The following is a 57,671-nucleotide window of genomic DNA, read 5'->3' as shown; positions in this document are numbered from 1 at the left end:
GCGGCTACGTCCTCGTAGTCGAGCACGTCCGACAACCATGATGCAGCCTTTGCCGCGAGCGAAGGCGGCAGAAGCAACCCCGTGCCGGGGACGCAGCAACCCGTTTCTCGACCACCACTGCTATAGACTGCCAGGATCTTGCGCCCGAGCGGCGTAGCGCCGCCCGCAGCTATGCAGCCAATCGTATCAAGCGTGACGCGCTTGGCAGTATGAATCACTTCGGAGGGCAGATTTGCGAATTCCAAGTGCGTCAGGAACTTGGCCAGCCGGCCCGCGTCCTGATGGATCGGATGACTGGGGAATAGAATGTCCTCGAACGGCAAGGACGTTCCGGTCTCTTCAGTGGCGACAAACATTTGCTCTTACTTTTTCGATTTTCAGACAATGAACGTCGTTAAAGGACGACCGGGATGGTTTCGGGAGATATGGCGCTCAAGAACTCGGAGCCAGTATCGGTGACGAAGATCACCTCCTCGAACTGGAAGACCGCTCCGTCCCGCTCGAGCTTTGGCTCAAGATGCAGGATCATACCGGGGCGAATTTCGGTGTCGTCGGCGCGCGAGATCGAGGGCGGTTCGGTGACATCCAGACCTCCACCATGCCCTATACGCGAGACCTTGGAGTAGAGTGGCCCCAGCTCCGCGTCCGCCCACATCCGTTCGAACCGGGCATAGAGATCCGCGCAACTCATGCCTGGCTTGACCGAAGCGGCTAGGTCAACGGTAAGCGCACGGACTTTGGTATAAACATCGACCTCCCACGGCGCCGGCTCTCCTGCGCGGGCAATTCTGTTGCGGTCGGCCGGATAGCCGCCGTATGTCGCCCTGAAGTCGGTCCAAATGTAATGTCCCGCTTCTAGCCGCCGGTCGGAGGCAGGGCGGCCGTAGGAGAAATCGCCCTTAGAGAACAGCATCGCAATCGGATCGGCGGTTTCCGCACCGTTCAAGAATGTCTGCGCCTGTACCATTTGGCAGAGCTCGTATTCCGGCATCCCCAGACGGGCGGATGCGATGGCGATGTCAAACGCTGAGTTCACTATGTCGAAGGCGATCCGCTTCATGTCTGCTTCGAAGCGGGACTTAATGAGACGGACGTTCCAGAGAACCGGCCCGGCCGACACCGGCTTCCCGTCAGACGAAAGACCGGAAAGCGCCTCGATCAGTTCGAGAGAGCCGCGCCCGTAGAAATCCTGACCGTAGTCCACGGCGATCTTACGAGGGTAGGGGACTTTCTCTTGGCCCCAGACAACAATTGTCGCCACTGCCTCCGGCAGATAGCCATCGTAAATTCTGGCAGAGAAGCTGCGCTTTTGCGAATCGACGGTACGGGCCTCGGCGAGGCTGCCGAACACCACCACGTCATCGAACGAAATGGCCGCGAACACCGGGCGTGCATGATAGGACCAGGACAAGGTTTGATAGCCCGTCAGGTATCCGACATTCTTTTGGTCGGTCAGAATAATGGCATCGATCCCAGCCTTGGCCATCTCCCCCCGAAGGGCAGAACGCCGACGCTCCAGCTCGTCTTGCGGTGCGGTCGGCGCTGGAGGAAGGGGCTCGCAGCGGGGCAATGGCCAAACGTTCAACATCAAAGGATTTCCTTGTGAGGTGGCGGTGATCTTTGCATCGAGGCATGCAGGAACAATTTTTATGGCTCCGCTAGGCAACCCATGCGAGTTTGCGTCCCGGGGTGAGACTTGATGCAACCCGCGCGATATTTGCGGCGTCGAGGCCGTAGTGGCGGTAAAGGTCGGCGACAGTTCCGGTCTGGCCAAAATGCTCTACACCCAGGCTGTGAGTGCGGTGGCCGATGACGCCGCCAAGCCATGACAGCGTTGCTGGATGACCATCAATGGCAGTGATGATTGTTGTGTGGCGCGCCAACGGCGCGAGCAATCGCTCGATGTGGCCCGTCGCGTCGAGGTGACCGCGAGCGCGAGCACGCATCGCTGCCTGCCAGCCGGCGTTGAGCCTATCGGCAGAAGTGACAGCAAGCACACCGATATCGCGGCGCAAATCGGCTAGCATCCCGGCCGCCGCGATGGCCTCACTTGCCACCGTTCCTTGGTACGCGATGATCACGTCGCAATTGGGCCCTGGCTTGCGTATCCAGTAGGCTCCGTCAATCACACCTTGTTCAAAAGCGATGTTACGAGTTCGGTTGGGCTGCTCTAGCTGACGCGTGGACAGCCGCAGATAGACCGCTCCGCCGGTCTCATCACGCAGCCAGGTTCGCTCGTCGGGATCTCCCTCTCCGTCGCGCTGCAGATAGTCGAACGCCCAAGCCATGATAACCGCGAGCTCATCGGCGAATGCCGGCTCGAAGCTGGCGAGGCCGTCCTGGCTCATGCCGATCAGGGGGGCAGCGATCGACTGATGAGCTCCTCCCTCGGGCGCCAGCGTCACTCCTGACGGGGTGCCTACAATTATGAAACGAGCATCCTGATAGCATGCATAGTTGAGCGCATCGAGGCCGCGGGAAACGAAGGGGTCATAAACCGTACCGATCGGAATCAGCCTTTCGCCGAACAGCGAGTGAGAAAGCCCCATCGCACCCAGCAAGAGAAACAGGTTCATTTCGGCAATGCCCAGCTCGATATGCTGTCCGGTCGGAGTGAAACTCCATTTTTGGGCGCTAGGCACTCGCTCGTCCCGGAATGTGTCTGCCAATTCGCTGCGGGCGAAGAGCTGCCGTCTGTTCACCCACGGGCCAAGGTTTGTCGAGACCGTCACGTCTGGCGAAGTCGTAACGATTCGTTCAGCAAGATCGCTGTCGGATTTGGCAATCGCGTCCAGGATCTTGCCGAAGGCAGCTTGCGTGGAAATCGTGTCCCCGGTATTGGCCGGCGTCGGCGCCACACCAGCCGGTACTCGGATAGCTGCGCTGCGACACCGGCGGCGGCCGGCAGCAAAGAAGGGAGTCGCGCCGATGAAGGCCTTCAACGCTTTGGCGTCGATTTCGAGCCCTTCGGCAGGGTCCCACTCACGGCCGTCCCGGATGTTCATCTGCTTTTTGAACGAATCCAGCTGGGCTTCGGTCATCAGCCCGGCATGATTGTCCTTATGTCCGGCGAGTGGCGTGCCCCATCCCTTGACTGTGTAGGCGATGAAGACGGTTGGCCGGTCATGGTCGATGCCGTTAAACGTCTCGTTGAGCGTCTCTAGGCAGTGACCGCCGAGATTCTCCATCAGCGCGGCCAGTTCTTCATCGCTGCGCCTTTCCAGCAACGCGCTCATTTTGCCTTGATCGCCGATCTCGTCCATCAGCCGCCTACGCCAGGCCGCGCCGCCCTGAAAGGTGAGCGCTGAGAAGAGCTGGTTCGGGCAGCGGTCGATCCATTCCTTCAGGGCCGAGCCGCCGGCCTCGGCAAAGAAGGCACGCTGCAAGGCGCCGTATTTGAGCGTTACGACATCCCAGCCAAATGCCCTGAAGACTGTCTCGATGCGTTCATAAAGTCCCTCTCGCACGACCCCGTCCAGACTCTGGCGGTTATAGTCAATGATCCACCACGTGTTGCGAAGGTCATGCTTCCATCCCTCCTGCAGACATTCGTAGACATTCCCCTCGTCAAGCTCCGCATCCCCGACAAGCGCCACCATGCGCCCCTTCGTTTGGCCTGCCGCCGCCCATTCGTGTGCGTGCACATAGTCCTGCACAATAGAGCCAAATGCCGTTATTCCGACCCCGAGTCCCACTGAGCCGGTCGAGAAATCGACGTCGTCGACATCCTTGGTGCGGCTCGGATAGGACTGCGCGCCACCATAGCCGCGAAAGTTCTCAAGCTTTTCGCGCGTCTGGTTGCCGGCGAGATATTGCAGCGCGTGGAAGACCGGCGAGGCGTGCGGCTTCACCGCGACCCGATCCTCCGGCCGCAGTACGGAGCAGTAGAGCGCCGTCATGATCGACACCATCGAGGCCGAGGAGGCCTGATGTCCGCCGACCTTGACCCCGTCAACCTTCTCGCGGCGGTTCGCCTGGTCAATCAGCCAGCACGACAGCCATAGCAACTTGCGTTCGATAGCATGAAGAGGGGCTAGTCTATTCCCGTCTATCCCGGTGATTTTCGGGGCCATATTACCTCGCCGTTGTACATGAATTGGGAGCGTTTCATCTCGAGAGGGACTTCAGTCCTGTGTCCTCGACGTAACGAGCATTGAACTAGTACAGGAGTTGCCCAAGGAACTTTCTGGTGCGGGCATGCTCGGGGTGTGCGAAGAACTGCGCGGGCGGCGCCTGTTCTATGATATGCCCCTCATCCATGAAGACGATGCGGTCAGCGACCTCGCGCGCAAAACCCATTTCGTGCGTCACACAGATCATCGTCATGCCCCCGTTGGCAAGGCCAGTCATGACATCCAGCACTTCCTTGACCATCTCGGGATCGAGCGAGGATGTGGGTTCGTCAAACAGCATGATCTTCGGCTTCATGCACAGTGCGCGCGCAATGGCGACGCGTTGCTGCTGGCCGCCCGAGAGCTGACCGGGGTACTTTTTTGCCTGCTCGGGAATGCGAACCCGCTTCAGGTTTTCGATTGCGATCTCTTGCGCCTCCGCCCGTTTCAGTTTGCGAACACGCGTTAAGGCAAGCGTGCAATTGTCGATTACGCTTAGGTGCGGAAAAAGGTTGAACTGCTGGAACACCATGCCCGTTTCGCGCCGGACCTCGGCCAGCCCGCGCATGCCAGGGGCCAATTCGACCCCGTTTACGACGATCTTACCCTTCTGGTGCTTCTCCAGCTGATTGATGCAACGGATCAGCGTCGATTTGCCGGATCCTGACGGGCCGCAAATGACAATGCGTTCACCGACCGCGACGCTAAGATCGACCTCGCGCAGGACTTGGAAGGTCCCGTACCATTTGGAGACGCCCTCCATCTGCACCGCGGAAGGACGCACCTCCTGCTGAACTTGGTCAAAACTCAATCGATCCACTGTCATATATCCCAACGTTCTCCTCCTTCGATTATTCTGTGCCTTCTAGATATGCGCCTGCCCCACTCCCAGGAGCCGCTCTATGCGGACAATCCCCGCGACCGCGACCAGGCACAGCAGGAGGAACAGAATTCCCACCACAAGCATCGGTTCGGCATAGCGGTAGGTATCGGAGGCGACATCGAAGGCACTGCCGAGCATCTCAGGGACGGCGATGACCGAAAGCAGCGGCGTTGTCTTCAATATGGCGATGGAATAGGCGCCCATGGGAGCTGCGATGTTGCGCAGCATCTGTGGGGCGATGACAAACACGATCGTGTCACGCCAGCCAATACCAAGGCTCTGCGCGGCTTCGCCCTGGCCGACTGGGATGGCATCGATCCCGGCCTTGAAGACCTCCGACAGATAGCCCGAGAAATAGAAGCTGAGCCCAAAGATCCCCACGAACATCGCCGGCAGCACGATACCGTAGTAGGGCAACACGAAATACAGGAAATAGACCTGCACGAGTACTGGCGTCGAGCGGATGGCATCGATGACGAATTGCATGACCTGGCGAGCCAGCCAATGCGAGCGCCGCATCATCTCCCAGATGAATCCTAGCACTGTGGCTCCAATGAAGCTCAAAATAGCGACGAGGATCGTATTGCCGATTCCCTCCAGGACCCTTGGTACAATCTCAATTGCGAAGCTGAGATCGAAGTTCACTTGGAGGCCTCCATCTTCCTGCGGGTCCTCTCCAGATAGCGCCCGAAGATGGTTACCGGGTAACAGAGGATGAGATAGGAAAGCAGCAGCGCCGAGTAGACGCCGGCCGGATTATAGCTCAGCTGGGCGACCTCCTTGGCCCGGAAGGTCATGTCGGTCAGCGTGATCAGGGATACGAGCGATGTTCCCTTGATCAATTGAATTGCATCATTGATGAAGGTCGGGATCATCGCGGAGATCGCCTGCGGCAACTCGATTAGCCGAAGCACCTTGAACCGACTGAGCCCAAGGGCTAGCCCGGCTTCGCATTGTCCCCGGCTGAGCGCCTGCAAAGCGGCTCGAACGGACTGGCTGCTATAGGCTCCGGCATTCAACCCCAACACCAAGGAGCCGACCGCTGTGGCGGAGAGAAAGATATCGAAAGCAGGAAGCGAATAGTAGAAAGCGTAGAGCAGCACGATAGCTGGCGAACTGCGCCAGAACTCGATAACCGCCGTGATGCACCAGCGCCAGGGTCCCTTGGAAAAGTGCTGGAGCACTCCAGCAAGCAGGGCGAATGGTATCGCACAGGCCAGGCCAAGAAGGGCGACGGTGGCGGTGACACCGAACCCTTGGTATATGGTCAGGAGGATCTCTGGGAAGCTCATTCGCCCTGCAGTCCTTAAAATCAGCCAGTCACTTGCAGTCCGAGTACAAGTCTTTCGGCGTCAGACCGGCTGGAGCAACTGGAGCCATGTCAAAACCATTCTTGTTGATAACCTGTCGGATGGTGCCATCAGCCTTCAGCTTCTCCAGGCTGTGGTTGTAGGCGTCACGCAGTTTCGCATCCTCTGGTCGGAAAGCGATGGACGCGTAGTTCGCGGCCTCTTTGCCGTTCGGCAGGACCAAGCCCGTAAATGGTTTTGCAAGCTCAATCTTGCCCTTGAGCTGCGGATCGTTGACCGTGCTGATTGCGGTGCCGAGGGATTCGGTGTCCGCTTCAATCCGGCCGGCCAGGAGTGCGGCTACGGATGACTGGGTGTCCTGGAACATCACCACTCGTTCTTTCGGTATGCCCGCCTTGATGGCGTTTTCAGTGTTTGAACTGCCCCGACCTCCGCCCATGCGCAGATCCGGGTTCTTGGCAACGTCGGTATAGCTGTGAATGTTATGTGGGTTGCCGGCGAGAACCATCACGCCGTCCCCGATGACAAGGTCGGGATTGCTGAAGATCACCTGTTTGCAGCGTTCTTCGGTGATAGCCATGCCGGATGCGACAACATCGATTCGCTTGGACATCAGAGCCGGAATAAGGGCGGCCCAGTCCATTGCGACGAAATCGACTTCCTTGACCCCGAGCGGGCCAAGAACGGTCTTGATCATATCGGGTCCGACCCCAGCCACCTGACCGTCCTTGCCGACATAGCCCCAAGGGGCCTGATTGTGGATGCCGATTGTGATCTTGCCCGAGCTGAGTACGCGGTCGGCTATCGATTCCGCGCTCGCAGCGGAAGCTGCGGCGCTGACGATCGCCAGCACCGCGCTTCCGATCAGCGCACCTCTTCGTAGAAATTGGGTCAGTTTCATTTCCATTCCCCTTCTGGTTGACGATTTCGTATGGATAAACTAGGTATACCAGATATGTCAATCAGATTCGCGCCTTCATGGTTCGGGCAGAGGTCAGATTATAGAAAGCTCCAGGCATGACGCATCCGAACACAGGGGAATGGAGAAGCACCGTGGAAAAGACGCAGTTACGATCTTCGTGGTCTCTGCATGAGTCCGTGCGCGAAGAGATTCTGCGACGTATACGCAACGGCATATATCAACCGGAGCAACCTATACCCTCCGCCGCGACGCTCAGTCAGGAATTTGGCGTCAGTTTGATCACCGTCAAGCGTGCTTTGCGGGATTTGCAGGCGATGGGGGCGCTGACCTCAGTCGCGGGTAAGGGCACTTTCGTAAAGGAACAGCGACGATTCGTGCTCGAGCTCGACAGCTGGATGTCACCCTTCGAGAACACGAAGATACAGCTCCTTTCCATTACGAGGGAAAAAATCTCCGACCCTGCTTTGAGGGCGTTTTCTCCCCCCGTCGAAGCCATGCTTTGCGTTCGCAAGATGATCTTTTTCGGCGACGATGTCCCGATTATGTATGATGCGACGTACCTGTCATCCGACGTTAGCGACGATATCGTCGATGAGTTTGGCGAGAGCTTCGTTGCTGACGCGCTCAGGCGGCATGACATCAAGATCTTGGATACCTCGCATCTCATCGACGCGGCGCCCGCGGGCGGGCAGGCCGCGGAAGCATTTAGCGTCCCCAGCGGTTATCCAATGCTGCGCCGACTTTACAAGCTTAATACGAATAAGCCGGGTACTACAATTTTCGGTATTCTTTACTCGCCTTTCGATCGACTTGCTTGTTCATTGAATCTTACCGCAGACGCCAAGTTGGAATACCAGTTAAAGGCCAGACAATGACTTCTTCGAGCCTCCGAATTCCCGCCGATTTCCGCACTCCTGCGCCGCAAGTGCCAGACCCAGAACTTCGTCAGCGCCTGACGAACATCCGCCGCGAAATGGTAAGCGCTGGTATTGATGTCATTGTCCTCACCGACAAAAAGAACGTTGATTATTTTTCGGACTACCAGGAGCTATCTTGGGACAGTAAGGCCCGACCCCTCTTCGGCGTCATTTCGCTTCAGGATTTCGTTCTGATCGGAAGTCTGGGTGAGGCGCCGACCATAGACATGAGGCCTCGGATATTCGACGCCCTCTATTACGACGGTTACCTTGCGGAAGCGGTCCTCGCGGTCTCGAGTTGGATCGACCACAAAACCTCTGGCCCTCGCCGAATAGGCTTAGACTACGGGCAAGACATGTTTGGCCGCGGCTCACTGGCCCTCGTTGACGCTTTGAGCACCCGGTGCACGAGAGGGCGTATCGAGAGTGCAAGCGACGCGATCTGGAAGGTTCGGCTTATCAAGTCGAGATTCGAGGCCGATCTCAAACGTGTCGCCTTCCAGATTGTCAATGCCGCGTTTGACCAGACGATCGCGAGCGCGCGCATCGGCATGACCGAGTACGAACTCTATTACCTTATGCAGGCGCAAATCTATCTGAACGGCGCCGAGAGCGCTGACCCTATAGCGATGCTGTTCTCGAAAGGCGATTTTGCTTACGGTCGCACTGCAAAGAATCGCAGGCTCGAAGAAGGCCACTATGTTTGGACGGACTTCCGCGCAACCTACGGCGGATACCCTGCGGACCGCAACCGCATAGCTCGTGCGGGCCAGCCTCTCGAATGGGAGAACAAGACCTACAGTTCTGTACGGTCTTTGACCATCGATCTTGCCCAGCAGATCCGGCCCGGGATGACCTGTTCGGACGTCTATCGCATCTTCGAGAGGATGTGGCGGGATGCCGATCTGGGGGCGCTCTACAGCCATGTATCACGGATCGGTCACGGGGGCGGGTTGGATGTCACCGAGCCTCCCTCTTTGGCCAAGGCGGATACTGCCGTGATCCAGCCGGGAATGATCTTTCATATCGAACCTAAACTCGAGCGTGATGGTGGCGTGTTCCAATTTGAGGAAGTCGTCTTTGTTACGGAATCGGGAGTCGAATTTTTGAGCGAGCTCTCGCCTGAGACCCTGCCCGTAATCGGTTAGCTATCCAACCTCTAAAGAGTGAAACAATGTCCGAGTCGACACGTATTTGGTCTCCCATTGACTTCAACAAGGACGGCAAGCAAACCGATTGCCTGCGCCTTCCCATCTCCACTGACAGTTCTGCGTACGGATGGATCCCTATTCCGGCGGTATGCATAAGAAACGGCGAAGGGCCGACAGCGGTGCTTATCGCCGGTACCCATGGCGATGAATACGAGGGGCAGGTAGCTCTGATGCGCTTAGCTAGATCACTCAATCCGCACGATATATCGGGGCGGGTGATCATCCTTCCATCTCTTAATTTTCCAGCGGTCGAAGCCGGCCGCCGGGTCTCCTCTATCGACGAAGGAAATCTAAATCGCCTCTATCCCGGGCGAGCGCACGGCACGGCAACGCAAATGATCGCCCACTACGTCACCGAGGTTCTCTTGCCTATGGCTGATTTGGTTGTTGATCTTCATTCCGGCGGACGGTCGCTAGGCTATATTCAATGCGGACTGATCCGGCCGGGCAAGACCGCGCAACTGCATGAAAAGCTGTTGGAGTTGCTCCATGTATTTGGTGCGCCGATCGGCTACCTGACGGATGGTTCCGGCGGCGGAGGCAACACAACACTCCCGGCAACCGCCGAGCAGTTCGACGTGCCCGTCATCACCGCCGAATTGGGTGGTGGGGCGACGTTTGAGGGCTCTGGAGCGGATCTGGCAGTGAATGGGGTGCTAAGGCTGCTCAAACATATCGGCGTTTTTCCGTCCTGCGACGTTCTCGAACCCGGCCCGGTCAGGCTTATGGATTGCTCAAGCAGGGGGTTGATGGTCTATGCCGACTCGGACGGACTGTTTGAACCCTATGCTGACGTAGGCGAAGATGTTTCGCGCGGGCAACTGGCCGGACTGATCCACTCCATACACAAGCCATGTGAGACGCCCCAAGAAATTCGATTCGCCGAGTCTGGTCTGGTGGAATGCAGGCGATTTCCGACCCTCGTGAGACGTGGCGATTGCCTGTTTTGTCTGCTTCAGGACATCAAAACGGGAGAAACTCGTGCCGAATAGGATCAACCCCAGAGTCGTCGGAATGAAATGCATCCGTTGCCAGGAACTTCATCCGCTGGCCGACTATTTTGAGGGCTGCCCCGCCTGTCTGAAGGCGTGTATTCCCGCCAGTGTCGCGCCGCACTACGATGGCTTTCCTTCGTCGCTGGATTTCAAGTCGATTGGAGATTGGATTTCATATTGCAAACCATCAGGCTTGGGTGAAGGCGGCACATCTCTGTCGAGATTGCCCCGGCTTGCCGGCTCTTTGGGCCTGGGCGCGCTTTACACAAAGAACGAGTTCACCAATCCTGCCGGGTCGCACAAGGACAGAATGGCAGCCATGATAGTTCAACGTGCGCTTGATGTTGGGGTGAGAACGCTCGCCGTTGCCTCCAGCGGAAATGCCGGAGCGTCAATGGCGGCTTATGCAGCACATGGCGGGTTGGAATGCGTCGTGGTCACGACGCCGGATATGAGTCCGAACTGGCGCCGTGCGATCGAGATGTATGGCGCTCGGCTGGTAGTGACTAAGAGTTCGGATGAACGCTGGCAACTGATCGCGCAAAAATCCAAGAATGGCGAGTGGTATCCGGCGACAAATTATATCATTCCGCCGGTTGGGAGTAACCCTTTCGGCGTCGACGGCTATCGAGCAATAGCTCTAGAAATCTATCTGCAACTTGAGGAATTGCCGACAGACATTGTGGTGCCGACGGCGCGCGGAGATCTGATCTGGGGGATCGCAAAGGGATTTAAGGACCTACAGGAAGCAGCTTTGCTTCATTCGATTCCCAAGGTCCACGCGGTCGAGCCATTTCCGCGTATCGAAGGCGCGCTAGGCGGAAATGGCGTGGTTGGCTTTTTTCCAGATGAAACGAATATGGTGTCTATTGGTGGCAACACCGTGACCCAGCAATCAATTCATGCTCTCGAAATATCGCATGGCTCGACCGCGACGGTTCCGGACGGAGACGTCGCTACTGATCAAGCTGTTCTTGCGAAAGAGGGCCTATACTTGGAGCTTTCCAGTGTCGCTTCTCTTACAGGTCTGCGCAAGCTCATTAATGCCGGGAAAATCGCGCCGAATGCTCACGTTGTGCTCATTGCGACGTCCCATGGCTACAAGGAGGCGACTTTGGCTGTGGACCGCTGGTCACAGGATGATCGTGAAAACATTGCAGTATCTTTCTCATGATCGGCCTAGCAATCTCCTCGACGCTGACGCAGTCCATCTGCCAGTTGGAAGGGGCCTTTGAGGTGATCAATCAGTCGGGTGCGTTGGGCACGGTGGGCGTGAAGATCGTGCGAACGCCGCGGCACGTTGCCGAATGCAGCCATCAAGTGGAGGCCGCTGCGGAGGAATTGGCTGGCAGTGATGTCGGCCGCCCGACGGTCAGCTTCTACAAATCGCAGCGGACATCGACAGCGCAGCAACAATGTCGAGACCTAACCTAACTCGCCCCGCCAAAGGCTGCGAAGGATTTCCGCAAGCAGGGCCGCCAGGACAGGGACCACGCCGACGAGCCAGATGGTCTGCGCGAGGTTGCTCCGCCCGGAGACGTAGAGGGCAAGGCAGAAGCCTGCCGCTCATCGCGACCAGCAGCACCGTTTTCAGCCTGTCTCCGTTCGAATGCTCCGTCGCGCTCAGCCCCCGTCGAGCTTCAGGAACACCGGCCCCTTGCCCGACTGTAGTTCGTTGAAGAATTCCTGCATCATCTGTCCCGACCAGTAGTCGCTTTCGATGAAGCGATTGCCTTCACTGTTGGCGGTATAGGCTCCGAACGGACCGGCAACGTAAGCGCAAGCCGGCGTTATAGTCCTTGATCAGCGGATTGATCTGATAGCATTCGAGATTACCGAGCGCGGCACCCGCATGATAGGCCATGGCGTAACCGTCACCGGAATTGGTCGGATTCTCATAGGTTCCGAAGAGATAGCCGGAATGCGGCAATCCGAGCCGGCCGCCTCGATCACCCTGCACAAGGGCGACTATGGCAGTCAGGGAACCATTGTGCACGGACGATGTCTTCACGGATCGTTGGCCGGAGAACCTGAAACAGCAGGACGAGTTCGCCGAACACCTCAAGGAGCTCGTCCGCGGCCTGGAGGCTATCCAGCGCCATGAAATGCTCCCGGACGACATGATGGATTGGCTTCGACTTCGTTTCGGCGACGGCGTCGTCACCAAGGCAGCCGTCCAAGTGGCTACGGAAGTGGGCAAGACTATCCAGGGTAGCCAGCAGCAGTATTCGCGGACTGGCGGAATCCTGTTCCCGACGCCGGGAATCATCACGGGGGCAGGGTTGCTTGCAAACCCGGCGGTAGCGGCGGCCCGGCCCCACACCTTCTTCGGAAAAAAGATCTAGTGGTCAGCTTTCCGCTCTCGATCGACGAGCAGGTCGCGGCGATGAGGCCGACTGGCCGAAGTTCGCCTGCCGGAATCTCGACCGCGAAGCGCGATCGGTGCGTTGGATCGGTGAGATCACGCCGCAGTACGCTACTTTTACAGTCGAGGTTCGATACAGCCTCGGCGACTACCCCCACGTGCGAGTCCTGGCCCCGGTCCTTTCCCGGCTCCCCGACAATGAAGAGGGACAACTTCCCCACGTTTACCCTCCAGCAGACGATCCGACGCTTTGCCTTTTCGATCCGAAGGCCGGCCAGTGGCCGTCTTGAAAGACCAGATCCTTCATGTATTCGGTGACAAGGTGCTCGACCACTCCGGCAAGCGCCTCGTCATCCCGAGCTTCGAGGGGCTGCATGGGCAACCCTTCCTGTACAAAACCCCGCATCATCCCGACTATCAGAATGATCGGCACAAGAGGTTTGCCCACGTCGCCCTGCATACGACTGCTGCGCCGTCTTACTATCCGGGCGTCGACGACGATGGCCTCATCATGATCGATGGCGGCATTTGGGCGAACAATCCCGTCATGAACGCACTCGTCGATGCCTTGGCCTGCTACGACGTTCCGCGTGAAAACATTCGAATCCTCAGCATCGGCACAGGCGAGTCGACCTTCACAGTCGGCGAGAAAGCCCGGACGGGCGGTGTCAAGGAATGGGCTTTCATGCGGTCGTTCAACGCTGCTGCAAGGGCACAGTCCAAGAACGCCCTCGGGCAAGCCTACCTTCTGGCAGGCAAGAACAACGTCATACGCATCGATGCTCCTGAAAGCGACAACCAGATCGCACTCGACGATGTCAGCCGCTCGCTGAGGGAGCTGCCGCTAGTCGCGCGAAGCCTAGTAGAAGGGTCTGGCCATCGCATCGAGACAATGTTCCTGCAGGATTGCGTCGATCCATTCGTGAAGTGTCCGTTGCAATGAGCATTGTCTTGGCATCATAACAAAGACAAGCTGGTTTGAATGATTCGACAATATACTGTATCGAATTGCAAGTTGGGGAAACGCATGGAAATCAAGATTGTACTGGATACAGGAGGTGCCGCTGCTGCAGGCGTCGACCGAGACGCTCTTATCGCAAATATTCAGGCCGAACTCGACAAGATCACTTCGGACGCGGGCGCCACTCCCGTGAAACCGAAGAAGAAAGCACCGCCAGGAGGCGCCCAAGGTGATCTCGCGGCGATTCAGTGGCTTGTCGACATCGCCACGAATCCAGCGATGGCAAAGCTCTATGCCCAAGGCCTGATCATGGCCATCAACGCCATCTTGAAGGTGGCTAAGTCTAAAGAGGCGGAGGGCAAAAAGACGGCAGATCCGTCGACCGAAAAGGCCCCCGTGCAGATTTCGGTATCAGGCGAGAAGATAGCGCTTCCTGCTGCAACGAGCGTGATCAAGGCAATTCTTGACAAGATCGGGGACGAGTAGGTGGCGGATCGGCGCGCTCTTGTAATTGGAACTTGGCTGGCCCAGGGGCGCGACAAACCTTCTCCACAAAAGGTGAAATCGATCACGGATCGATGGACCAAGCTGTTCGCCGAGGATCGGTACGGCTTCCGCAGCCTTGGTGACAGGAGGGCCTTGCCGGTTCCATTACAACACCCGACGCGAGCGGATCTAATTCACCAGTTCGACGGCGCTCAGGGAGTCACTGATGATACTGAGCTGTTCCTTTTCTTCCTTGGCCATAGCGTAAGCGAAGGTAATAACGATATCCGGCTCATTCTGGGAGTGGACAAGGGCGGCGAGGACCGCACCGTGTCCTTGTCTTGGCTGTTCAAAACCGTCAACAGAGAGACGCCCATCCGAAAGCTAGTCGTCGTTCTAGACACCTGCCATAGCGGGAGAACGCAAGAGACGTTCCATCCGTCGAAGGAACGGGTGTTCGTCATGTTCAGCACAGGGACATCATGGGCGTTTGACGCAAATTTTTCCGACAGTTTGCTCCGGGCATTAGAGCAGCCCATCCAGAAAAGCGACCAACGCATTGATCGCAGATCTGGTGGAATAACCTGGCGAAAGATTTTTGAGGAAGCTCGACGCCGAGTAATTTCAGCCCAATCTCGTTTGAACCCGTTGCAGGATCCAGAATGTTTTGGGGGCTACACGGGCGAGGTACTCTTCAAGGCACCGACACGCATCTCGACTGGTTTCAATGCTTTCGCTTCGAGCAGGAGCATTTACGGCCGCGTATTCCGGCTTCTTAGGATCATCGCAAAGGATAGCCCGACTTCCGACGCTCTGCGAGCTTCCATTAGAGCAGACCCGGTATTCTTGCTTCGCCGTGACGAATCTGGGGTCGAACGACACGTCTCGATCGAACGGCTCGATGAATACCTCGATTTCTTGATCAAGGCAAAATGGCTCGTTCGCCCAAAAGGGCACTTTGAACTCACCCCTTCCGGGCATAAGGCTTGCGATGAAAATGTCTTCAACATGCTGTTGTTGCAAGCCATCGAATCGGATGTCCTTTCCGATGGGTTGAGCTTCGAATTCCTCGACGAAATTGTGAAAGAGCTACTGAGCGACATGATCCCGCCCACACCGATACGGATCAAGCATCGCGCGGGTATGAAGGGGAAGATCTTAAGACTCGATCCTGCAACCAGGCTTGCAATTCAGCTATTGCCATCGACTGGACAGTTCCTGAAGGGCACGGCGGACGCGATATTTCCTTCCGAACTTGGCGGCTGACATAGGCAGATGTCGCTTCCGCATATCGCTAGGGCATTCAACGCAGTTGCAAGTTCAACCCGATAGCTCCGTTGATTGCTACCCGCGACGCTACCGATCACTCCATGGTCAGGAGCGTATAGCTCTTAATTGGTTCGCCCTTGACGAACGCCCTGCGGGGATTGCCGTCTGGTCCAAGCTGCGGCTTGGCCCCGATGGCGTTCTTGATATACCACCCCAGGTACATGTTGACAGGGGTCTTCCCCGGTGCGCCGTCGGCTCCGGCCTCGGCGCCGATCACGTCCTCATAGAGCCTTCGCGTATCATTGTCCTCGACTAGGAGCCGGAACACGGTTCTGGTGAAGTGCTCATCGAACACGCCGTCGGCGAATGCCTCCCGTGCCTTCCGCTGGGCCGCCTCGTAGAGTGCCCTCTCCCTCTCGATCCTGAGGCGCAGGTCCTCCGGCAGATCTTCGATTACCGCCTTCTCGAGAATGTCCTGCATGTAGGCCGAAGGGTCGAGGCCCGCATCGTCCGCGCGACGCAGGATCGCCCCATGTACGTAGTTCTTCAGCCTCAGCGAGACCCTGGTTGTGTTCTGTGAAGTCACGGCTGATTCCTTCTCGCAGCGCGCTACAACATGGTGCGGACGCCTGTGTAGCGGAAACGTCAATCCCTGTCAACACAGCGTGCGGACACCCGTGAAGTTGCAGGCAGCTGAGACGCAAGCCTCCAGCATGGCGCGAAGTGTTCTCAGGACTCGAAGCCTTGCTGACGACAAGTTCACGCCCCAACCCCCGACTGCCTTTGGACAGAACCGTTCATGGCCTCATGACACCGCAGGTTGTACATTGAAGGCCGACCAAAGCGTGGTGCAAACTCATGTGGCGACGGTCGCCCGGAATCGAGACTTATGTGGCGACAGTTGTAATCTGGATGGCGAACGCTTGATCACCAATGATTTCAATGACGACGAGTTAAGCCTCATGAGGCAACCAAGAGTCGAGGTGTGCGTCTCGTTCGATCGCCTCTCGCCGTGGAAGTCCGCTTCCGCATTGCGTCCGCCGCCGTCTGCAGGCGGCTCGCCATGACCACCGCTTGGGCCGTCTTTCGGCTTGACGCTCTTCATCGACGCCCAGGCCTCGATCAGCGTGCCGTCGACCGAGAAGTGATCCGTCGACAGAAGCTTCTTCACCTTGGGTTGCGCCAGCACCGCCGCCAGGAACTTTGCAGCGATGTCGCCCTCCAGCAGCCGGTCACGGTTCTTGGAGAACACCGAATGATCCCAGGCCGCATCGTCGACGCCAATCCCGACGAACCAGCGGAACAGAAGGTCGTATTCCAGCCGCTCCATCAACAGCCGCTCCGAGCGGATCGAATAGAACGCCTGCAAAAGCATCGCCCGCCGCAGCTTCTCCGGCGGGATCGACGGCCGCCCAATCGGCGAGTACAACGCCGCAAACTCCCGCTCCAACGCTGCCAGCGCCTCGTTCACAATCGCCCGAATGCGGCGCAATGGATGATCGCGCCGCACCCGAGCCTCGAGGTCCACGTAGCTGAACAGTTCGCCCGTCTGTCCGTCACCACCCCACACGATTCACTCCCACCTCTTCGTGGTCAGAGTGAATCACGAACCTGAGACTGTCGCGATCCCTTTTTCAACAGATGGGGTGATTGGGGTCTCGCCCGAGCCAAATTGAGGGCGGCTGCTCCTGTCGAGATGTGAGAACGTGGTCGATGTAGATCGCCACAAACATCAGGAGGAGCAGCCGTGAAGTATTTTGCCGGACTTGACGTGTCTTTGGAAGAGACCGCGATCTGTGTCGTCGACGAGAGCGGCCGGATCGTGAAGGAAGGGCGGGCGGCGAGTGAGCCGATGGCGCTTTATGAAGCCTTGCGGAAAATCGATCTGCCGCTGGAGCGCATCGGGCTCGAAGCCTGCTCGCAGACGGCCTCGCTTTATGACGGTATTCGCGCCCAAGGATTGCCGGCGATCTGCATCGAGACCCGGCAGGCGAACGCGGCGATGAAAACGATGCCGAACAAAACGGATCGCAACGACGCCCGCGCCTTGGCGCAGATCATGCGCACCGGCTGGTATCGGCAGGTGCATGTGAAGAGCCAGCAGTGTCGGCTCTGGCGATCCCTCCTCGTCGCACGACGCACGGTCCGCAATGAAATGCGGACCATCGAGAACGTCGTCAGGGCGATTCTGCGGGAGGCCGGCATCAAGCTCGGCACTCCAGGCCGCGCAGCCTTCGCCCCTCGCGTGCGCGAACTGATTGGCACAGATACGGTCATCATGGCGCTTGTCGAGCCGCTTCTGGCGATCGTGGCAACGATGTTGCGCGAGTTCGGCGACTGACAAAGCAGGTCCTCAGTATCGCCCGCAAGGAGCAAGTCTGCCGGCGCCTCATGTCCGTGCCCGGTGTGGACCCATCACCGCGCTCGCCTTTCGTGCCACGGTCGATCAGCCGGACCGCTTTCGCCGATCGAGGGATGTCGGAGCGCATTTGGGTCTGACCCCGGCACGCTATCAATCTGGCGAGACGGACATTCAGGGCAAGGTAAGCCGATGCGGTGACGAGCTCGCCCGCACGGCCCTCTATGCCTCAGAGCGTGGGGTATGAACGTCGCCAAGCGGCGCGGTATGGCCCGAGCCCGAGTTGCTGTTGCCCGGAAGCTCGCTGTCATCCTGCATCGCATGTGGAGCGATGCGACAGAATTCCGCTTTGGCAAGGCACCCGGCCCCGTATCGGCATGAAATACGGGCTAACGGACCAACGAAGGAGGAGTTGATTCCGCCCGAAGGGGCGTGATCCGGATCGTTCCCGCGGGGACGATGGGCAAGGCGATCTCGTTAGCAGGCACGATCCTGGGCGAACTCTACCAAGGTCGTTCAACAGATTGAGACACCTCGCTCTACTGACCCCATCATGCGGCGGCTTAACGTCGACCGCGAAGAGAAGCGAGTGACCCGCGGGGCGACATGGTCCGGAAAAATATCAGGAGGAGCTTGACCTCAACGACCCCAATCAGAGAAGCCTGCTAGGTCTCGATGGCCGGGGCTGGCGGTGATCGATGCGCTACGGCACCGTCGTGGTTAGCTGGATCCGGTTTGCGCCCGCCACAAGCGTGCGTAAGCACCTTCAGTTGCCAGCAGATCAGCATGCCTCCCCTCCTCAATAAGCTGTCCCTTGTCGAAGACCACGATCTTGTCGGCCCTACGAATGGTGCTGAGTCGATGAGCGATGACGATTATGGTCTTACCGGCCCGACGAAGATCTTCAATGATTCGCAGGACAAACCCCTCGGCTATCGAGTCGAGAGAGGAGGTCGCTTCGTCGAGGATCAGGATCTCCGGATCCCGGTACAGAGCCCGAGCCAACGCAAGCTGCTGCTTCTCGCCGCCGGAGAGGCGTACACCATTCTCGCCCAAATAGGTCTGGAGACCGCCGGGCCAGCGCTCGATCAGCTCTCGTAGCCCTATTTGATCGCAGATGTGCAGGATCTTCTCGATGTCCGGCTCGAACTCGCCAAGGGCGATGTTCCCGATCACCGAGCCCGAGAACACATCGACCGATTGCGGCACAGCAGCGATAGCCTTGCGCACGGACACCGTTGAGAGATCCTGGAGGGCAAAGGGACCGATCCGGATGCGTCCGCCCTCAAGCGGGTAGACATTCTGCAGCAGCGCCGCAAGGGTGCTCTTGCCCGAGCCGCTTTCCCCCACCACGGCCGTCATCTCGCCCCGGCGGAAGATGAGGCTGAGATCGTGGAAAAGCTCCGGCTGCGAACCATGGCGGAACGTGACGTTCTCCAGGCGAATATCACCAAGGTCGGACTTTGTGGCATCGATGCCGCCGCCGCTTGTCTCCTGCTCCAGGTCGAAGATCTCAAACAGGCGATCCGCTGCGATGAAGCCATCCTGAACGATCCGATTAGTCTGGATCAGATTGGCGACCGGCCGGATGACATAGCCGAGTAACGTATAACAGGACAGTAACTCGCCGGGCGTGACGGTTTGATCCAGGGCAAGCGTCGTTCCGAACCACATCAGCACGATGGTGAATAGGGTCGAGAGGAAAGTCGAGGCATTATCCCCGAAGATCGAGATGAGACCGGAACTGTAGACGGAGTGCAGCATCTTGATGAAACGGATCTCCATCTTGAAGCTGGCGAAACTCTCCACGCCGGAGGTCTTGATTGTGGAGACAGCTCCGAGGGATTCCACCAGCTCCGCCTCCAGGTTTGCGGCATCCTCCATAATCGCGCGCTGGTGCTTCCTATTCAGCCGGTTCATGGTCCAATAGACCAAGAGATACAGCGGAATGGAGACCGCCACGACCAAGGCGATCTTCCACGAGTAGATGCACATCAGCCCGAACGAAAATAGAATCATCAGCACGTCAACGAATATGCTGATTGAGACGTCGTTCAGGAAGCTCCTGATCTTCACGGCGTCGTTCATCCGGGCGATGATTTCGCCCATGCGCATGCTGTCGAAGAACTTCTGGGGCAGGTTTAGGATGTGCTTGTAGTAGCCGAGGATCAAGTGGACATCGATCTTCTGCCCCGTTTGCAGGATAAGCCGGTTCCCGAGGAGATTGATCAGGATCTGCGCCACCAGGATCACCAGCATGACGAGGCTCATCAGGTTGAGCAGGTTGCGGTTGCCCGCTGTGATCACATGATCGACGATCTTCTGGACGTAGATTGCCGTCGAGAGCCCGAGTACCGTCGTCACGAGCGCCCCGGCGAGAGCCTGGGCCATCACCGCCTTTTGTGGCGCAAGCAGACGCGCGAACCGGGCAAGCGGCGTAATGGTCTCGTCGCGGCGCTTGAAGGTGGCTGCCGGAACCAGGAGCACCAGGACGCCAGTCCATTGCGTCTTGAATTCCTCGTGCGGCAGCTTGCGGATTTCGCCATAGGCTGGGTCCATGACGGTGACCCACCTCGTGTCGATCGCCTGGATGACGACGAAGTGGTGAAGGACGCCCTTGACGACGACGTGCGCGATAGCGGGCTTGGGGATCTTGTACAGGCTGTCGAAGCCACCCTTCACTCCCTTGGCGACAAAGCCCAGCTTCCGGGCCGCTTCCGTGAGGCCCAGTACGGTAGTGCCGGAGCGGTCGGTCGAGGCATACTGGCGGATGCGCGACAATGGCAGCTTGTGACCATAGAAGGCTGCGACAGAAGCAAGACTGGCAGCTCCACAATCGGTGATGTCGTGCTGCTTGAACTTGATAACCTTGCTCGACATGGCGGCTCGCTGGCTGTTTGGATAGGGAAGGATTAGTGGCCCGCCAGGAGGGGATTGAGCCAATCGTCGGCCTCATTGTAGAGGAGTTGCAGAAGAGTGCGTTCTGCCACGAGGAAGCGGGCCCGCACGGTCATGCCCTTCTTCAGATGACCGATGACCCCGTTCTTGAGTGCGAGATGGGTGCGAGAGAGTGCGCAGCGGACCTTGAAGACCGGGCTCATGTCGTGGAGGGTGAAGTCCTGCGCTACGCCGAGCACTGTCGCATCGATGAGACCCCATTGATTGTAGTTGAAGGCATCCACTTGGAGCCGCACCGACTGGCCCTCCCGCACGAAGCCGATGTCTTTGGGGGAGACGTAGATTTCCGCCACCAGTTCGTCGTCCGGCGAAACCCAAGCAACGGTTTGCCCGGCCTGGATGTAGCTGCCGGGGGTCAGGCCGGTGAATTGCTCGAGTGCGCCTGACACGGAGGCCCGAATGTGGGTGAGATCCCGTTCCTTCTCGAGCTGATGCACGGCGGCCGTGAGTTCCTTGAGGCGCAGGGTAAGGTCGAAGAGCTGCTGGTTCCATTCGGCGGATTTGCGCCGGGCAAGGATCTCCCCCTGAACCTCAATGTTCTGGAGGGCGAAAGCCTTCTCGTCAACGGCCTTTGCGGGCGTCGCAGCAGCGGAGAGCAGTCGCTTAGCGCGGTCGAGTTCCGCCGCGGCATTACTGCTGGCATATTGGTTCTCCCGCAGCAGGTTGAGAAAATGCGCCCGCTCCGCCTTGGCGGACTCGGTCAGGAGGAGGATCGGGTCCTTGGCCTTCGTGCCGGAGGAGATCAGGGTTTCGAGGTCACGGGCAAGATCACTCTTAGCGCGAATATCGCCTTTATACGCCCTGAGCTTTTCCTCAACCACCTCATCATCAAGGGCGAGAATCTCCTGCCCCTGGGCAACCAGATCGTTCTCAACGGCAAGGATACGGGAGATGCGTCCGGAGACGGGTGCGACCAGGGGCGTCTTCTCGAGGGTGGGGCGAATGATACCGGCACTTTGGACCGAGATCGCTATGGTGATGAGTGGCAGCGACACCAACGTCGCAACCACAGAGAGCAAAATCAGCCGATAGATGATCAAAGATCGTCCTGATCGTCGGGAGAGAATGCTCTCTGCAGTGTAGCTGGCAATTTCAGGAGAAAGGGTATTTAGCTTGCACACTAATGTTCTAACCGTGTCTCTTCCAGTGCCTCGCCGCTACCAGTATAGTCGCAGCCACAACGCCAATTAACCCCGCCACCGCGAAAGCTATCGCCCCAAAAAAAGCCCACCCGCCCGAAATTGTGGATGCGTCTTCTGGAGCCAATTCAGTCACACCATAATCTGACAGATCGACCTTCATTGCTATCTCCTTTCCTAGAGATCAAATAAGATGAACCAGTCTGCCATTTAGCGGCTTTGCCGCCGTACAACCAACATCAAGAGTCGTGCCAACTGCACAGGAAGCGACCCAGAAAACTGTTCTGGATGTTATTCAATGGCTTCACTGAGAGCGCGGCGGCACGCCAGCCAGACGTCACCGTGTCGCGGATTCGACAAACCCGACACTGGTAGGGGCCAGTGCGGGTAGGTGAGCTCTGCCTGCATGGAGGATATATTTCGGCCAAGCATTCTGCCGAGAGAACCGGCCTGTCCGGAACAGCATCTGGAACACGCTGAGCAGCTTGCGGCAGTGTGGTCTTGTGTAAGCGCCCGATTGTTACCGCGGAGATTTCGCTTTGATGCGTGCGATGATGTCTGGCTCTGAGACGAAGTCTTCGAGGAAATCGTTTCCAGTCATTGGTCGCATGGGCGCCCGTGCCGTCGTAAACGCTGATGAGACTGCCGTAGCACAGATTGTCGCCGTTACAGACGATCGCCTCCAGGAGTTCGGGGTCCTCTCCGAGCATTTTCGCGAAGTGATTGATTGTGTTTCGGCGTGGAATAAGGGGTCTGACGCACTCTCGATGATATTTTCTTTCAGGCAGCACCGATCAAACGTGCTTGGAGGAGGTCGGCCGTACATCTGCCGTTTTACAAGCTTGACCTTGGTGATCTGTCCTTCCGTCTGCCCGTTGGACCATGGCTCGGTGATCGCGGCGCGGACGGCAGCACGGTCGCGAATGATGCCATTGGGGAAAGACGCAATGAGGCTTTTGCTGGCGTCGGCGATCCACGGCTCGAGCTCATGGGCGACTTTCTTGCGGATCATGGAATGGAAACCAGCGATCAGATTGCGTGCTTCCACCAGCATGGGCACACCCGCCTCGATGACAGCGATCATCATAGTGTCGGTTTTGTTCAGTTGATCGCGCGCCGTCGTCATTAACCGTGCGATCGTTCTGGCTGATGGCACCTTGTGGAGTTGCTGATCGGATGCCTGTTCGGCGCGTCGTCGTCGCCTTGCCCATTCGCTGACGACACCCAGACGTCCCCGAAAGCCCTTTGTCTCCAGCCGTCGCCAAAGCTCGCTTGCATTGTGGCAACCAGATTTCCATTGCCCTTCCAGCAAGGGCAGCCAGGCTTCGAGTGAACTCTGGCGGGCGCGGAAAATATCGGTCCGCTGGCCACGGACCACCTGACGGACCAGCTTACGGCTGTGGCCGGTGCGACGCACGATCTCCTTGATGGGGATGTCTTCGCTGGCAAGTTTCATGATTGCCGCATTTGTCTCCTCGCGCCGCAGATAGCCTTCGTATTGCCGCTTCTCCGCGTAGGTGAGCAGATCGGGATTGACCGTCGTAGCGCCGATCGCAGTTCGGATTGTCCGCATCGCGGACGGCGTCGAGGAAAGCCGCACTCGCATTCTTCATGAGATGCCAGCGGTCGGCGACCTGAACCGCTTCGGGCAACGCCTTCGCAGTCGCTTCACCGTAACCGCCGCCGCGGTCGCGCGAGACGGTTTCGATCTGAGGATGGTCGGCGAGCCAGCCCTCGACGGTGGCAACCTCACGATCAGGCAACAGTGTCACGATCCGCCGCCGCTCCAGATCACAGACGATCTTGCCGTAACGATGGCCGCGACGGAAGGCCCAATCATCAATGCCGACAACTTTGAGAGGATCTGTTTGCAAACAGGCCCGTCGCCGCACCACCCGCAGCAGCGTGTCATTATTGACCGGGACCATCAGCCGCTTCGCAAAACTGGCCGCCGGCCGGCCGCCGAGCGCCAGCCCAAGATGATGAACGATACACTCCAATCGCGAGGTCCGGCGGGATCGCTCGGCGACATGCCCTCAAGCTGTCGTCGGCGGCGAAGGGTGAAAACGTTGTGATCACGATCCTGAAGGATGAAGGGCCACTGCTTGATACAATCGAGCCGGCGCCCGGCGTCGTTTGCACAAGCCCTGTTCAAACTTACCTTGATTTGGTGATATCCGGGGAGAGGGGACAGGAGGCCGCTGACCATTTGCGGCAGGAGAAATTGCAATGGCTCCAGTAGTACCGCCCGATCCGCAATCGGCCGCCGACTACGACGACCGCACCACCGCGGCCGTGAAATCGGTTCTACTGGAAATTGGTCAGATACTCGGCAGTTTCAAAGGGGCGGCGATAGCCTTGTCGGGGCAGCGAGGAGCCGTAGCCGATGATGAACGCACAGGAGAAGTCTGGCGTGAATGGGGCGATGATTGTCGAGCTTTGCTCTCGAGTCATTTCGTCAACCATCTTGCGTGACCGATTGGCGACCATCTCCTCGTCCCGACCTTATATTACCCGTCGCCTGTCGCCGCCAGCGCGCAGTGACTTGTCAAGGATGGAGGCCCGCAGACCCCATCGCGCGGCGACTTGTCCTTGACGGTCACGAGCACGGCGGCAGGTTTGCCGTGGTCGGGGAGCCCTTCCTTGGGCGGAAGCCCACGACAGTGTTCGAGAGGAACTCGCCATGAGCCGGGTGCGCAGAGATCGTCCGACGCTCTTGTATTTGCTGGATCCCAGCCGGCTCCGCCTCCGACTGCCTCGGTAGCTCGGTATCCTGAGCGCGTCGGCGGCATCATGCCATTATCATCCTACGAATTGCATGCTCCATCGTCCTGGACGAGACCGGTTTGGCTAGCCAAAGGACGAAGGTCTGATTACCAGATGTGATCGGCATGGGGTCGCTTCCACCAACGACGATGATGGGCACCGTCATCAGGGTGGTACGTACGGCTTCGGGCTGTCCTGGCCCGAGGAAAGTCGCTTTATCGAAAATTAGGAGGTCGGCTGCCTTCCCGCTCTCGATCCAGTCGCAAAGACTCTCGAAGGTCGCGAAGCCGACCGGCCTATAACCCAGCGCGGCGATCTTATCCTTGTAGATCTCCAACGCTGCTGGATCGGGGTCAACGACTGCAATGATTTCTCCGTTGCCAAGTGATCCATCGCATGGGCCGAAAGCGCTATCAGCTCTGACCTGCTCCTCAGCGCAGGCCGGTAAGTAGAGATCGAAGCGTGTACCTCGGCCAACAGCCGAGGTGACGTCAAGGCATCCTGCGAGCGCGCTCACATGGCGGTCCACTGCAGCAAGACCCAGTCCGGTCCCGCCGACGCGAGAGCGCGTGGTAAAAAAGGGCTCAAAGATATGCGGAAGCACCGAACTTGCGATTCCTTGGCCATTGTCGCTGATGGAGAGGAGAACGTAATCTCCCGGTTTCAAGGTGCCCTTAGCCACGGGCTTCGTTTGACAGACGTGAGCGCGAGAAACGCTAATCTCGACACGGCCCTCATTCAAGAGAGCCTCCGACGCGTTCTTGCATAGATTCATAAGGATCTGCTGTATCTCGGTCGGGCTGCCCTCGATCACCGTTTGCCACTCGTTGATCTTGAAGTTCAACTGAACATCCGCACGAAGTGTAACCCGCAGCAATGGCGCGAGATCCATTACACTCTCCGAGACGTCGAAAGGCATCGTCACGCGCTTCCGAGCTCGGCTTAGTGACAAAATTTGATCAATAATCAGCTTGGCTCGGTTGCTGGCCAAGATAATTTGGCCGATGTGGCCCCGAATTCTCGAGGGGCGGCGCACAAGACCTTTAGCCATCTCTGCGTAGCCGACTATTGCTCCTAAAACATTATTGAATTCATGTGTAACGCCGCTTGCGATTGTGCCGACAGCCGTCAGCCTTTCCGCATGCTCCCATCGACTCTCAAAAAGGTTACGTTCCGTGTGTACACGTTGCATTTCAAGATGGTTGCCTAAACGCACAGTAGCGCTCGCCAGAACCAGGAGGTCGTCTGTGGAGGGTGGTGAGCGATCTCCTTCAAAAACAAGGATACAAACGGCAGCCTGCTGATCGGAGGCCCTGCAACCAACAATTTGACAAACACCGGTAGTGCCTACGGCAGTCCGAACCACTTCCGACGCCGGAACGACGCGAAACACTGGCTGTTCCGGGTGTACAAGTGAGACGACTTCATGGATTAGCGTGGCGTTCCAGACGCGCATGCGCTTGTTCGCGACAAAGTACTCGGTATTCCTGCTGATACTCGGATCCACCAGAGCAAGCGCGCATTGATCTGCATCGAAAACGCATTGAATGAGTCTAAGCGCTGCTTCGGTGGAGAAGCGCCGCGAAGCCTTCGTTGCTTGACTGTCGATGAAACAAGCTTCGATCTCACTCATCGCCGCTTCAAGCTCTAACCGCCTTTCCAACCGGTTCGTCCGCACATGCAGCGTGGAGGCTCGAATGGTCGCAAACAAGCAGAGGCATATGGACACCAAGCCAAAGAAAAGTCGTGTACGCTGCGCTTGCGCGCTGGCGAAGCTGTAGGCTTTCAGATGTTCTCGCTCCAATTCGGCAGCCTTGGCGAACGTGTCGAAGGATGGGATCCGATTGACAGCGCGGTCCAACCTCAACATTGAGGACAGGATAGCGCGGCCCTCGCGGGCAACATCCTCCGTGACTTGGTCCTGGCTAGGAGGAAGTCGGCGGAGAGACTGATCGATTTGTAATGCGAGGCTGAATCCCGGTCTGGCCGAAAATTGAAGGATCAGATTGGAAAATTCAGGCCTGTTCGACACTCCCCCCCGAAGGCGATTAGCCGAGCGAGCAAAGCGTACCAGAGAGCTTTGCAGAAGCTCATTTTGCGCGGCCGAGGCCGAGATGGCAGCTTCTGTGTTTTCGAGGGAATTTTTGAGCTGTGCAACCAACCTGGAGTGCACCCCGGAGCTCTCATTGGGCGAGATCTCAACAAGGCGTTGGTAGTTTTGAAGGTTCCTTTTAATGCCTGCCCGGTAGAAGCAACGGAACGGAAGTCCAATACCATGTCTGCGCGGGCGACGTCTCGCTGGAGCAATGCGTAGTTGATCTGAATCGTCCGCAGTTCGCTTAGGACCGCCTCGTTGATCTGGGGGTCTTGCCACTGTATCGCGACCAAGAGCGCGACCGAGGCCACTAGGGCCATTACAGAAGCTTTGTCGGTACTGAGCCATTTTTCCCAAACGAACGGCGTTTGATCCGCGGTGCGTGCCTTGCGAAGGTCCGATTTGAATTCTAGCTCCCCATCGCGTCGGTGTGCGGCCGGATGCTGCTGGAACAGGAAAGCCAAGTGTACCTCTCCCCTCAAATAGGCGGTGTAGACGCCGTTGCACTCTGCCCCCATGGCCCGCTGACCTTCCATTGATTCGCGGGCGTTTCGACCTCGACGGCGAGGCGGCAGCACAAGGCGGGCAACTGATCGCAGTTTTCGGAACTGGTCTTCCGAGAGATCATCGAAGGGGCATACAAGCGCACGCCTGCAGCAGCCGAGGATGATACCGGTCGGTCAAACGCAACTGGCGAGGGCCGGATCTGCTGTTGGCTGGCAGCTAACACTGGCGGGGCGGCGGCCTCAACTCCGGCGTGCCTAGAGCCGGCTGCTGCGAAAGCGTCCGACACGCTTCCCTTGGGGTCATCCCGTCCAGCGGGCATCCTTGGATCGCTGAAAAAAGACGAGGCGGCTTGATGATCCTGCCCTCGCTGAAGCAACTCGCGAAACCCCTTTTCCAGTCGCAGAAGCTCATCTGGACCGGTAGGCGGCTCGTCAGCTCGACCATCGAACAGCGGCCGGAGCGCCTCGGACACGTGCTGCTCAAAGCCCACTCGCCGGGCCTGGACCGCTTGCCCGTCTTCCAAGCCGGCGTCCTGCACCTGCGACAAAGCTGTTACACGGGATGGATTACTATTTCGCGGGTTCATACTAGCCTCACATCAAACTGTATCGTCAAAGTCCTGCGCCAATTCACACAGCGGGTCATCGAGTTGAGATTCTGCGGAGAGCGCCTCCTCTGCTCCCGTCAAGGGCGCCGGCTCCGGGAGGGCGCCTGTCTGGCTTTCAAAGATGCGTTTCAGAATGCGATCCGAAAATATCGCACCTTCCTCAATTTTAATGGTGGCAGACCTTTGATGAGAACAATCTCGTAGTCGTCATCGAGCAGCCGAACCTGTTCGGGACGCAATAGCGGTGCACCTTGACGTGAATTCTGAATGTTCCAATCGAACGTTCGCGCCTGGCTGTAGGAAATCGATTGGGCTTGAAATGTGAATCCACCGATAGCTTTGGAAATGTAGTTCGGAGTCTCGTCATCTACCTCGATGTTCCTAGAAGCGCGCCGGCAGCCCGGGCGGGGGGCTTGGGGTTAGACTGCAAGCGCACGCCACTCATAAAGAGCGGCCTCTTTTCGCGGTTCGGACACCCATAGTCAACCCGGCAACGTCTGGATGCCCGCTGTGCTTTTTGCAGAGCGGCGATGCCGGGCATATCGGCCGATCCTGTCTAGGATGGTGTGGCCACTCTCGTCGGCCGAGTTGATGCTCCAGCCAGTATCGCCTTGCCGACCAGCATGAGTTCGCCGTTAGCAATCCATCGTTGCGAGCCGAGACCGAGGTAAAAAGCGCGTGTTATCGACTATGTAGCTGACGCTCCCGCTGACGCAGGGTTCCCGCCATTGCCTCGAGGACTACCTCGAAATGAAATACCTCTGCACGGGCGGCATCTGAAGCATGGGCTTGCAGGGCTCGCAGACCGGTAAACCAGCGAGCCATCTCCAAATATGTGAATTGTGGATTGCTCCTCGACGGGAGCTGAGGGGCGGCTCCGCAAGCCTTACGACGCTCTTTGCGAGCCGTAGCTGCCGAGCTGGCAAAAGGCCGGGCTACGTCGCGCCAGCGCAATCGGCGCGCAGAAAATTAGGCCTACCCGCTCCGGGACCGCGGACCTCGTCAGCTTCTCGTAAGTATGCCCGAGTAGGTTGCTCAGCTGATCTGTGGACGTGAGGCTAGCGTGAACCGGCACAAATTTGACCTATCCAATGTAACAGGTTGGCGGCAGGTGCAGCCCCCGGCATCTCAAGAGCAAGCGGCACAGGCCGGGCAAGAGGGCTTTGAGCAGCGCTCGGGCGAGGCGCGCCAAGCCGCTGCCCAAATTCCCGCCCCCGGCGTTCCGGCTCTGCCAGACCCGTTCCATCCTCATCCGTCTCAGGGAGACCTGAGCCTCATCGAAGGCGCGGCCCCATGGGAAGCGCAGCCCATGATGCAAGGGAGCGGACAAGAACACGCCGCGGCGCCGTACGCCGGAGGCAGTGGGTCGATGCTAGGTGCCTCGGTGCTGCAGCCGGGTCACTCAACGGCGCGCCATCATCATGCGCCGGATTCGTCAGTGGGTGATCTGAATCCTTCCGCACCGTTCGAGTTGCGTGACCATGCTCGTTCCCCCGTGCCGGCGGCGGTGCAGCCAGATCCTCCAGTAGTGGTCTCCGACGGTCGCGGCTGCAAGCGTCCTCTTTATTCCAACGATGCGACCGTTGTCGAACGGCTGAGGTCACTCTACGCGGGTAAGGCCAAGGAGGAAACGGTCAAGCGCCATGTAAATTCTCTTTACGGCTTTGGTCGTTGGCTCTTTAAAAATAACAAGCCGGGATTTGCTGCTCGGCTTCACGAGGAGTCGCTGGATGAAGATCTCAAGGAGTACGAGAGCAGTGGTGGCTCCTCGACTGTGGCTGTGGCACTGCGTCGTCTCAGAGAGTCGGCGGGCGGAGTGCCAATGGTGGGCCGCGCTGTCCTGAATCCCGACCCTGCCGACGCCGTGCTCATCAAAGAGTACAAAGCGGCTCTCATCAAAGAGTACAAGGGAGCGCCTGCGACCGGGCCGAATCGCCAAACCATTCACGACTATGGAGCTACTCTTAGACGTTTCAGTGAATACCTGGTTGAAAACAACAAGCCGGGGATTGCGGCTCGGCTTCACGAGGAGTCGCTGGATGAAGATGCCAAGCGCTATAAGGACTCCAGTGGTGACCGGAGGATCATTGCACTAGCTCAACTCCGGAAGTTCCTGCCGTCCGCCGCACTCGGGCGCGAAATTGCCCTTGCTGCTCGTCCGGAAGACGCAGTCGGCATGGAGGCTCGTGCCATTGGGGACGCCGCTGCGCAGCACAGCGGGCCGCAGAAGGCATTGGGTCGGCCAGAGAAGCTCCCTGGGGAAGCTAATGAAGACGCCGCTGTTCTGCCATCGTCTTTCGTACCAACTGGGCACCATCACCAAGCCTCGGATCCCGCAGAGTCCTTTCGTCCCCTGATCTGGCGCGACGGCGACCAGCGCGCGCCGGACGAGCGGATCGCTGCACAGGACAGGAGCAACCTGGTACCAAGCGAGGAGGTGCCACTGAGGCCACCGGAATTCGCTCCGCCCAGCTTGCGGGCGGGGAATTCCGCCTCGCCAGAGCTCTTTCCTGAGGGGATGTCCCCCGCGGTCGAAGGGTTTTTTGGTGTTTTCGGCGACCCCAGCGGGCGGGTGCTCGGCGCATTGCAATTGCTAGGCGACGAACATATCCACAGGGATTACCAGCTCCTGGAGCAGGAGTTGCAGGGGAACAATCCAGAACTCGCCGCCCGGACGCGGTTCGTGGATCCCCTCGTAGCCAATTATCATCTGCGCTTGGGCTCCGAGAGCGACAAGCTAAGCGCATTCCAGCGCATCGTCCATAATCAGAACGGTAACGACACAGCCGACTTCCTGTTCGTGCCAGTGAGCGATGGCGGTAAGACTCTTGCGGAGCGCGGCAAACATTGGTCGCTGCTGTTCGTTGATCGCAGCGACCGGGAACGGCCGGTTGCCTATCATTATGACTCCGTCAGCGGATGGCATGACAAGCTTGCAAAACACCTCGCAGAAAGGCTGGGCGCCAGCCTGGAGACCCGCGTGGACTTACCCCGCATCGCCCAGCAGAGCAACGAGTGGGATTGCGGAGTCTACGTGGTGGACGGCACGCGGGCGCTGGTTGGGCGATTGCAAAGATGGCAGCCAGACCTGCCAGACCTGCCAGACCTGAACCTCAACAACCTCGTCGTCAATCGGCAGGCACTACAAACCCGACTCATGGGTGACGATACATCTGGAACGGCAAATTATCTCACGAACTTTGAACTCATGGACCGACAGGCGCGAGACGCGGTTAAGGAAAGCCCCGTTGGGACGTTTCACCAGCGGATCAAGCGGCTCGGCCAGTCAGCGCGAGCGTTGCACGACAGAGCCCTGGCTCCAGTCGCGCCGGACCAAGGCAACCCAGACTCGGTGTTCGTACGGGACGTTGTTCCCGGGGAAACACGCCATCATCATGCGCCTGATTCGTCAGTGGTTGATCTGAATCCCCCCGCACCGTTCGAGTTGCGTGACCATGCTCGTTCTATGCCGGCGGCGGTGCAGCCAGATCCTCCAGTAGTGGTCTCCGGTCGCGACAAGCGTCCTCTTTATTCCAACGATGCGACCGTTGTCGAAGGGCTGCGGTCAGCACTCTATGCCGGTAAGGTCGGGGAGCGCACGGTCACGGACCATGTAAATTCTCTTCTCGGCTTTGGTCGTTGGCTCTTTGATAATAACAAGCCGGGATTTGCTGCTCGGCTTGACGATCCGTTGCTGGATCAGGATCTCAAGGAGTACCAGCGCGAGAGTGGCTCCTCGAACGTGGCTAGAGCACTGGGTCGTCTCAAAGAGTCGGCGGGCGGAGCGCCAATGGTGGGCCGCGCTGCCCTGAATCCCGACCCTGTCGACGCCGAGCTCATCAGAGATTACAAAGCGGCTCTCATCAAAAAGTACGAGGCAGAGCCTGCGACCGGGCCGAATCCCAAAACCACTCAGGACTATGCGGCTACTCTTAGACGTTTCAGTCAATACCTGCATGAAAACAGCAGGCCGGGGATTGCGGCTCGGCTTTACGAGGGGTCGCTGGATGAAGATGCCAGGCGTTATTTGGACTCCAGTGGTAACCGGTGGATCAGTGCACTAGCTCATCTCCGGAAGTTCCCGCCGTACGCCGCACTCGGGCGCGAAATTGCCCTTGCTGCTCGTCCGGAAGACGCAGTCGGCATGGAGGCTCGTGCCATTGGGGACGCCGCTGCGCAGCACAGCGGGCCGCAGAAGGCATTGGGTCGGCCAGAGAAGCTCCCTGGGAAAGCTAAGCAGCTGAGCGAGATCGGCAATTCAGGCGCTCGCGTGCTGATGCAGGCCCCCACCCATCAAGTGGGTGCATTGCCATGGGAGGCGCAGCCCATGATGCTGGGGGACGAGCACCTGGCACCGCATACCGGAGGCAGTGGGTCGATGCTGGGTGCCTCGGTGCTGCAGCCGGGTCACTCAAGGGCGCGCCATCATGATGCGCCGGATTCGTCAGTGGTTGATCTGAATCCCCTCGCACCGTTCGAGTTGCGTGACCATGCTCGTTCTGTGCCGGCGGCGCCTGCCGGGCCAGCGTTCGCCAGGGCTGAGGAGACGCCCTCCGCGGTTGGCGAGGCCGCGGTGGTCGAAAGGTGGGCTCGGTTGCAAAAGCAAATGGACGAACCAGTGCATGATCCCGGCCCTCAAGTGGATACATCGCCATGGGAGGCGCAACTCATGGTGCAAGGGAGCGGACAAGAACACGCCGCGGCGCCCTACGCCGGAGGCAGTGGGTCGATGCTGGGTGCCTCGGTGCTGCAGCCGGGTCACTCAACGGCGCGCCATCATGATGCGCCGGATTCGTCAGTGGTTGATCTGAATCCCCCTCACCGTCCGAGTTGCGTGACCCTGCTCGTTCTGTGCCGGCGGCGCCTGCCGGGCCAGCGTTCGCCAGGGCTGGGGAGACGCCCTCCGCGGTTGGCGAGGCCGCGTTGGCCGAAAGGTGGGCTCGGTTGCAAAAGCAGAAGGTCGACGCTGATTTGTCGGGATATTTCGACTCGATTCCGCACGCGGACCTTCTACGATCGCCATGGGAGGCGCAACTCATGACGCAAGGGAGCGGACAAGAACACGCCGCGGCGCCCTACGCCGGAGGCAGTGGGTCGATGCTGGGTGCCTCGGTGCTGCAGCCGGGTCACTCAACGGCGCGCGATTCGTCAGTGGTTGATCTGAATCCCCCCGCACCGTTCGAGTTGCGTGACCATGCTCGTTCTGTGCCGGCGGCGCCTGCCGGGCCAGCGTTCGCCGGGGCTGAGGAGACGCCCTCCGCGGTTGGCGAGGCCGCGGTGGCCGAAACGCTGGCTCGGTCGCAAAAGCAGATGGTCGACGCTGATTTGTCGGGATATTTCGACTCGATTCCGCACGCGGACCTTCTACCATCGCCATGGGAGGCGCAACTCATGCAAGGGAGCGGACAAGAACACGCCGCGGCGCCCTACGCCGGAGGCAGTGGGTCGATGCTGGGTGCCTCGGTGCTGCAGCCGGGTCACTCAACGGCGCGCCATCATGATGCGCCGGATTCGTCAGTGGCTGATCTGAATCCCCCCGCACCGTCCGAGTTGCGTGACCCTGCTCGTTCTGTGCCGGCGGCGGTGCAGCCAGATCCTCCAGTAGTGGTCTCCGACGGTCGCGACAAGGGTCCTCTCTATTCCAACGATGCGACCATTGTCGAAGGGCTGAGGTCAGCATTGGAGAGCACGGTCAAGCGCCATGTAAATTCTCTTCTCGGCTTTGGTCGTTGGCTCTTTGATAATAACAGGCCGGGATTTGCTGCTCGGCTTCACGAGGAGTCGCTGGATCCGGATCTCAAGGAGTACGAGAGCAAGAGTGGCTCCTCGGACGTGGCTAGAGCAGTGGGTCATCTCAAGACGTGGGCGGGCGGAGCGCCAGTGCTGGACCGCGCCGCTGTCCTGAATAATCCCGACCCTGCCGACGCCGCGCTCATCAGAGATTACACAGCGGCTCCCATCAAAGAGTACAAGGCAGCGCCGACCGGGCCGAATCCCGGTACCATTCAGACCTATGGATCTGCTCCTAGACGTTTCAGTGAATACCTCGTTGAAAACAAAAAGCCGGGGATTGCGGCTCGGCTTCACGAGGGGTCGCTGGATGAAGATGCCAAGCGCTATAACAACTCCGGTGGGATCAGTGCACTAGCTCATCTCCGGAAGTCCGAACTCGGGCGCGAGCTCCCTGGGAAAGCTAATGAAGACGACGCTGTTCTGGCATCGTCTTTCGTGCCAACTGGGCCCCATCACCAAGCCTCGGATCCCGCAGGGTCCTTTCGTCCCCTGAGCTGGCGCGACGGCGACCAGCGCGCGCCGGACGAGCGGATCGCTGCACAGGACAGGAGCAACCAGCTATCAAGCGAGGAGGTCCTCATCAACCGTGAGCATGATACAGCGGAGTTGAGACCAGCGAAGAGGCAAAGGCCCCTGAACAGTCGTCTGCAGGACGTTGCCACTGAGCCGCAGCTGAGCGAGATCGGCAATTCAGGCGCTCGCGTGCTGATGCAGGCCCCCACCCATCAAGTGGGTGCATTGCCATGGGAAGCGCAGCCCATGATGCAAGGGAGCGGACAAGAACACGCCGCGGCGCCGTATGCCGGAGGCAGTGGGTCGATGCTGGGTGCCTCGGTGCTGCAGCCGGGTCACTCAACGGCGCGCCATCATCATGCGCCGGATTCGTCAGTGGTTGATCTGAATCCCCCCGCACCGTCCGAGTTGCGTGACCATGCTCGTTCTGTGCCGGCGGCGGTGCAGCCAGATCCTCCAAAAGTGGTCTCCGGTCCCGACAAGGGTCCCCTCTATTCCAACGATGCGACCGTTGTCGAAGGGCTGAGGTCAGCTTACGCGGGTAAGGTCAAGGAGAGCACGGTCAAGCGCCATGTAAATTCTCTTCTCGGCTTTGGTCGTTGGCTCTTTGACAATAACAGGCCGGGATTTGCTGCTCGGCTTGACGAATCGTCGCTGGATCAGGATCGCAAGGAGTACGAGAGCAGGGGTGGCCCCTCGGAGTACGAGAGCAGGGGTGGCCCCTCGATCGTGGCTAGAGCACTGGGTCGTCTCAAGACGTTGGCGGGCGGAGCGCCAGTGGTCGACCGCCCTGTCCGGAATCCCTACCCTGCCGACGCCGCGCTCATCAGAGATTACACAGCGGCTCTCATCAAAGAGTACAAAGAAGCGCCTGCGACCGGGCCGAATCGCGGTACCATTCAGGTCTATGGATCTACTCTTATACGTTTCAGTGAATACCTGCATGAAAACAAAAAGCCGGGGATTGCGGATCGGCTTCACGAGGGGTCGCTGGATGAAGATGCCAAGCGCTATGTGAACTCCGGTGGTAACCGGAGGATCAGTGCACTAGCTCATCTCCGGAAGTTCGCACCCGGGCGCGAAATTGCCCTTGCTGCTCGTCCGGAAGACGCAGTCGGCATGGAGGCTCGTGCCATTGGGGACGCCGCTGCGCAGCGCAGCGGGACGCAGGAGGCATTGGGTCGGCCAGAGAGGCCCCCTGGGAAAGCTAAAGACGGGCGGGTGCTCGGCGCATTGGAATGGCTAGGCGACGAACATATCCAGAGGGATTACCAACTCCTGGAGCAGGAGTTGCAGGGGAACAATCCAGATCTCGCCGCCCGGACGCGGTTCGTGGATCCCCTCGTAGCCAATTATCATCTGCGCTTGGGCTCCGAGAGCGTCATGCTAAGCGCATTCCAGCGCATCGTCCATCAGAACGGTAACGACACAGCCGACTTCCTGTTCGTGCCAGTGAGCGATGGCGGTAAGACTCTTGCGGAGCGCGGCACCCATTGGTCGCTGCTGTTCGTTGATCGCAGCGACCGGGAACGGCCGGTTGCCTATCATTATGACTCCTACAACGGATGCAATGACAAGCTTGCAAAACACCTCGCAGAAAGGCTGGGCGCCAGCCTGGAGACCCGCGTGGGCGTATCCCGCATCGCCCAGCAGAGCAACGTGGTGGATTGCGGAGTCTACGTGGTGGACGGCACGCGGGCGCTGGTTGGGCGATTGCAATCGCAGCCAGATAACCTGAACCTCAACAACCTCGTCGTCAATCGGCAGGCACTACAAACCCGCCTCAGGGGTGACAATACATTCGGAACGGCAAATAATCTTACGAACTTTGAACTCATGGACCGACAGGCCCGAGACGCGGTTAAGGAAAGCCCCGTTGGGACGTTTTACCAGCAGATCAAGCGGCTCGGCCAGTCAGCGCCAGACGTTGCTCCCGGGGACCCATTTAAATTTCAAAGTCTTGAGAGCAAGGGGGACGCCGCTGCGCAGCGCAGCGGGCCGCAGGAGGAATACAGTTGGCCAGAGTATCTCCCCCCTGGGAAAGCTAATGAAGACGACGCTGTTCTGGCATCGTCTTTCGTGCCAACTGGGCCCCATCACCAAGCCTCGGATCCCGCAGGGTCCTTTCGTCCCCTGAGCTGGCGCGACGGCGACCAGCGCGCGCCGGACGAGCGGATCGCTGCACAGGACAGGAGCAACCAGCTACCAAGCGAGGAGGTCCTCATCAACCGTGAGCATGATACAGCGGAGTTGAGACCAGCGAAGAGGCAAAGGACCCCGAACAGTCGTCTGCAGGACGTTGCCACTGAGCCGCAGCTGAGCGAGATCGGCAATTCAGGCGCTCGCGTGCTGATGCAGGCCGCCACCCATCAAGTGGGTGCATTGCCATGGGAGGCGCAGCCCATGATGCAAGGGAGCGGACAAGAACACGCCGCGGCGCCGTACGCCGGAGGCAGTGGGTCGATGCTGGGTGCCTCGGTGCTGCAGCCGGGTCACTCAACGGCGCGCCATCATCATGCGCCGGATTCGTCAGTGGTTGATCTGAATCCCCCCGCACCGTCCGAGTTGCGTGACCATGCTCGTTCTGTGCCGGCGGCGGTGCAGCCAGATCGCCCAAAAGTGGTCTCCGGTCCCGACAAGGGTCCTCTTTATTCCAACGATGCGACCCTTGTCGAAGGGCTGAGGTCAGCACTCTATGCCGGTAAGGTCGGGGAGATCACGGTCAAGCGCCATGTAGATATTCTTTTCGGCTTTGGTCATTGGCTCGTTGAAAATAACAAGCCGGGGATTGCGGATCGGCTTCACGATTCGTCGCTGGATCGGGATCGCAAGGAGTACGAGATCTGGGGTGGCGGCCCCTCGGCCGTGGCTGGGTCACTGGGTCGTCTCAAGACGTGGGCGGGCGGAGCGCCAGTGGTGGGCCGCCCTGCCCTGAATCCCCACCCTGCCGACGCCGTGCTCATCAGAGAGTACACAGCGGCTCTCATCAAAGCGTACGAGGCAGCGCCGACCGGGCCGAAACCCCGTACCGTTGAGGTCTATGGGTCTGCTCTTAGACGTTTCAGTCAATGCCTGGTTGAAAACAAAAAGCCGGGGATTGCGGATCGGCTTCACGAGCGGTCGCTGGATGAAGATGCCAAGCGCTATATGAAAACCGCTGACATCAGTGCACTAACTCATGTCCGGAAGTTCGCACTCGGGCGCGAAATTGCCCTTGCTGCTCGTCCGGAAGACGCAGTCGGCATGGAGGCTCGTGCCATTGGGGACGCCGCTGCGCAGACCGCGGCACAAGCTCATGGCCACGCAGGAGAGCAGGGACCCATCTCTCGAGCTCAACAAGTCGCGCCAGCGCCGTTTGAACGGCACTTGGGCAAGAAGCGTGAGGCCCAGGACGGACTGACGAGTACACTTGACAGGAGCAACCTCGTGAACAGCGGGGGCGTCATCATAAACAATGAACATTACACAGCGCTGTTGAGACCGGCGAAGAGGCAGAGGACTGATAATCCGCAAAGCCGCGCCATGGGGCGGCAACTGAGCGAAGCAACCACGACGTCCATCAGCCAAGCCTCCGATCAAGCCCGAGCGGACCTAATGGCTTCCTTCAGAAGCAGGGAGCGCTCCGACGCGGGGCGTTGAGCTCCATGGCTGGGGTCAAGCAGAACAGCTCTCTTGACGACAGAGGCGCTGATGCGATCTCCGGACCGGTAGCTCTCGCTGTAATTGATCAGGCTGGTACTGTTGGAAGACTTGATCAGCCTCGTCACCCCAATCTCCAGCATAGCTCACTGTCACGCGGCCAACGTGCCTCCGTAGCTAACATCCACGTCAGCGTTGAAGAAGTACCCTGCGCCACGGGATGTTTTGACCAGGCGAGGGTTGGCCGCATCAGCCTCCAGCTTTCGGCGCAAGCGCATGATTAGGACATCGATACTTCGATCGTACACCTCTTCTCCACGCACACGGCTCGCGAGCAAAAGCCGTTCTCTGGATAGCACGTTGCGGGGGTTCTCCAGAAATGCGATCAAGAGATTGAACTCACATGCGGTAAGCTTGACCTCGCCACGCTCCGCACAGATCAGTCGCCGCTGCTTCACGCTGAGCTTCCAGGCCCCAAAGCGAAATGAGCGCTGCTCTCTGGTTCGCGGACTAGAAATGCGCTGGCGTAGCGCTACTCGAATGCGGGCCAAGAATTCGCGCATCCCGAAAGGCTTGGGAATGAATCGGTTGCGCCGAGCTCCAGTGCAACCACTTTTTCCGCCTCATCAAGCCGGTCGCCGCTGATCACTATGATAGGAACATCCGATTTTGTCGCCAGATTGCGGACGATCGCAAGTCCATCCTCCCGGCCTAGGTTAAGGTCAACAACCACGAGATCGACTGGCTCACGTGAAAGAACATAGTCAAACTGCTTGCTATCGTGGACTGCGGTTACCTTCAGGGCATGCATCGGCGATGAGGCGCCGCATTGCGGCATCATCGTCAATGACAAGAACATGTTTCAACGGCACACCTCGTTTTGGGGGTTGCGCCCCGATCAGGGTTGCATTACCTGAATCTGCAAGCAAAAGGCATGTATTAGTGATGACATTACTTGAAATTGAACAACTGGTTCTCAAAACCCTCAACGCTCTAGTTGCCGAAAAAGTAGAGGTGTCGATGACAACCAGAATGCGGGATCTCGGCCTCGACAGCCTCGACTATAACGAGCTTGCTACGGCGATCGAGAGCCGACTTGGCTGGTTTGTCGACGATTACAAGCTCTGGCAATACGAGTCCGTAAGGCATGTCGCCGACGCCGTCGCCAGTCAGGAGTTGCGCACCGCGGAACCACCAGCAGTGCGACAAGTGCTGGAGTAGTGCTGTAGGCACAGGTTACGGTGAGGGCAGCTTGGGCGGCGGTAGCTATTGCCATTGCTCCGCTGTGGTTTCTATTCGTGACTGGTGTGTTTGAGAACTGTTGGGTCAGCCCGGTCCATGTCCAGTGCCGATGCCCCCTTGGTGGCGTTGCCCGCAATTGCGATCGCTGCGCCCAGGGCACCAATGCTGACGGTCGTTGTCAGGCCACCCGTTGAATTGTTGTCAGAGGCAACAGTGCCCACCACACCATCCCAATTGGTGGTCGTATAGACCGACATGTAGTCACGGAACACGCTCTCACTATACGTGGTCACGATCGTTGCCGTCGTACCGGTTGGCACGAGGGCCGACCACACTGACAGATAGACCACACCAGAATTGAAGATGCTTTCCACCTGAGCGAGAAGGGTGGCAGCCACACCCCCCAATCGTCATACTGTTGACGGTCACTGCACTTTCGGTGTCAGTGGTCTCAGTTGTCACGATGACACGACGATTAGCGTGTGGCGCGACAAGAAGCGGAATGCTGGTGTGGGTGTAAACGGTCGTGGCAGTCGAGTCTTCGTGAGTGCCATTGAAGAGCAGATCTATCGGGAACATTTTCTCCCAGACGCCCGAGCTGCGCACATAGACCTGTCGAGCCTTGGTCCAGAGGCTTGAGATTTTCACCCATACGGCGCTAGTCGCCCCCCAGACCCCGGAGGCTTTGACGTAAAGGGCCATTACGGCTGCACCCAGAAATCACCGTCCGCGCCGCCAGAAGGGGCAGCGGCCGAGATCGTGACGCTGCGATTTGCCATCGTGCCGACGCCGAGAAGCGCCTTGGTCTGGGCAATGGACTGCGGTCGACGATAATTGTCCCCGGTGCCGTCACTCGACACGCGACCGACGAAGCTCGTCACAGCGTCGGCACCTGTGGCGTAGGTCGAGCGGTACAAACGCGTCGTGATATCACCAGCGCCATCGCGCTGAGGCGATGAACATGTATGGCGAGAGCAGAACGTTTGGGGCGGGACGAAGAGGTTGCGGAGGGCTGACAAGGTCGAGACGAAGCGTTGCAGGCCTCCCGGCGATCGGACCTCTGCATCATCCGCTCCCGTTTTCGCGGCGGCACATGGGAATTCTCCGCTCCGTTGTTCAACCCCTTGTGCGACCGGTGCTTGACCTCCGGCATCACCTGTCGCTTTGCCGCTCCATACGAGCGCAGCTAGTCGGTGATCATGCGCTTCGGCGTGAGCCCCTGCTTCTTCAACGGCCGCGTCAGCAAGCGCTTGGCGGCCTTGGTGTTGCGGCGGTTTTGCACGATTTCGTCCAGCACATATCCATCCTGGTCGACGGCGCGCCACAACCAAAGCTTTTTGCCGGGCGATGGTGACGACCACTTCGTTCAGGTACCAGACATCATTCCGGCACGGCGGCTTGCGGCGCAAGCAGCGAGCGCAGTCCAGCCCGAACTTAGATGCCCCACCGGCGACTTGTCTCATACGAAACCACGATGCCGCGTTTCAGCAGCATTTCCTCAACCAGACGCAGGCTCAGCGGAAACCGGAAATAAAGCCAGAGCGCGTGGGCGATAATAGGCGGCGGAAATCGGGGGGCGTGTAGCTGACGGCGGGCGTATTCATGCCCCCCGGCGTCCATGTCGCAAATCTTGACGATTGCTTTGTGTGTCAAGCCCGCCGCAGGTCTCAACGCGTTCATATGCAGACATTGTGAAAATCGCCCTATTCCGCCTTTTTTTACCGCCCCTTAAGTCCCCCGCTCGCATGCTTGTCGATGCATTGAACTCATAGCCATCGGCCAAGGATTTTGGAAAATATGGTTCCGCTCGCAGCAGAAAACGTGAGAGTCGCTGTAGGCCTAACGTCAAGGGGAGAGAGCGGTTTGATTGGACGAAATGGGTACCGGAGTACCGAGTCATGAAGCCACGAGGTAATCTGGTCCGACTGAAGCAATTTCAGGTGAATGAGAAGCGGCGACAGTTGCACCAGCTAGACATCATGATTGCCGATTTCGAACGCATGGCGCGAGAACTGGACTTCCAGATAAACGCCGAGGAAACGAAGGGCGGCATCTCCGATGTCAATCATTTCGCTTATCCGACGTTCGCCAAGGCCGCTCGCCTACGTCGTGACAACGTCAAGAATTCGCAATCGGACCTTCTGCGGCAGAGAACCGCAGCCGAGCCATGCCTCGCCGAGGCTGAAGCAGAGCTCTCCAAGGCGCAATTGCTAGAATCGCGCAGCGGCAGAGGCCACGACCTCGAACCCGGCAACCGAAGCGCCATGATCGGCTGAGCCGGACGGCTTCAGCGCGCCTCAATTCGCGACACCGACTGGCCGTTGGCGCGCGAGAGGCGTGCGGGCACTGTAAAGATATCAGCGTCTTGATGCAGCGATAGCTGGTCGGGACGGCTGTCATGCTGCGGCGACATACGCGATTTTGTCCAGATTTGCATAGCGGCGTTACGCAGGTATGGGGGAAAGTGGAATTGGTTGGCAATCGGATCATCGGTGGAGACGAACCGCTGCCGGCGGACCGGCGCCTGGCGGCAACGCCTGGCGCTTTCGGCGGCGGCGGTAACGGCAAAGCAGGCTTGCCGCGTCGAGGATGAAGCGGCACCTGCGCGATGCCGTTCTGCTCACGGCCGGGAGACGGGGTCGGGCCCGCCGGCCGGATGCTGCTCGCTTGGCGCGGCATCGTAAAGTCAACCGACAGCTTATGAAGATGTGCGTACATTGGGCCATGTCAGAAGTTGCTCGTGATCCGCTCTATGGTCGCCACCGCTTTCCCGCCGAGATCATTGCGCACGCGGTATGGCTCTACTTTCGCTTTCCGCTCAGCCTGCGCATGGTTGAGGACATGCTGGCGGCCCGCGGCATCATCGTCACGCATCAGACCGTTCGAAGCTGCGCGGAGAAATTCGGACGGCATTTCGCCCAGGAGATCAATATCAGCCGGCTGCCTGGGCGACAAATGGCATCTCGACGAATGTGTCGTGGCTATCAGTGCAAGAAGCAGTGGCTCTGGCGTGCCGTCGATCAGGACGGCTTCGTCCTCGAAGTGCTGGTACAAAGCCGCCGAAATGCCAAGGCGGCAAAGCGTCTGATGCGCAAGTTGCTGAAAGCTCAAGGGCGGACACCACGGATCATGATCACCGACAAGCTCCGATCCTATGATGCCGCCATGCGCGACCTCATGCCCGGCGTCGAACACCGGTCGCACACAGGCCTGAATAATCGAGCGGAAAATTCGCACCAGCCGACCCGACGACGCCAAAGGATCATGAAACGCTTCAAGTCGGCACGCCAGCTTCAGCGGTTCGTTTCCATCCATGATCCGATTGCCGACCTGCTCACTTTCCCTGCAATGCGCTGTCATCGGCTCAACATCGAGACCTGCGTAACGCTCCCATGCAAATCTGAACAAAATCGCGTGTGTCGCCACAGCGTGACAGCCGTCCCGGCCAGCTATCGCTGCATCAAGCCGCTGAAACTTACAGTGCCGGGCGCGCTGCTACCTGAATTTCCTTAACGCTCATTCAATGTGACAGCACCGATTCTTCTCAACCGCGGCATGCCCTAAATCGTCACTTGCGTTCCGATCTCGACGACGCGTCCGGTCGGGATCTGGAAATATTCGGTCGCATCGGCGGCCGTGCGTGCCAGGCCGATGAACAGCTTGTCCTGCCACACCGGCATGCCCGAATTGGGCGATGCCTTGAGCGAGCGCCTCGACAGGAAGAACGACGTCGTCATGATGTCGAACTTCCAGCCTTGCTTGCGGCAGATCGCCAGCGCGCGCGGGATGTTCGGCTGCTCCATGTAGCCGAAGGTCAGCGTCACCCGCATGAACAGCTCGTTGACCGTCTCCATCTTGACCACCCGGTCGCTGTCGGGCACCACCGGTTGCGGCGCGGTCACCACCGAAAGGATGACGTTCTGCTCGTGCAGCACCTTGTAGTGCTTCAGGCTGTGCATCAGCGCTGTCGGCGCGCTTTGCGGATCGCTGGTTAGGAACACGGCGGTGCCGGACACCAGCTGCGGCTTCTTCTTCAGCAGATTGCCGGCGAGGAAATCGAGCGGGATTTCGTTGCGCCGGGTCTTGTCGAACAGATAGCGGCTGCCGCGCACCCAGGTCCACATCGCCAGAACGATGGTGAAGGCCACCGCAAGCGACGCCCAGCCGCCCTCGAACACCTTCACGATGTTGGAGGCAAAGAAGCCGATGTCGATGAAGGCGAACACCGCCGTCATCGCCACCGCCACCCACAGGCGCCATTTCCAAATGCGCGTCATGACGACGAACAGCAGCACCGTCGTCACCAGCATGTTGCCGGTCACCGAGATGCCATAGGCCGAGGCCAGCTTGCTCGATTCGCCGAAACCGACCACCAGCAGCATCACCGCCAGCGCCAGCAACAGATTGACACGTGGCATGTAGATCTGGCCCGACTGCCGTTCCGAGGTGTGCAGGATTTCGAGACGCGGCAGCATATTGAGCTGCACCGCCTGCCTGGTCAGCGAGAAGGCGCCGGAGATCACCGCCTGGCTGGCGATAACCGTCGCGGCGGTTGCCAGCACCACCATCGGGATCAGCGTCCAGCCTTCGTTCATCTCGAAGAATGGGTGGCCGACGTGACCGTTCTTCGCCAGCACGAAAGCGCCCTGCCCAGCATAGTTGAGCAGCAGGCAGGGAAACACGATCCACAGCCAGGCGACCACGATGGGCCTGCATCCGAAATGGCCGAGATCGGCATAGAGTGCTTCGGCGCCGGTGACGGCGAGGAAGATGGCGCCGATGGTGACGAAAGCGACGTCGGGCGAATGGATCAGGAAGGCGACGATGTAGTGCGGGCTCACCGCCCACAGGATTTCTGGATCGGCGATGATGTGGTTGAGACCGGAAAGGCCAATTGCCAGGAACCATACGGCGGTCACCGGGCCGAACACCAATCCCACCCCGCCGGTGCCAAAGCGCTGCACCGCGAACACCATGGCCAGGATGACCAGCGTCAGCGGCACGACGTAGGGCTGGAAGGTCGGGGTAACGACATTCATGCCTTCAACCGCCGAAAGCACCGAGATTGCCGGCGTGATGACCGCGTCGCCGAAAAACAGCGAGGCGCCGACGATGCCGATGCCCAGGATCACCGCCGACCGCTTGGGGAAACTGCCGCGCGCTAGCGCCATCAGCGACAGCACGCCGCCCTCGCCGCCGTTATCGGCGCGCAGCACGAACATGATGTACTTGATGGTGACGATGATAGTCAGCGACCAGATGATCAGCGACAGCACGCCGAGGATATCGCCGCGCTCGGCGACATTGCCGCCCGACGACGCCACCAGCGCCTCACGGAACGCGTAGATCGGGCTGGTGCCAATATCGCCATAGACAACGCCGAGCGCGCCTAGCATCAGCACCTTGGGGCTTTGCTGTTCGATTGCCGGATGGCTCGACTGTTCGACGGGTTCTGCCTCGCTACCGGTATTGGTAAGGACCATGGACGACACTCCGATAAGGGGCGGCCCTCTACCTTTGCTGCACTGCAATATCAAGTGCCGCGACGTAATGGCTCCGGATGCGGACCGCATTTGTTGCCGCACCGGCGGATTGTCTCATACGAAACCACGATCCCGCTCCCGGGCCATTTCCTCGACGAGACACAGGCTCAAGGGGACCTGAAGGAGGGCCAGACCGGATGGGCGATGATCTGCGGCAGGAAACGATGGCGCTGCTTGTAGCTGACGGCATATCTTTCTCCTTTGTGTGTCTGCCAGACGAGCGGGCGGGCACGGAAGTGGTCGCGCTCTGGCTGCCAGACATACTCGTCCAACCTGATGAAAACCTGACTTGTACACCCAGCCCAAACAGGTGCGAGGGGTCGGTTATTACCAAAGGCTCTGAGGGCTGATTCTCTAGGGTTTCCGCCCAGATTGATCCGTGCCCCTTGTTGTGTTCCGCCCCGGGTTGATCGGAGGCTCCAACTCCTGAGAAGGTGGAACCATGACAAGCAAGGCGACCAACAAGTTCTCTCCCGAGGTCCGGACCCCCCGCGGTGCGGCTGGTTCTGGATCACGAACGCGAGCATACGTCGCGCTGGGCGGCGGTTTCATCGATCGCCGCCAAGATCGGCTGCAAGAAAGCCGAGCGTGACGGCGGCGTGCGCGCCGGAGTTCCCACGGATGCTGCGACGAAACTGAAGGCTCTGGAACGCGAGAGCCGCGAGCTTCGCAGGCCAACGAGAGCAGGGCTTCCGCGTATTTTGCCCAGGCGAAGCTCGACCGCCGGTTCAGGCCACGATCGCGTTCATCGACGATCACCGCAAGGCGCATGGGGTTGAGCCGATCTGCAAGGTGCTGCCGATCGCCCCGTCGACCTACCACGACCATGTCGCCAAGCGCGTCGACCCCTGCCGGCTGTCGGCTCGGGCAAGATGGGATACAGCCTCGAAGCATGAGGTCCGACGGTTTGAGGCGAACTTCCGCGTCTACGGCGTTCGCAAGGTCTGGCGGCGGTTGCGTCGCGAGGGCTTCGACGTCGCCCGCTGCACGGTTGCCCGCTTGATGAAGGCCATGAGCCTCGAAGGCATCGTCCGCCGATCCGCACTACGGTGAGCGACAAGGCCGCACCTTGCCCTCTCGACCACGTCAACCACCAGTTCCACTGCTCCGCGCCGAACATGCTGCGGGTCTCCGACTTCACCTGCGTCGCGACCTGGACGGGCTTCGTCTATGTCGCCTTTGTCATCGACACCTATGCCCGTCGGATCGTCGGCTGGCGGGTGAGCCGGACGGCGCATGCAGCCTTCGTTCTCGATGCCCTGGAACAGGCTCTCGATGATCGGCGGCCCGTGCGGGGAGGCGGGCTCATCCATCACAGCGATAGAGGCAGCCAAGGCGGATTCAACCGGATCGTCGCAACACCGGCATCATACTGTCGCCCAAGGAGTTGGTCGAGGAGTTCGGCAGGTGTTTTCCAGCCGAGCGTTTTGCGCGGTCTTGTGTTGATAGCATGGGCGACTGCGTCCAGTTCCCGGGCTGTGTGCCGACTGAGATCCGTGCCCTTTGGAAAGTACTGTCTCAGCAAGCCGTTGGTGTTTTCGTTGGAGTCTCGCTGCCACGGGCTTGGGGATCGCAGAAGAAAATCTCGAGCCCGGTGTCGATGCGCAGGTCGGCTGCTGCGCCATTTCCGCTCCATGGGCCCAAGTCAGCGACTGACGCAGTTGCTCGGGAAGTTTGCCCATGGATCGGGCTATGGCTCTGCGGACTGCTTCTTCGCCGTGGCCGGCAAGTGGTGGACCGTTCTTGATGCGCAGGCTCTGCTGATAGCCATTGCATGCGCGGCAGGTGAAGCACGCATTGTGAAGCGTGAACTTCGTTCCACGAGCGTACCGATCGCCTAGCTTCCGAGGCCAAGGATGAGGTCGCCTTCCCAATGTCCGGGGACAGCCCGATCGGCAATTTCGGCCGGACGGTCGCTTATTATAAGGGCGTCTCCAATGAAGGACTTGTTGCGAACTCGGGCCCGTTCGCGCGGTACGCGCGTTCGGGCGGTACGCGCAACGCTCGGCCTGAACGCAGACATGCGGTCAGTCCTCGGCGCAATGCTCCGCGTCCTTGAATGTACAAGGACTGATAGATCGTCTCATGGCTGATCCGCATGGTTTGATCCTCTGGGTAATCGATCTGAAGCCGATTTAGCGATCTGCTCGGGGCTCCAGGTTGCCGACCACCTCCGGCTCTGTCGTTTTTTCCACACCCACCTTGGGGCCCTCGAATGAGGCGCCATTGGGGTTGGTGACTTTGCCGGCCAAGCGCTCCTCAACATATTCACGCAGAGCCGGATTGACCGCCAGCTTGCCAGGAGGCCGGCGGGACTCACGATCGGCGTGCCATTGGGCGGCACTGGCCGGTAATCCAGATTGCCGCTACGCGTCGCGGCATTGCGCCTGACCTCCCGCGAGATTGTGCTCGGCGGCCGACCTAGCTTACGAGCAATGGCCCGGATGCCGATCCCCTTGGCAAGCTCAAGCGCAATATCCTCGCGCTCCCGAAAGAAAGATATCGCCCCGAAGGCGGCTTCGCCCACGGCGCCAAATGCGTTGGCGGCATCCCTCCTGTACTCCGAAACCAGCGCGGACCAAGAGGCGTTGATGTACCGGCATCCAGTGCGGCCTCCTCGCTCGAATGTCCCAAGGCAATAGCTTGCCAGAACCGGAAGCGATTCTCACGCTGCCAGGCAGGCGGACGCCCGGGCGAATCCAGCTTCTTTCGAGTGCACCGATCTAAGCGCGTTGGTGAACCGTCATTGCCACCTCCAATCCCTTGGTGTCGCGACGACCGGTTGAATCCGCCCAATACGTCAGCATTCGATACACCGAGCGCTTGGCGGAGGCCGGCGTCGAACCCTCGGTGGGCAGTGCCGGCGACTCTTTCGATAATGCTCTCGTCGAAACGATCAACGGTCTTTACAAGGCCGAGGTGATCCATCGACGCGGACCCTGGCGCTCATTCGAGGCCGTCGAGTTCGCCACGCTCGAATGGGTCGACTGCTTCAACAATCGCCGGCTGCTGGAGCCCATCGGCAACATCCCGCCGGCCGAAGCCGAGGAACGCTACTACGCCATGTTGGATGAACCAGCCATAGCCGCGTAACTCAAACGAAACGGCCTCCGGAAAGCCCGGGGCAGTTCACATCGCATTTGATGCCAGCTTCATCGTATTTTCTTCGGCTTGGACGGGCACTTGGCAGACCCACAGAGCTGGGAACCCTTTGCCATACTACAACTGTAACACCATATCGGTTTAGCAGGTCAAGCTTCGGTGGTAACCTCTGGGTAGAATAACTACTTTGGAGGCGAGCAATGGATCGCGATAACAAACGGGCACGCGCAGCTGCAAGATCATCTCAAGGCGTGGGGAGCAGTAGCCTCCGTGACGTTCCAGAGGGGCCATTGAGCGATGTTGCAGAACGGCTGGTAACCGCTAACCCGCGCGATACAGCGCGAAATCTTGGGGGCTTCAAAGGCCTCGGGACGCACGAGCGAACAGCCGTTCGGGGCACTCAACCCGGGCCAGAAACTGACCTCGCGAGATTTGAAAGGCGGACCAATCGGCTTGGACGATCAGCCATCAATCTGGCCGCGACATTGACAGCCGAATTGGGGTACAGCACGGATGACATAGCATTGCAGAAAGTCGGAGCGGCCAGTAATCTAGGCAATTACCTAACGCCAGGGCTGCAAGATGCTATTGTTAATCGCATTGGCAACATGGATCCGCCGTCGCAAGCTCTCGGAACTTATTACGTTGCGCCACACTTCAGTAAGTTTACTGAGGAAAACAAATCTCGCATTCTTGATCAGGCCATTGGATTGGCTTCTTCTGATCCGGATGGCAATGTCAGAAACATGGCATCCAATGCTATTCTCAACATGTATCACCAGTTCGACGCAAATCAACAGGCCCAAGCTCACTCAGTTTTTCCCGGCATGCAAGACATCTTGCCGCACATGCCGCCGCCGCAGCATGCAGCAGAGGAACGGAGTGCGAATCTGGACGGCCACATAGCAGGTATTGAGGCTGCAGTCCGTGATACAGTAGGCCCGCAAACCTCCTATGAACAGCTGCAGCGGGGTGCTCAAGTCGGGCGGTCCATAAGCCAAGCCTACAATCACGCCCGAGAGGACCTAATGGAGGCCACCAGAAGCAGAGATCGCTCCGGCCGTTGATGTCTCGGCCATGGTACAGTGACGCTTTCTCTCCCGAATTCCGTCTACGGCCTTGCCGTTTCCAATTCGCTGGCCGTTGACGTACCTGCTTAGTGTAACTTTCAAAAACCACGTCTGCCGGGTGATGCGCTGCAAGCATCGCACCACCCACTGCGGCATCGATCTGTCGAGCGGCGACATCGCGCGACGCCGGTTCGGTCTCTGAAGCACGCGCAGCATTAGCTACGGCTAATCCGGCAATGGAACAATGCTTTCAACAAAAACGACGCCCCCCAACATAGCCATTAGCATCGCGTGCTCACTCGCCGTGGGCTTCTGTGCGGCAAGTCTTTACGCAACCTTCCGCCACGGCGGCAGCGGCGAGGCTCTGATGGCGTTTGATGTCCGTGCCTTTTGGTTTGAAACGCCCTTCTATTTGGGTTTCGCAACCCCCGTTTTCTATCGGGGCGCGGCTATCGTGCTCTCGACGTCCGCGGTCGTCTTGCTGATTCAGCAGATCGTATTGCGCCGCAAGCTCGAACACCACGGGACGGCTCGTTGGGCTCGAGTTGATGAAATGCGACGCACGGGATATCTGCGACGATACCGTGGCGTGACAGGGCCGGTGTTTGGGAAGACAAGTGGCCCTTTCTGGCCTGGCTACTTCCTGACCAATGGCGAGCAGCCTCACAGCCTCATCGTTGCACCGACCCGCGCTGGCAAGGGCGTCGGCATAGTCATTCCAACGCTACTTACATTCAAAGGCTCGGTGATAGCTCTGGACGTCAAGGGGGAGCTCTTTGAGCTCACCTCGAGGGCGCGCAAAGCCGCAGGTGACGACGTGTTTAAATTCGCGCCGCTGGATTCGGAGCGGCGCACAAACTGCTACAATCCGCTGTTGGATCTTATAGCGCTGCCTCCACAGCAGCAATTCACCGAAGCCCGCCGCTTGGCGGCAAACCTGATTACGGCCAAGGGGGAGGGCGCGGAAGGTTTCGTCAGCGGCGCGCGAGATATCTTTGTCGCGGGAATCCTTGCCTGCATCGAGCGGGGCACGCCAACAATCGGCGCCGTCTATGACCTCTTCGCCCAGCCGGGGGAGAAGTTTAAGCTCTTCGCGCGACTCGCCATGGAGACTCAGAACAAAGAGGCACAACGCATCTTCGACGACATGGCGGGGAACGATACGAAAATCCTAACCTCCTACACTTCCGTGCTCGGCGATGGCGGGCTCAACCTGTGGGCGGATCCCGCTGTAAAGGCGGCCACAAGTCGCTCGGACTTTTCGGTCTATGATCTTCGCCGTCGCAGAACGTGCATCTATCTTTGCGTTGGTCCGAACGACCTTGAGGTGATCGCGCCTTTGATACGCTTGTTTTTTCAGCAAATCGTTTCAATTCTGCAGCGGTCGCTGGCCCGCCGGGATGAAAAGCACGAGGTTCTCTTCCTGCTCGACGAGTTCAAGCACTTGGGTAAGCTTGAGGCGATCGAGACCGCAATCACGACTATCGCGGGCTACAAGGGGCGTTTCATGCTCATCATCCAAAGCCTTTCGGCACTGACGGGGGCTTATGGAGAGGCTGGCAAGCAGAATTTTCTCAGCAATACCGGACTGCAAGTGTTCATGGCCACGGCTGATGACGAGACTCCGAACTACATTTCCAAGGCCATCGGTGAATACACGTTTGAAGCAAAATCGATTTCCCACAGCCAGGCGCGAACGTTCGACTGGACCATTCAGAATTCACATCAAGGTGCACCGCTATTGCGTCCCGAACAGGTTCGGCTGCTCGATGACGACTACGAGATTGTTCTCATCAAAGGTCTGCCACCATTAAAATTGAGGAAGGTGCGTTATTTCTCGGATCGCATTCTGAAACGCATCTTTGAACGCCAGACAGGCGCCCTCCCGGAGCCGGCGCCCTTGACGGGAGCAGAGGAGGCGCTCTCCGCCGAATCTCAACTCGATGACCCGCTGTGTGAATTGGCGCAGGACTTTGACGATACAGTTTGATGTGAGGCTGGTGTGGACCCGGCGAAATAGTAATCCATCCCGTGTAACAGCTTTGTCGCAGGTGCAGGACGCCGGCTTGGAAGACGGGCAAGCGGTCCAGGCCCGGCGAGTGGGCTTTGAGCAGCACGTGTCCGAGGCGCTCCGGCCGCTGTTCGATGGTCGAGCTGACGAGCCGCCAACCAATCCAGAGGAGCTTCTGCGACTGGAACAGGGGTTTCGCGAGGTGCTTCAGCGAGGGCAGGATCATCAAGCCGCCTCGTCTTTTTTCAGCAACCCAGGGATGCCCGATGGACGGGATGACCTCAACAGAAGCGTGTCGGAGGCTTTCGCAAGCTCTGGGACGCCGGAGTTCGGGCCGCCGCCCCCAGTCTTGGCTGCCAGCCGACAGCAGATCCGCCCTTCGCCGGATGAGCTTGACCATGCAACCACCTGCCACCCGAGTGAGTAGTCCCAACAATGAACATTCCACAGCGCTGTTGTGGCCAGCGCAGACGCAGAGGGCCCTGATGCGCCGCAAGCCGTCGCCATTCAGCAGCAGCTGAGCGAAATCGGCAATTCAGGCGGCCGCGTGCATATGCAGAGAGGGGCTGATGCGATCTCCGGACCGGTAGCTCTCGCCGTAATTGATCAGGCTGGTACTGTTGGAAGGCTTGATCAGCCTCGTCACCCCAATCTCCAGCATAGCTCACTGTCACGCGGCCAACGTGCCTCCGTAGCTAACATCTACGTCAGCGTTGAAGAAGTACCCTGCGCCACGGGATGTTTTGACCAGGCGAGGGTTGGCCGCATCAGCCTCCAGCTTTCGGCGCAAGCGCATGATTAGGACATCGATACTTCGATCGTACACCTCTTCTCCACGCACACGGCTCGCGAGCAAAAGCCGTTCTCTGGATAGCACGTTGCGGGGGTTCTCCAGAAATGCGATCAAGAGATTGAACTCACATGCGGTAAGCTTGACCTCGCCACGCTCCGCACAGATCAGTCGCCGCTGCTTCACGCTGAGCTTCCAGGCCCCAAAGCGAAATGAGCGCTGCTCTCTGGTTCGCGGACTAGAAATGCGCTGACGTAGCGCTACTCGAATGCGGGCCAAGAATTCGCGCATCCCGAAAGGCTTGGGAATGAAATCGGTTGCGCCGAGCTCCAGTGCAACCACTTTTTCCGCCTCATCAAGCCGGTCGCCGCTGATCACTATGATAGGAACATCCGATTTTGTCGCCAGATTGCGGACGATCGCAAGTCCATCCTCCCGGCCTAGGTTAAGGTCAACAACCACGAGATCGACTGGCTCACGTGAAAGAACATAGTCAAACTGCTTGCTATCGTGGACTGCGGTTACCTTCAGGGCATGCATCGTGAGATACTCGGCGATGAGGCGCCGCATTGCGGCATCATCGTCAATGACAAGAACATGTTTCAACGGCACACCTTCAATCTTGAATCCCCTTGTCTAAACCTGTTGCCGAGCAACCCTGGGGCACCGACCCAGAACAGCTGCTCCTTGATACCACTCGCCGTTGCGTGCGGCCAATGTGAGGCCGTGCTCGTCCTGTTCTTTTCATCCCCAGCGAATTGACCGCACCAAGGCAGCCCGTGGCCACCAGACAGGTCCCAGCGCCGACATGACCCTGCCGTGTGGTCCTTCGCTTTTTCGCTTCGAGTTCCCCCGTTGGTGCAGGCCTGCCAATATCACTCAAGTTCGACCTCATGGATGCCAAGTTTCCTGCTATGCCCTTGCATCCTGGTCATCCTGGAGTTTGCGGACCTGGATCATCTCGATATCATCCGGCTCGTGGATCCAGCTCGGACATGGTTGAGCAGCGCGGCGTTTGGCTTGATCGGAGAGGCGGTCGGCGGAAGAAGACCGTGATTCGCTGCAGCGGCCTTGTGCAAAATAGTGTGTCTCCTGCCAAGCCGGCTTCGTCCAAGGTGGCCGGCGGCCTCAAATGCTGTTCGGCGACCGGCAGGTCGCCGGTTGCGGTGAACGTCCGGGCTAACATTTCTCAGTTACTGCAACTCCTCCATCTTGAGCGTGTCACTATGCTTGTCCATTGCGCCGTCGGACTGCGTCAATGACGTGCGGTTATCTGCCGATGGGACTGTGCATGATCCACCCTTTGGCGGCGGCGGCCGAACAGCTGAACGAGGCTCGCACCAGGATCGGCTGCGCCGCCACGTCTTCCCAGTTGACCCTCGCCGCCGCGGATTTGCGCCTTCGAGCCAGCTTCGCGGACGAGCTCGCGTCTCAAGCAATGATCTGAGTATGCAGGGCCGCATGGCTGCTCTTTAAGGACCGGCAGCATACCGGCAAAGTTGGGCCGCTTTATCGCCTTAGTCGATTCCCCACGGTGATCCCGAGCCTGAACAAGCCCGCCAAGCTCCCCATTTTGTCCTTGGCTTGGCGCTGACAGAAGTACCGTCCATGACGCCAAAGTCGCGGCCCACACTCCAGGAGCAACGGACGGCCGGGACGAGCAATCCTGTAAAGGAGTCATTGTACCAAGATGCTCCGGATGTCGCTGGCTGATCGGGCCCGCGCCACCCACGCATGCGCAAGATTCTCACCCACGCTGATACGAACACGGTCTTTGCTTCAATTGAAACCGAAAAGCTGAACTTGAACATCACACAGTAACAAACCTCCCCGATAAGCGCGTGCCGGACAGGGCCAGAACCCGTCCGGCGGCTTGGAAAGGTAGGTGATAGGGAATGTTTATTGCAGCTTGGCCGCTGGCCATCGTCCTGATGACATCCATGTCACTCCCAGCCGAGCCCGCGCCACTTTCTCCGCGTGAGTTCCGCAGCCTGTCGCGCAAATGCGCCCCCTGGGTTGCGCCGTCCACCCTGGCCGCGATTGCCAAGATTGAAAGTGGCTTTGAAACGCTGGTGGCTCATGACAACACCACAGGTGAGCAGCTTCGCTGGATAGACCACCTGGAAGCCACGCGGGGCATCAAGGAACGCCTCGAAGCACAACATTCTGTCGATGTTGGATTGATGCAGATAAACAGCAAGAACTTTGCCATGCTCAATCTCACGCCGGAAAGGGCTTTCGAGCCCTGCGCCTCGCTTTCGGCTGCCGCCCACCTGCTTGAAAGCCGGTATGCCGGCGGCACCACTGCTGTGGCACAGCAACTGGCGCTTCGCCGTGCCATCTCGGCCTATAACACGGGCGACGTCACGCATGGCTTCGCCAACGGTTATGTACGCAAGGTCGAGTCGGCCGCAAAGGACATCTCAAGTCTCCTTGAGAGAACGCTGGAGCCGACTGCTCGAGATGTGCCGCACCTTGAGGCACCCGGTCGGAAAGCCGTGCCGCCTCTGCTCCAGCAGAGCCAACAGGCCAATAGAAAGAAGCAGCCCAACCAAGATTCTTGGGACATCTGGGGCTCGTATCAGCCAGACCGCTCCGGGGCCGATCCCTCCGATCCGACAGGCAGCCAGGCTGCGAAAGCACGGGAACCCTCGAACCCGAACAAACTCGTATTCGATTGAAACATGGAGATGCAATGATGACGCCACTCAAGATACTTCGTGCGCTTAAAACGCGTGTTCCTTCGCCTTTTTCCATGCTGCGCATGGCGGCTGAATATGTACCGGCCGCTGCTGCAGGCGCGGCGTGGACGGTCTTCTACAGCGGGCCAGCCGCGGCTCAGGTGACCGGAGGGACGGATCCTGCCAAGATGGTCCAGAATATCTGCACGTTCATACTTGGCCCCTTTGGACAATCACTGGCCGTGCTCGGGCTCGTAGCCATCGGTATCTCTTGGATGTTCGGTCGTGCTTCACTTGGCCTGGTTGCGGGTGTCGTTGGAGGGATCGTCATCATGTTCGGGGCCAGCTTCCTGGGCAAGGCGCTCATAGGCGGCGGCTGATGAGCGACCGGTTGGAAGTGAGCACCCTCTATGTGGCGGCGACGCGCCCCGCACTGTTTCTGGGGGTGCCGCTGACGCTGGCCGGATTGCTCATGATGTTGGCTGGGCTTGTTATCATTATCCTTCAGAACCCGCTCTACGAAATCGTTCTCGTGCCACTCTGGTTCGGAGCACGGCTGGTTGTTGAGCGTGACTATAACGCGGCAAGCGTCGTGCTGCTCTATTTGCAGACGGCCGGCAGAAGCGTGGACGGGCCGGTCTGGGGAGGCGCAAGCGTCAGCGCCAATCCGATCAGAGTGCCGAAACGCGGAAGAGGAATGCTGTAATGTTCGGCGCCAGCGGCCGGACCGAGAGGTCTGGCGAGATCTACCTTCCGTATGTTGGTCACGTAAGCGATCAGGTTGTCCTTCTGGAAGACGGATCGATCATGGCCATGGCACATGTGAACGGTGTGCCCTTTGATTTGGAAGACGCTGAGATGCGCAACTCGCGCTGCCGCGCGTTCAACACTCTCTTGCGCAACATCGCCGATGACAATGTCTCGATATACGCTCATCTTGTGAGACACAACGATGTGCCGGCGCCGGCGCCGCGCCAGTTTCAAAGTGCATTCGCTGGCAGTCTGAGCGAGGCCTACGAGCGTCGTGTGCTGTCGGGAAAGCTCTTTCGCAACGATCACTTCCTCACTTTGATCGTGTCCCCCCGCACCGCAATCGGCAAGATCGGCTTGCGGATTGCCAAGTCCCGCAGACGGAATGAGCACGATCTAGCCACCCAAATGCGGAGCCTGGAAGACCTCTGGCACATCACTGCTGGCGCACTCGGCGGTTACGGTCTGCGCCGGTTGGGCATTCGTGAGAAAGGCAACGTGCTCTTCACGGAAATCGGCGAGGCGCTTCGGCTCATGATGACTTGCCGGTTTCTTTCGGTTCCGATGGTTACCGGCTCACTTGGCGCCTCGATCTACACTGACCAGGTCATCTGCGGGAAGCGGGCGCTTGAGATTCGAAGGCCCGGGGATAGCTCCGTCGGATCATTGTTTTCGTTCCGTGAATATCCGGCGACGACGCGGCCGGGCATGCTAAATTCCTTGCTGTCCGCCAACTTCCCGCTTGTCCTGAGCCAGAGCTTTTCCTTCCTCACTCGCCCACAAGCTCATGCCAAACTAAGCCTTAAGTCCAGCCAGATGACGAGTGCCGGCGACAAGGCTCTCACCCAGATCAATGAACTTGCCGAGGCAGAGGACGCACTGGCAAGCAACGAATTCGTGATGGGTTCGCATCATCTGAGCCTGTGCGTCTATGCCGACAGCCTCAATAGCCTTGCAGATCGCGCAGCAAGTGCCCGCGCACGGCTGGCCGACGCGGGCGCCGTTATCGTCCAAGAGGGCATCGGCATGGAGGCCGCATATTGGTCCCAACTTCCGGGGAACAACAGGTGGCGCACGCGCCCGGGGGCGATCACCTCACACAATTTTGCCGGGCTCGTCTCATTTGAGAACTTCCCAAGCGGTTCCAGTTCCGGCCACTGGGGCAATGCTGTTGCGCGCTTTCGCACAAACGGTGGAACTTCTTTCGACTACATCCCCCATGAGAATGACGTCGGCATGACGGCAATATTCGGGCCCGTTGGCAAAGGCAAGACGACGCTGATGACCTTTGTCCTCGCGATGCTTGAGCAAAGCTTGGTCGGTCGCAATGGTGCGATCGTCTTCTTCGACAAGGATCGGGGTGGTGAACTGCTGGTGCGAGCCACGGGAGGGACATATCTTGCGTTGCGCAGAGGCGCTCCGAGCGGCTTGGCCCCTCTGCGTGGACTGGACAACACCTCCGCCTCCCGGGACTTTCTGCGCGAGTGGTTGATGGCCCTGATCGAGAGTGACGGCCGTGGTCCGATCTCGCCGGAGGAAAGCCGTCGGCTGGAACGCGGCATTGTTCGTCAGCTTTCGTTCGAACCCCCTATGCGCTCACTTGCGGGCCTGCGCGAGTTCCTATTGCACAGCCCCTCCGAGGGCGCAGGAGCACGGCTGCAGCGGTGGTGTAGAGGGGGGGCGCTTGGATGGGCCTTTGACGGCGACGTGGACGAAGTAAGGCTGGATGCCTCCATTACGGGCTTCGACATGACGCAGCTCCTGGAATATGAGGAGGTCTGTGCACCGGCCGCCGCATACCTTCTGCATCGAGTGGGCGCTATCGTCGATGGTCGTCGGTTCGTCATGAGCTGCGACGAATTTCGATTCTATCTACTCAACCCCCAATTCTCGGCCGTTATCGACAAGTTCTTGCTCACGGTCCGCAAAAACAACGGCATGTTGATACTCGCAACGCAGCAGCCTGAACACGTTCTGGAATCGCCTCTCGGAGCTAGTCTCGTTGCGCAATGTATGACGAAAATTTTCTACCCATCACCGACGGCGGACCGCTCTGCGTATGTCGATGGCTTGAAGTGCACTGCGCAGGAGTTCGAGGCAATCCGCCAGGGAATGGCAATCGGCAGCCGCAAGTTTTTGCTCAAGCGCGATAGCGGGAGTATTGTTTGCGAATTCGATCTTGGGCAGATGCGCGAGTACGTAGCCGTACTCTCGGGGCGGGCCAACACAGTGCGCTTTGCCGACCAGCTTCGTAACCAGCACGGAGACGCCCCAAGTGGGTGGCTCGACAAGTTCATGGCCCGGTACCACGAAGTTCAAGACTGACGGAGGAATATTCATGAAATTTGCCAAACTTGCAGTAACGACCCTTGCTGCTTCCCTTCTGCTTCACGGACAGGCCCGTTCGCAATTTATCGTCAGCGACCCTGTAACAGAAACACAAGCGACCTTAACAGCGCTTTCCAATGCGGCGATCCTTGAGAGGTCAATCGAGACGCTCGCTACCACGATTGAAATGGTGACAATTCTAACGTCGTCATTCGCTGTCACGGGACTGCTAAGCTCACTTAACCAAGGAAATCACTACCCGTCGAGCAATAAGCTGGAGGAGCAGATGTTTGATGCTCGGTCGCCAGCTTCGATTATGGCCCGTAACATTGCGAAGGACCCAAATC

39 protein-coding genes, 12 pseudogenes and 1 other annotated feature (2 of these 52 only partly in view) are annotated in these 57,671 nt (G+C 58.9%); of the genes and pseudogenes, 28 read left to right on the top strand and 23 right to left on the bottom strand.

The window, feature by feature from the left end:
- The 7 genes from NKL06_RS10660 to ehuB all read right to left on the bottom strand — a co-directional run.
- Positions 1-356, bottom strand: partial view of an MmgE/PrpD family protein gene (locus NKL06_RS10660; RefSeq protein WP_023693563.1) — the start only. 1,084 nt of this gene lie to the left of the window's left edge; 356 of the gene's 1,440 nt are visible here — the first part of the coding sequence; the start codon lies at positions 354-356; its stop codon lies off the left edge, out of view.
- A 38-nt stretch (positions 357-394) separates the two neighbouring features.
- Positions 395-1,588: a M24 family metallopeptidase gene (locus tag NKL06_RS10655; protein WP_023693564.1), complete on the bottom strand. Its 1,194-nt coding sequence runs from the start codon at positions 1,586-1,588 to the stop codon at positions 395-397.
- A 70-nt stretch (positions 1,589-1,658) separates the two neighbouring features.
- Positions 1,659-4,073, bottom strand: a complete 2,415-nt coding sequence (locus NKL06_RS10650) for a thiamine pyrophosphate-binding protein (protein ID WP_050587110.1) — start codon at positions 4,071-4,073, stop codon at positions 1,659-1,661.
- Between the two features lie 85 nt (positions 4,074-4,158).
- Complete coding sequence (locus tag NKL06_RS10645; RefSeq protein ID WP_032998980.1) at positions 4,159-4,875, bottom strand: ATP-binding cassette domain-containing protein; 717 nt, start codon at positions 4,873-4,875, stop codon at positions 4,159-4,161.
- 102 nt (positions 4,876-4,977) lie between these two features.
- A complete protein-coding gene (locus NKL06_RS10640; RefSeq protein WP_023693567.1) occupies positions 4,978-5,640 on the bottom strand; it encodes an amino acid ABC transporter permease in 663 nt (220 codons plus the stop codon).
- A complete protein-coding gene (locus tag NKL06_RS10635; protein ID WP_023693568.1) occupies positions 5,637-6,287 on the bottom strand; it encodes an amino acid ABC transporter permease in 651 nt (216 codons plus the stop codon). Before NKL06_RS10635 ends, NKL06_RS10640 begins: the two co-directional genes overlap by 4 nt.
- 28 nt (positions 6,288-6,315) lie before the next feature.
- Positions 6,316-7,206, bottom strand: coding sequence for an ectoine/hydroxyectoine ABC transporter substrate-binding protein EhuB (gene ehuB, locus NKL06_RS10630; RefSeq protein ID WP_031210634.1), 891 nt, complete (start codon positions 7,204-7,206; stop codon positions 6,316-6,318).
- 152 nt (positions 7,207-7,358) lie between these two features.
- On the opposite strand from ehuB, the gene NKL06_RS10625 reads away from it, so the two are divergent.
- The 5 genes from NKL06_RS10625 to NKL06_RS10605 are packed head-to-tail and all read left to right on the top strand — an operon-like array spanning position 7,359 to position 11,784.
- Positions 7,359-8,102, top strand: a complete 744-nt coding sequence (locus tag NKL06_RS10625) for a GntR family transcriptional regulator (RefSeq protein WP_050587114.1) — start codon at positions 7,359-7,361, stop codon at positions 8,100-8,102.
- Positions 8,099-9,292: a M24 family metallopeptidase gene (locus tag NKL06_RS10620; protein WP_023693571.1), complete on the top strand. Its 1,194-nt coding sequence runs from the start codon at positions 8,099-8,101 to the stop codon at positions 9,290-9,292. The genes NKL06_RS10625 and NKL06_RS10620 overlap by 4 nt, the downstream gene beginning before the upstream one ends.
- A 26-nt stretch (positions 9,293-9,318) precedes the next feature.
- Positions 9,319-10,347, top strand: a complete 1,029-nt coding sequence (locus NKL06_RS10615) for a succinylglutamate desuccinylase/aspartoacylase family protein (RefSeq protein ID WP_023693572.1) — start codon at positions 9,319-9,321, stop codon at positions 10,345-10,347.
- Positions 10,337-11,524, top strand: a complete 1,188-nt coding sequence (locus tag NKL06_RS10610) for a threonine synthase (protein ID WP_023693573.1) — start codon at positions 10,337-10,339, stop codon at positions 11,522-11,524. Before NKL06_RS10615 ends, NKL06_RS10610 begins: the two co-directional genes overlap by 11 nt.
- Positions 11,521-11,784, top strand: coding sequence for a hypothetical protein (locus tag NKL06_RS10605; protein ID WP_023693574.1), 264 nt, complete (start codon positions 11,521-11,523; stop codon positions 11,782-11,784). The genes NKL06_RS10610 and NKL06_RS10605 overlap by 4 nt, the downstream gene beginning before the upstream one ends.
- A gap of 198 nt (positions 11,785-11,982) precedes the next feature.
- Here NKL06_RS10605 and NKL06_RS10600 read toward each other — a convergent pair.
- Positions 11,983-12,295, bottom strand: a pseudogene (locus tag NKL06_RS10600) (fumarate reductase/succinate dehydrogenase flavoprotein subunit); the annotation flags it as partial.
- A gap of 25 nt (positions 12,296-12,320) precedes the next feature.
- Here NKL06_RS10600 and NKL06_RS10595 point away from each other — a divergent pair.
- The 5 genes from NKL06_RS10595 (at position 12,321) to NKL06_RS10580 (ending at position 15,428) form a co-directional block, all read left to right on the top strand.
- Entirely contained in the window at positions 12,321-12,695 is a 375-nt protein-coding gene (locus NKL06_RS10595; protein WP_023693576.1) for a hypothetical protein, read from the top strand.
- A gap of 97 nt (positions 12,696-12,792) precedes the next feature.
- Positions 12,793-13,005 (top strand): type II CBASS E2 protein, encoded by a 213-nt coding sequence (locus NKL06_RS32695; protein ID WP_502903736.1) that lies wholly within the window; start codon positions 12,793-12,795, stop codon positions 13,003-13,005.
- On the top strand, positions 12,993-13,658 hold the full coding sequence (locus tag NKL06_RS10590; protein WP_245267146.1) for a patatin-like phospholipase family protein: 666 nt from the start codon (positions 12,993-12,995) through the stop codon (positions 13,656-13,658). The genes NKL06_RS32695 and NKL06_RS10590 overlap by 13 nt, the downstream gene beginning before the upstream one ends.
- A gap of 84 nt (positions 13,659-13,742) precedes the next feature.
- The gene (locus tag NKL06_RS10585; protein ID WP_023693578.1) at positions 13,743-14,162 is read left to right on the top strand and encodes a hypothetical protein; all 420 of its coding nucleotides are present in this window, start codon (positions 13,743-13,745) and stop codon (positions 14,160-14,162) included.
- Positions 14,163-15,428 (top strand): caspase family protein, encoded by a 1,266-nt coding sequence (locus NKL06_RS10580; protein WP_023693579.1) that lies wholly within the window; start codon positions 14,163-14,165, stop codon positions 15,426-15,428.
- A 97-nt stretch (positions 15,429-15,525) separates the two neighbouring features.
- On the opposite strand, the gene NKL06_RS10575 is transcribed toward NKL06_RS10580, so the two are convergent.
- Both NKL06_RS10575 and NKL06_RS10570 read right to left on the bottom strand, forming a co-directional pair.
- Positions 15,526-16,017 carry a hypothetical protein gene (locus NKL06_RS10575; protein WP_023693580.1) on the bottom strand — a complete coding sequence of 164 codons (492 nt, stop codon included), beginning with the start codon at positions 16,015-16,017 and terminating at the stop codon, positions 15,526-15,528.
- Positions 16,018-16,407: 390 nt separating this feature from the next.
- Positions 16,408-17,001, bottom strand: a pseudogene (locus NKL06_RS10570) (transposase); the annotation flags it as partial.
- A 177-nt stretch (positions 17,002-17,178) separates the two neighbouring features.
- Between NKL06_RS10570 and NKL06_RS10565 the strand changes: the two are divergent.
- Positions 17,179-18,171, top strand: a pseudogene (locus NKL06_RS10565) (IS110 family RNA-guided transposase).
- Positions 18,172-18,510: 339 nt separating this feature from the next.
- Here the strand turns inward: NKL06_RS10565 and NKL06_RS10560 are convergent.
- The 4 genes and pseudogenes from NKL06_RS10560 to NKL06_RS10550 all read right to left on the bottom strand — a co-directional run.
- Positions 18,511-20,670 (bottom strand): peptidase domain-containing ABC transporter, encoded by a 2,160-nt coding sequence (locus NKL06_RS10560; RefSeq protein ID WP_023693582.1) that lies wholly within the window; start codon positions 20,668-20,670, stop codon positions 18,511-18,513.
- Between the two features lie 32 nt (positions 20,671-20,702).
- Complete coding sequence (locus NKL06_RS10555) at positions 20,703-21,788, bottom strand: HlyD family secretion protein (protein WP_023693583.1); 1,086 nt, start codon at positions 21,786-21,788, stop codon at positions 20,703-20,705.
- 619 nt (positions 21,789-22,407) lie between these two features.
- Positions 22,408-22,597 (bottom strand): annotated as a pseudogene (locus NKL06_RS32690) (hypothetical protein).
- 70 nt (positions 22,598-22,667) lie between these two features.
- Positions 22,668-23,914, bottom strand: a pseudogene (locus NKL06_RS10550) (ISL3 family transposase); the annotation flags it as partial.
- A gap of 202 nt (positions 23,915-24,116) precedes the next feature.
- On the opposite strand from NKL06_RS10550, the gene NKL06_RS10545 reads away from it, so the two are divergent.
- Positions 24,117-24,362: a hypothetical protein gene (locus NKL06_RS10545; RefSeq protein ID WP_084567634.1), complete on the top strand. Its 246-nt coding sequence runs from the start codon at positions 24,117-24,119 to the stop codon at positions 24,360-24,362.
- A gap of 316 nt (positions 24,363-24,678) precedes the next feature.
- Here the strand turns inward: NKL06_RS10545 and NKL06_RS10540 are convergent, their stop codons facing one another.
- Both NKL06_RS10540 and NKL06_RS10535 read right to left on the bottom strand, forming a co-directional pair.
- A complete protein-coding gene (locus NKL06_RS10540) occupies positions 24,679-27,096 on the bottom strand; it encodes a two-component system VirA-like sensor kinase (RefSeq protein ID WP_352580250.1) in 2,418 nt (805 codons plus the stop codon).
- A gap of 757 nt (positions 27,097-27,853) precedes the next feature.
- A pseudogene (locus tag NKL06_RS10535) lies at positions 27,854-28,230 on the bottom strand (type IV secretory system conjugative DNA transfer family protein); the annotation flags it as partial.
- 1,070 nt (positions 28,231-29,300) lie between these two features.
- On the opposite strand from NKL06_RS10535, the gene NKL06_RS10530 reads away from it, so the two are divergent.
- A complete protein-coding gene (locus NKL06_RS10530) occupies positions 29,301-32,903 on the top strand; it encodes a Ulp1 family isopeptidase (RefSeq protein ID WP_352580248.1) in 3,603 nt (1,200 codons plus the stop codon).
- The gene (locus NKL06_RS10525) at positions 32,807-37,807 is read left to right on the top strand and encodes a Ulp1 family isopeptidase (protein WP_352580246.1); all 5,001 of its coding nucleotides are present in this window, start codon (positions 32,807-32,809) and stop codon (positions 37,805-37,807) included. Before NKL06_RS10530 ends, NKL06_RS10525 begins: the two co-directional genes overlap by 97 nt.
- Before the next feature lie 152 nt (positions 37,808-37,959).
- On the opposite strand, the pseudogene virG (NKL06_RS10520) reads toward NKL06_RS10525, so the two are convergent.
- A pseudogene (virG, locus tag NKL06_RS10520) lies at positions 37,960-38,673 on the bottom strand (two-component system response regulator VirG).
- A 79-nt stretch (positions 38,674-38,752) separates the two neighbouring features.
- Between virG (NKL06_RS10520) and NKL06_RS10515 the strand changes: the two are divergent.
- Entirely contained in the window at positions 38,753-39,028 is a 276-nt protein-coding gene (locus tag NKL06_RS10515) for an acyl carrier protein (protein ID WP_023679571.1), read from the top strand.
- 71 nt (positions 39,029-39,099) lie between these two features.
- Here NKL06_RS10515 and NKL06_RS10510 read toward each other — a convergent pair whose 3' ends face one another.
- The 3 genes and pseudogenes from NKL06_RS10510 to NKL06_RS10500 form a co-directional block, all read right to left on the bottom strand.
- The gene (locus NKL06_RS10510) at positions 39,100-39,447 is read right to left on the bottom strand and encodes a hypothetical protein (protein WP_023693592.1); all 348 of its coding nucleotides are present in this window, start codon (positions 39,445-39,447) and stop codon (positions 39,100-39,102) included.
- Between the two features lie 303 nt (positions 39,448-39,750).
- The gene (locus NKL06_RS10505; RefSeq protein ID WP_031210643.1) at positions 39,751-39,930 is read right to left on the bottom strand and encodes a hypothetical protein; all 180 of its coding nucleotides are present in this window, start codon (positions 39,928-39,930) and stop codon (positions 39,751-39,753) included.
- Positions 39,927-40,653 (bottom strand): annotated as a pseudogene (locus NKL06_RS10500) (IS6 family transposase). Before NKL06_RS10500 ends, NKL06_RS10505 begins: the two are co-directional and overlap by 4 nt.
- 294 nt (positions 40,654-40,947) lie before the next feature.
- Here NKL06_RS10500 and NKL06_RS10495 point away from each other — a divergent pair.
- The 3 genes and pseudogenes from NKL06_RS10495 to NKL06_RS10485 all read left to right on the top strand — a co-directional run bounded on the left by NKL06_RS10495 (position 40,948) and on the right by NKL06_RS10485 (position 42,562).
- The gene (locus NKL06_RS10495) at positions 40,948-41,325 is read left to right on the top strand and encodes a hypothetical protein (RefSeq protein ID WP_023693588.1); all 378 of its coding nucleotides are present in this window, start codon (positions 40,948-40,950) and stop codon (positions 41,323-41,325) included.
- Between the two features lie 198 nt (positions 41,326-41,523).
- A pseudogene (locus NKL06_RS10490) lies at positions 41,524-41,723 on the top strand (DUF1403 family protein); the annotation flags it as partial.
- A gap of 50 nt (positions 41,724-41,773) precedes the next feature.
- On the top strand, positions 41,774-42,562 hold the full coding sequence (locus tag NKL06_RS10485) for an IS6 family transposase (protein ID WP_245267147.1): 789 nt from the start codon (positions 41,774-41,776) through the stop codon (positions 42,560-42,562).
- Positions 42,563-42,609: 47 nt separating this feature from the next.
- Here the strand turns inward: NKL06_RS10485 and NKL06_RS10480 are convergent, their stop codons facing one another.
- Complete coding sequence (locus NKL06_RS10480) at positions 42,610-44,532, bottom strand: potassium transporter Kup (RefSeq protein ID WP_352580243.1); 1,923 nt, start codon at positions 44,530-44,532, stop codon at positions 42,610-42,612.
- Positions 44,533-45,034: 502 nt separating this feature from the next.
- Here NKL06_RS10480 and NKL06_RS10475 point away from each other — a divergent pair.
- Positions 45,035-45,926, top strand: a pseudogene (locus NKL06_RS10475) (IS3 family transposase); the annotation flags it as partial.
- Positions 45,286-45,402 (top strand) — a sequence feature (AL1L pseudoknot). Its footprint overlaps the pseudogene before it by 117 nt.
- On the opposite strand, the pseudogene NKL06_RS10470 reads toward NKL06_RS10475, so the two are convergent.
- Positions 45,905-47,352: pseudogene (locus tag NKL06_RS10470) on the bottom strand (IS30 family transposase). The pseudogenes NKL06_RS10475 and NKL06_RS10470 overlap by 22 nt on opposite strands.
- A gap of 30 nt (positions 47,353-47,382) precedes the next feature.
- On the opposite strand from NKL06_RS10470, the pseudogene NKL06_RS10465 reads away from it, so the two are divergent.
- The 3 genes and pseudogenes from NKL06_RS10465 to virD4 all read left to right on the top strand — a co-directional run.
- A pseudogene (locus NKL06_RS10465) lies at positions 47,383-47,685 on the top strand (integrase core domain-containing protein); the annotation flags it as partial.
- Between the two features lie 209 nt (positions 47,686-47,894).
- On the top strand, positions 47,895-48,761 hold the full coding sequence (locus NKL06_RS10460) for a hypothetical protein (RefSeq protein ID WP_023685161.1): 867 nt from the start codon (positions 47,895-47,897) through the stop codon (positions 48,759-48,761).
- A 247-nt stretch (positions 48,762-49,008) separates the two neighbouring features.
- A complete protein-coding gene (virD4, locus tag NKL06_RS10455) occupies positions 49,009-50,754 on the top strand; it encodes a type IV secretion system ATPase VirD4 (RefSeq protein ID WP_023727267.1) in 1,746 nt (581 codons plus the stop codon).
- 691 nt (positions 50,755-51,445) lie between these two features.
- Here the strand turns inward: virD4 and virG (NKL06_RS10450) are convergent.
- The gene (virG, locus tag NKL06_RS10450; protein WP_023685159.1) at positions 51,446-52,171 is read right to left on the bottom strand and encodes a two-component system response regulator VirG; all 726 of its coding nucleotides are present in this window, start codon (positions 52,169-52,171) and stop codon (positions 51,446-51,448) included.
- A gap of 685 nt (positions 52,172-52,856) precedes the next feature.
- On the opposite strand from virG (NKL06_RS10450), the gene NKL06_RS10445 reads away from it, so the two are divergent.
- From NKL06_RS10445 to NKL06_RS10420, 6 genes are all read left to right on the top strand, one after another.
- A complete protein-coding gene (locus NKL06_RS10445; protein WP_156939199.1) occupies positions 52,857-53,012 on the top strand; it encodes a hypothetical protein in 156 nt (51 codons plus the stop codon).
- Between the two features lie 448 nt (positions 53,013-53,460).
- A complete protein-coding gene (locus NKL06_RS10440; protein WP_023673708.1) occupies positions 53,461-54,246 on the top strand; it encodes a type IV secretion system lytic transglycosylase VirB1 in 786 nt (261 codons plus the stop codon).
- Between the two features lie 74 nt (positions 54,247-54,320).
- Entirely contained in the window at positions 54,321-54,626 is a 306-nt protein-coding gene (gene virB2, locus NKL06_RS10435) for a pilin major subunit VirB2 (RefSeq protein WP_023673707.1), read from the top strand.
- Positions 54,626-54,952, top strand: coding sequence for a type IV secretion system protein VirB3 (locus NKL06_RS10430; protein WP_023694987.1), 327 nt, complete (start codon positions 54,626-54,628; stop codon positions 54,950-54,952). Before virB2 ends, NKL06_RS10430 begins: the two co-directional genes overlap by 1 nt.
- Positions 54,952-57,321 carry a type IV secretion/conjugal transfer ATPase VirB4 gene (gene virB4 / locus NKL06_RS10425; protein ID WP_023694986.1) on the top strand — a complete coding sequence of 790 codons (2,370 nt, stop codon included), beginning with the start codon at positions 54,952-54,954 and terminating at the stop codon, positions 57,319-57,321. The genes NKL06_RS10430 and virB4 overlap by 1 nt, the downstream gene beginning before the upstream one ends.
- Positions 57,322-57,334: 13 nt before the next feature.
- Positions 57,335-57,671 carry the start of a TrbJ/VirB5 family protein gene (locus NKL06_RS10420; protein WP_023694985.1) on the top strand. Its footprint extends 347 nt past the window's final position, so 337 of the gene's 684 nt are visible here — the first part of the coding sequence; its start codon is at positions 57,335-57,337; its stop codon lies beyond the right edge, outside the window.

Source organism: Mesorhizobium sp. C268A (assembly GCF_040324475.1).
GTDB lineage: Bacteria > Pseudomonadota > Alphaproteobacteria > Rhizobiales > Rhizobiaceae > Mesorhizobium.
This window is presented reverse-complemented; position numbering and strand designations above follow the sequence as displayed.

What these genes read in the sequence shown, in the direction of transcription:
- NKL06_RS10515 (WP_023679571.1), top strand. Translation starts at nt 38,753, where the DNA reads ATGACATTACTTGAAATTGAACAACTGGTTCTCAAAACCCTCAACGCT.
- virB2 (WP_023673707.1), top strand. Translation starts at nt 54,321, where the DNA reads ATGCTGCGCATGGCGGCTGAATATGTACCGGCCGCTGCTGCAGGCGCG.
- NKL06_RS10445 (WP_156939199.1), top strand. Translation starts at nt 52,857, where the DNA reads ATGATCCACCCTTTGGCGGCGGCGGCCGAACAGCTGAACGAGGCTCGC.
- NKL06_RS10650 (WP_050587110.1), bottom strand. Translation starts at nt 4,073, where the DNA reads ATGGCCCCGAAAATCACCGGGATAGACGGGAATAGACTAGCCCCTCTT.
- NKL06_RS10495 (WP_023693588.1), top strand. Translation starts at nt 40,948, where the DNA reads ATGAAGCCACGAGGTAATCTGGTCCGACTGAAGCAATTTCAGGTGAAT.
- ehuB (WP_031210634.1), bottom strand. Translation starts at nt 7,206, where the DNA reads ATGAAACTGACCCAATTTCTACGAAGAGGTGCGCTGATCGGAAGCGCG.
- NKL06_RS10645 (WP_032998980.1), bottom strand. Translation starts at nt 4,875, where the DNA reads ATGGAGGGCGTCTCCAAATGGTACGGGACCTTCCAAGTCCTGCGCGAG.
- NKL06_RS10605 (WP_023693574.1), top strand. Translation starts at nt 11,521, where the DNA reads ATGATCGGCCTAGCAATCTCCTCGACGCTGACGCAGTCCATCTGCCAG.
- NKL06_RS10560 (WP_023693582.1), bottom strand. Translation starts at nt 20,670, where the DNA reads ATGTCGAGCAAGGTTATCAAGTTCAAGCAGCACGACATCACCGATTGT.
- NKL06_RS10595 (WP_023693576.1), top strand. Translation starts at nt 12,321, where the DNA reads ATGGCAGTCAGGGAACCATTGTGCACGGACGATGTCTTCACGGATCGT.
- NKL06_RS10635 (WP_023693568.1), bottom strand. Translation starts at nt 6,287, where the DNA reads ATGAGCTTCCCAGAGATCCTCCTGACCATATACCAAGGGTTCGGTGTC.
- NKL06_RS10615 (WP_023693572.1), top strand. Translation starts at nt 9,319, where the DNA reads ATGTCCGAGTCGACACGTATTTGGTCTCCCATTGACTTCAACAAGGAC.
- NKL06_RS10440 (WP_023673708.1), top strand. Translation starts at nt 53,461, where the DNA reads ATGTTTATTGCAGCTTGGCCGCTGGCCATCGTCCTGATGACATCCATG.
- NKL06_RS10460 (WP_023685161.1), top strand. Translation starts at nt 47,895, where the DNA reads ATGGATCGCGATAACAAACGGGCACGCGCAGCTGCAAGATCATCTCAA.
- NKL06_RS10620 (WP_023693571.1), top strand. Translation starts at nt 8,099, where the DNA reads ATGACTTCTTCGAGCCTCCGAATTCCCGCCGATTTCCGCACTCCTGCG.
- NKL06_RS10585 (WP_023693578.1), top strand. Translation starts at nt 13,743, where the DNA reads ATGGAAATCAAGATTGTACTGGATACAGGAGGTGCCGCTGCTGCAGGC.
- virD4 (WP_023727267.1), top strand. Translation starts at nt 49,009, where the DNA reads ATGCTTTCAACAAAAACGACGCCCCCCAACATAGCCATTAGCATCGCG.
- NKL06_RS10485 (WP_245267147.1), top strand. Translation starts at nt 41,774, where the DNA reads ATGTCAGAAGTTGCTCGTGATCCGCTCTATGGTCGCCACCGCTTTCCC.
- virB4 (WP_023694986.1), top strand. Translation starts at nt 54,952, where the DNA reads ATGTTCGGCGCCAGCGGCCGGACCGAGAGGTCTGGCGAGATCTACCTT.
- NKL06_RS10540 (WP_352580250.1), bottom strand. Translation starts at nt 27,096, where the DNA reads ATGGCTCAGTACCGACAAAGCTTCTGTAATGGCCCTAGTGGCCTCGGT.
- NKL06_RS10655 (WP_023693564.1), bottom strand. Translation starts at nt 1,588, where the DNA reads ATGTTGAACGTTTGGCCATTGCCCCGCTGCGAGCCCCTTCCTCCAGCG.
- NKL06_RS10480 (WP_352580243.1), bottom strand. Translation starts at nt 44,532, where the DNA reads ATGGTCCTTACCAATACCGGTAGCGAGGCAGAACCCGTCGAACAGTCG.
- NKL06_RS10430 (WP_023694987.1), top strand. Translation starts at nt 54,626, where the DNA reads ATGAGCGACCGGTTGGAAGTGAGCACCCTCTATGTGGCGGCGACGCGC.
- NKL06_RS10545 (WP_084567634.1), top strand. Translation starts at nt 24,117, where the DNA reads ATGGCTCCAGTAGTACCGCCCGATCCGCAATCGGCCGCCGACTACGAC.